The sequence below is a fragment of the Mucilaginibacter sp. genome (assembly GCF_039925265.1).
In the GTDB taxonomy this organism is placed as follows: Bacteria; Bacteroidota; Bacteroidia; order Sphingobacteriales; family Sphingobacteriaceae; genus Mucilaginibacter.
The window spans coordinates 1-57,671 of the sequence record NZ_JBDSZG010000066.1; the positions used below are offsets into that span (position 1 = coordinate 1).

Annotated in this window: 49 protein-coding genes (1 of these 49 running past the window's edge); 18 read left to right on the plus strand and 31 right to left on the minus strand. The window is 43.4% G+C overall.

The genetic code is table 11. The features are described 5' to 3' along the window. The first annotated feature begins 261 nt into the window (after positions 1-261). From ABIX36_RS27025 to ABIX36_RS27050, 6 genes are read left to right on the plus strand one after another with little or no spacing between them, the layout of a single operon-like run. Positions 262-1,032, plus strand: coding sequence for an ABC transporter permease (locus ABIX36_RS27025; RefSeq protein WP_348085287.1), 771 nt, complete (start codon positions 262-264; stop codon positions 1,030-1,032). A gap of 4 nt (positions 1,033-1,036) precedes the next feature. Next, on the plus strand, positions 1,037-1,819 hold the full coding sequence (locus ABIX36_RS27030; RefSeq protein WP_348085288.1) for an ATP-binding cassette domain-containing protein: 783 nt from the start codon (positions 1,037-1,039) through the stop codon (positions 1,817-1,819). A 6-nt stretch (positions 1,820-1,825) separates the two neighbouring features. Further along, positions 1,826-2,839: an MlaD family protein gene (locus tag ABIX36_RS27035; RefSeq protein ID WP_348085289.1), complete on the plus strand. Its 1,014-nt coding sequence runs from the start codon at positions 1,826-1,828 to the stop codon at positions 2,837-2,839. Between the two features lie 12 nt (positions 2,840-2,851). Next, positions 2,852-3,286 carry a universal stress protein gene (locus tag ABIX36_RS27040; protein WP_348085290.1) on the plus strand — a complete coding sequence of 145 codons (435 nt, stop codon included), beginning with the start codon at positions 2,852-2,854 and terminating at the stop codon, positions 3,284-3,286. After that, on the plus strand, positions 3,276-4,340 hold the full coding sequence (locus ABIX36_RS27045) for a hypothetical protein (RefSeq protein WP_348085291.1): 1,065 nt from the start codon (positions 3,276-3,278) through the stop codon (positions 4,338-4,340). The genes ABIX36_RS27040 and ABIX36_RS27045 overlap by 11 nt, the downstream gene beginning before the upstream one ends. Then, on the plus strand, positions 4,337-4,771 hold the full coding sequence (locus ABIX36_RS27050) for a universal stress protein (protein ID WP_348085292.1): 435 nt from the start codon (positions 4,337-4,339) through the stop codon (positions 4,769-4,771). The genes ABIX36_RS27045 and ABIX36_RS27050 overlap by 4 nt, the downstream gene beginning before the upstream one ends. A 7-nt stretch (positions 4,772-4,778) precedes the next feature. Here the strand turns inward: ABIX36_RS27050 and ABIX36_RS27055 are convergent, their stop codons facing one another. The 3 genes from ABIX36_RS27055 to ABIX36_RS27065 all read right to left on the minus strand — a co-directional run bounded on the left by ABIX36_RS27055 (position 4,779) and on the right by ABIX36_RS27065 (position 6,271). Further along, positions 4,779-5,090, minus strand: a complete 312-nt coding sequence (locus ABIX36_RS27055) for a 3-oxoacyl-[acyl-carrier-protein] synthase III C-terminal domain-containing protein (protein ID WP_348085293.1) — start codon at positions 5,088-5,090, stop codon at positions 4,779-4,781. Beyond that, a complete protein-coding gene (locus ABIX36_RS27060; protein ID WP_348085294.1) occupies positions 5,048-5,707 on the minus strand; it encodes a hypothetical protein in 660 nt (219 codons plus the stop codon). Before ABIX36_RS27060 ends, ABIX36_RS27055 begins: the two co-directional genes overlap by 43 nt. A 408-nt stretch (positions 5,708-6,115) precedes the next feature. Beyond that, a complete protein-coding gene (locus ABIX36_RS27065) occupies positions 6,116-6,271 on the minus strand; it encodes a hypothetical protein (protein WP_348085295.1) in 156 nt (51 codons plus the stop codon). A gap of 255 nt (positions 6,272-6,526) precedes the next feature. Here ABIX36_RS27065 and ABIX36_RS27070 point away from each other — a divergent pair, with 255 nt between their 5' ends. From ABIX36_RS27070 to ABIX36_RS27085, 4 genes are all read left to right on the plus strand, one after another. Continuing rightward, entirely contained in the window at positions 6,527-7,720 is a 1,194-nt protein-coding gene (locus ABIX36_RS27070; protein ID WP_348085296.1) for a PAS domain-containing sensor histidine kinase, read from the plus strand. Beyond that, on the plus strand, positions 7,713-8,390 hold the full coding sequence (locus tag ABIX36_RS27075) for a response regulator (protein WP_348085297.1): 678 nt from the start codon (positions 7,713-7,715) through the stop codon (positions 8,388-8,390). The genes ABIX36_RS27070 and ABIX36_RS27075 overlap by 8 nt, the downstream gene beginning before the upstream one ends. 24 nt (positions 8,391-8,414) lie before the next feature. Further along, positions 8,415-8,768, plus strand: a complete 354-nt coding sequence (locus ABIX36_RS27080; protein WP_348085298.1) for a helix-turn-helix domain-containing protein — start codon at positions 8,415-8,417, stop codon at positions 8,766-8,768. Positions 8,769-8,829: 61 nt separating this feature from the next. Further along, positions 8,830-9,528, plus strand: a complete 699-nt coding sequence (locus ABIX36_RS27085) for a YoaK family protein (RefSeq protein ID WP_348085299.1) — start codon at positions 8,830-8,832, stop codon at positions 9,526-9,528. Between the two features lie 231 nt (positions 9,529-9,759). On the opposite strand, the gene ABIX36_RS27090 is transcribed toward ABIX36_RS27085, so the two are convergent. The 10 genes from ABIX36_RS27090 to ABIX36_RS27135 form a co-directional block, all read right to left on the minus strand. Further along, complete coding sequence (locus ABIX36_RS27090; RefSeq protein WP_348085300.1) at positions 9,760-10,062, minus strand: hypothetical protein; 303 nt, start codon at positions 10,060-10,062, stop codon at positions 9,760-9,762. Between the two features lie 19 nt (positions 10,063-10,081). Continuing rightward, positions 10,082-11,086, minus strand: a complete 1,005-nt coding sequence (locus ABIX36_RS27095; protein WP_348085301.1) for a zinc-dependent alcohol dehydrogenase family protein — start codon at positions 11,084-11,086, stop codon at positions 10,082-10,084. A gap of 62 nt (positions 11,087-11,148) precedes the next feature. After that, on the minus strand, positions 11,149-12,531 hold the full coding sequence (locus ABIX36_RS27100; RefSeq protein WP_348085302.1) for an NAD-dependent succinate-semialdehyde dehydrogenase: 1,383 nt from the start codon (positions 12,529-12,531) through the stop codon (positions 11,149-11,151). Positions 12,532-12,685: 154 nt separating this feature from the next. Continuing rightward, complete coding sequence (locus ABIX36_RS27105; RefSeq protein WP_348085303.1) at positions 12,686-13,108, minus strand: hypothetical protein; 423 nt, start codon at positions 13,106-13,108, stop codon at positions 12,686-12,688. Between the two features lie 19 nt (positions 13,109-13,127). After that, the gene (locus tag ABIX36_RS27110) at positions 13,128-13,541 is read right to left on the minus strand and encodes an Hsp20/alpha crystallin family protein (RefSeq protein WP_348085304.1); all 414 of its coding nucleotides are present in this window, start codon (positions 13,539-13,541) and stop codon (positions 13,128-13,130) included. A gap of 181 nt (positions 13,542-13,722) precedes the next feature. Next, positions 13,723-14,004 carry a hypothetical protein gene (locus tag ABIX36_RS27115; RefSeq protein ID WP_348085305.1) on the minus strand — a complete coding sequence of 94 codons (282 nt, stop codon included), beginning with the start codon at positions 14,002-14,004 and terminating at the stop codon, positions 13,723-13,725. Positions 14,005-14,178: 174 nt separating this feature from the next. Beyond that, the gene (locus ABIX36_RS27120) at positions 14,179-14,562 is read right to left on the minus strand and encodes a response regulator (RefSeq protein WP_348085306.1); all 384 of its coding nucleotides are present in this window, start codon (positions 14,560-14,562) and stop codon (positions 14,179-14,181) included. 3 nt (positions 14,563-14,565) lie between these two features. Further along, a complete protein-coding gene (locus tag ABIX36_RS27125) occupies positions 14,566-17,790 on the minus strand; it encodes a CheR family methyltransferase (RefSeq protein WP_348085307.1) in 3,225 nt (1,074 codons plus the stop codon). Positions 17,791-17,862: 72 nt separating this feature from the next. Continuing rightward, complete coding sequence (locus ABIX36_RS27130; protein WP_348085308.1) at positions 17,863-18,066, minus strand: BON domain-containing protein; 204 nt, start codon at positions 18,064-18,066, stop codon at positions 17,863-17,865. A gap of 13 nt (positions 18,067-18,079) precedes the next feature. Next, a complete protein-coding gene (locus ABIX36_RS27135; RefSeq protein WP_348085309.1) occupies positions 18,080-18,526 on the minus strand; it encodes a BON domain-containing protein in 447 nt (148 codons plus the stop codon). A 209-nt stretch (positions 18,527-18,735) separates the two neighbouring features. Between ABIX36_RS27135 and ABIX36_RS27140 the strand changes: the two genes are divergently transcribed. Next, positions 18,736-19,029, plus strand: coding sequence for a hypothetical protein (locus ABIX36_RS27140; protein ID WP_348085310.1), 294 nt, complete (start codon positions 18,736-18,738; stop codon positions 19,027-19,029). Between the two features lie 23 nt (positions 19,030-19,052). Here ABIX36_RS27140 and ABIX36_RS27145 read toward each other — a convergent pair whose 3' ends face one another. Beyond that, entirely contained in the window at positions 19,053-20,849 is a 1,797-nt protein-coding gene (locus ABIX36_RS27145; RefSeq protein ID WP_348085311.1) for an ATP-binding protein, read from the minus strand. Between the two features lie 256 nt (positions 20,850-21,105). Here ABIX36_RS27145 and ABIX36_RS27150 point away from each other — a divergent pair, with 256 nt between their 5' ends. From ABIX36_RS27150 to ABIX36_RS27170, 5 genes are all read left to right on the plus strand, one after another. After that, positions 21,106-21,960 (plus strand): universal stress protein, encoded by an 855-nt coding sequence (locus ABIX36_RS27150; RefSeq protein WP_348085312.1) that lies wholly within the window; start codon positions 21,106-21,108, stop codon positions 21,958-21,960. A gap of 115 nt (positions 21,961-22,075) precedes the next feature. Continuing rightward, positions 22,076-23,344 carry a hypothetical protein gene (locus ABIX36_RS27155; RefSeq protein WP_348085313.1) on the plus strand — a complete coding sequence of 423 codons (1,269 nt, stop codon included), beginning with the start codon at positions 22,076-22,078 and terminating at the stop codon, positions 23,342-23,344. 119 nt (positions 23,345-23,463) lie between these two features. Further along, positions 23,464-24,309: a universal stress protein gene (locus ABIX36_RS27160; protein ID WP_348085314.1), complete on the plus strand. Its 846-nt coding sequence runs from the start codon at positions 23,464-23,466 to the stop codon at positions 24,307-24,309. Positions 24,310-24,362: 53 nt separating this feature from the next. Further along, complete coding sequence (locus ABIX36_RS27165) at positions 24,363-24,617, plus strand: cation-transporting P-type ATPase (RefSeq protein ID WP_348085315.1); 255 nt, start codon at positions 24,363-24,365, stop codon at positions 24,615-24,617. 59 nt (positions 24,618-24,676) lie between these two features. After that, positions 24,677-27,058: a cation-transporting P-type ATPase gene (locus tag ABIX36_RS27170; RefSeq protein WP_348085336.1), complete on the plus strand. Its 2,382-nt coding sequence runs from the start codon at positions 24,677-24,679 to the stop codon at positions 27,056-27,058. Here ABIX36_RS27170 and ABIX36_RS27175 read toward each other — a convergent pair. Further along, positions 27,055-28,125: an AI-2E family transporter gene (locus ABIX36_RS27175; RefSeq protein ID WP_348085316.1), complete on the minus strand. Its 1,071-nt coding sequence runs from the start codon at positions 28,123-28,125 to the stop codon at positions 27,055-27,057. The two genes, ABIX36_RS27170 and ABIX36_RS27175, sit on opposite strands and share 4 nt — an antisense overlap. A 497-nt stretch (positions 28,126-28,622) precedes the next feature. Here ABIX36_RS27175 and ABIX36_RS27180 point away from each other — a divergent pair, with 497 nt between their 5' ends. Next, positions 28,623-31,157, plus strand: a complete 2,535-nt coding sequence (locus ABIX36_RS27180; RefSeq protein ID WP_348085317.1) for a cation-translocating P-type ATPase — start codon at positions 28,623-28,625, stop codon at positions 31,155-31,157. A gap of 1,328 nt (positions 31,158-32,485) precedes the next feature. Here ABIX36_RS27180 and ABIX36_RS27185 read toward each other — a convergent pair. From ABIX36_RS27185 to ABIX36_RS27210, 6 genes are all read right to left on the minus strand, one after another. After that, entirely contained in the window at positions 32,486-33,733 is a 1,248-nt protein-coding gene (locus tag ABIX36_RS27185) for a DUF4998 domain-containing protein (protein ID WP_348085318.1), read from the minus strand. A gap of 36 nt (positions 33,734-33,769) precedes the next feature. Continuing rightward, positions 33,770-34,975 carry a DUF5000 domain-containing lipoprotein gene (locus ABIX36_RS27190; protein WP_348085319.1) on the minus strand — a complete coding sequence of 402 codons (1,206 nt, stop codon included), beginning with the start codon at positions 34,973-34,975 and terminating at the stop codon, positions 33,770-33,772. A 37-nt stretch (positions 34,976-35,012) separates the two neighbouring features. Next, a complete protein-coding gene (locus tag ABIX36_RS27195; RefSeq protein ID WP_348085320.1) occupies positions 35,013-36,986 on the minus strand; it encodes a RagB/SusD family nutrient uptake outer membrane protein in 1,974 nt (657 codons plus the stop codon). 19 nt (positions 36,987-37,005) lie between these two features. Beyond that, positions 37,006-40,500 carry a TonB-dependent receptor gene (locus ABIX36_RS27200; protein ID WP_348085321.1) on the minus strand — a complete coding sequence of 1,165 codons (3,495 nt, stop codon included), beginning with the start codon at positions 40,498-40,500 and terminating at the stop codon, positions 37,006-37,008. A gap of 230 nt (positions 40,501-40,730) precedes the next feature. Further along, entirely contained in the window at positions 40,731-41,882 is a 1,152-nt protein-coding gene (locus tag ABIX36_RS27205; protein WP_348085322.1) for a FecR domain-containing protein, read from the minus strand. A gap of 35 nt (positions 41,883-41,917) precedes the next feature. Then, entirely contained in the window at positions 41,918-42,451 is a 534-nt protein-coding gene (locus ABIX36_RS27210) for a sigma-70 family RNA polymerase sigma factor (RefSeq protein WP_348085323.1), read from the minus strand. Between the two features lie 489 nt (positions 42,452-42,940). On the opposite strand from ABIX36_RS27210, the gene ABIX36_RS27215 reads away from it, so the two are divergent. Further along, positions 42,941-44,920, plus strand: coding sequence for a beta-galactosidase (locus ABIX36_RS27215; RefSeq protein WP_348085324.1), 1,980 nt, complete (start codon positions 42,941-42,943; stop codon positions 44,918-44,920). Positions 44,921-45,544: 624 nt separating this feature from the next. Here ABIX36_RS27215 and ABIX36_RS27220 read toward each other — a convergent pair. The 10 genes from ABIX36_RS27220 to ABIX36_RS27265 form a co-directional block, all read right to left on the minus strand. Continuing rightward, on the minus strand, positions 45,545-46,000 hold the full coding sequence (locus ABIX36_RS27220; protein WP_348085325.1) for a universal stress protein: 456 nt from the start codon (positions 45,998-46,000) through the stop codon (positions 45,545-45,547). Positions 46,001-46,005: 5 nt separating this feature from the next. Next, positions 46,006-46,821, minus strand: a complete 816-nt coding sequence (locus ABIX36_RS27225) for a DUF6544 family protein (protein WP_348085326.1) — start codon at positions 46,819-46,821, stop codon at positions 46,006-46,008. Between the two features lie 11 nt (positions 46,822-46,832). Further along, on the minus strand, positions 46,833-47,579 hold the full coding sequence (locus tag ABIX36_RS27230; protein ID WP_348085327.1) for a succinate dehydrogenase/fumarate reductase iron-sulfur subunit: 747 nt from the start codon (positions 47,577-47,579) through the stop codon (positions 46,833-46,835). Positions 47,580-47,588: 9 nt separating this feature from the next. After that, the gene (locus ABIX36_RS27235) at positions 47,589-49,499 is read right to left on the minus strand and encodes a fumarate reductase/succinate dehydrogenase flavoprotein subunit (protein WP_348085328.1); all 1,911 of its coding nucleotides are present in this window, start codon (positions 49,497-49,499) and stop codon (positions 47,589-47,591) included. Positions 49,500-49,504: 5 nt separating this feature from the next. Continuing rightward, a complete protein-coding gene (locus ABIX36_RS27240; RefSeq protein WP_348085329.1) occupies positions 49,505-50,164 on the minus strand; it encodes a succinate dehydrogenase cytochrome b subunit in 660 nt (219 codons plus the stop codon). Between the two features lie 46 nt (positions 50,165-50,210). Then, positions 50,211-51,641, minus strand: a complete 1,431-nt coding sequence (locus tag ABIX36_RS27245) for an anion permease (RefSeq protein ID WP_348085330.1) — start codon at positions 51,639-51,641, stop codon at positions 50,211-50,213. A gap of 9 nt (positions 51,642-51,650) precedes the next feature. After that, complete coding sequence (locus tag ABIX36_RS27250; RefSeq protein ID WP_348085331.1) at positions 51,651-52,796, minus strand: porin; 1,146 nt, start codon at positions 52,794-52,796, stop codon at positions 51,651-51,653. A 114-nt stretch (positions 52,797-52,910) separates the two neighbouring features. Then, the gene (fumC, locus tag ABIX36_RS27255) at positions 52,911-54,341 is read right to left on the minus strand and encodes a class II fumarate hydratase (protein ID WP_348085332.1); all 1,431 of its coding nucleotides are present in this window, start codon (positions 54,339-54,341) and stop codon (positions 52,911-52,913) included. Positions 54,342-54,464: 123 nt separating this feature from the next. Continuing rightward, positions 54,465-56,051: a L,D-transpeptidase family protein gene (locus ABIX36_RS27260; RefSeq protein ID WP_348085333.1), complete on the minus strand. Its 1,587-nt coding sequence runs from the start codon at positions 56,049-56,051 to the stop codon at positions 54,465-54,467. Between the two features lie 21 nt (positions 56,052-56,072). Beyond that, positions 56,073-57,671, minus strand: the 3' portion of a protein-coding gene (locus ABIX36_RS27265; protein ID WP_348085334.1) for a phosphoketolase family protein. The gene runs 804 nt beyond the window's last position; the window shows 1,599 of its 2,403 coding nt (coding positions 805-2,403); its start codon lies off the right edge, out of view; it ends in the stop codon at positions 56,073-56,075.

The window sequence follows — 57,671 nt, forward strand, 5'->3', positions numbered from 1 at the left end:
AATCACTAAGTTTACTGCAAATCACACTGCTTAGTGATGATGGAGCTTTGACTGCTCGTTTACACCTTAAAATGCTGGCCCCTTTTGCAGCGGAATGGTGGTATACTTTCCCCGGAATAATCAAGGAGCATCATCCGTTTTTATGATTTCAGTCATGATATCAATAACCAAAACTGCCTACTTTTGAAACGGCCTCAGTAAGCCATTTTTTAATTTCTAAGCTATCCTACCTATAGATACATCGCTCTTTAAAACTCCCCTATGCCGATAATACTAAGCACTAAGAAATTTCTGGATGAAACAGGCAACATGGCCAGGTTTGTTGGCCGCTTTTTTTCTGCTGGCATTAAACCACGATATGAAAATAAAGAATTGCTGAACCAGTGTTTTATTATCGGCTATCAATCATTTCCGCTGGTAGGTTTAACATCGTTTATTATGGGCCTGGTATTAACTATGCAGTTACGGCCTTCATTAGTTGATTACGGCGTGGAATCGCAGTTGCCGGTGATGGTTGGCCTGGCAATTGTCCGGGAGATCGGGCCGGTTATCACCGCTTTAATATTTGCCGGAAAAATCGGGAGCAGTATCGGCGCTGAACTGGGTTCTATGAAAGTGACGGAGCAAATAGATGCCATGGAGGTTAGTGGCATTAAGCCCTTTAAATATTTAGTAGCCACCCGTGTACTGGCCGCTACACTAATGCTGCCGATATTGACCATATTGGGTGACGCGGTTGCTTTGTTTGGTGCCTACCTGGGTGTAAATATTAAGTCCGTAACCAGTTTCAGCTTATTTTTTTTACAGGTTTTTAAAAGCTTGAGCTATAGCGATGTATTGCCCGCCATTATCAAAACCTTCTTTTTTGGTTTTGCTGTGGGGTTAGTGGGGTGCTATAAAGGTTTCAACTCTAATAAAGGGACGCAGGGAGTGGGTATTTCTGCCAACTCGGCGGTGGTATTATCATCTGTATTAATTTTCATCATCGACCTTTTAGCGGTGCAGCTCACCGAAGTATTAGGCCTCAATTAAACAGATGAAAGCAACTACTAACTCAAACACAACAAATACCGGTACGAGCACGGGAGACAATAAGCCCGTCATCGTTATAGAGCACCTGTACAAAAGATTCGGCGATAAGAAGGTGCTGAACGATTTTAATCTAATCGTTGAAAAGAATAAAAATGTGGTGGTATTAGGCAAGTCAGGTTCCGGCAAATCGGTACTGATCAAATGCATTATCGGATTGTTAAAACCAGATAGTGGCAGCATTAATGTATTCGGCGATAACATCCCGAAGTTAGATGAAGACGAATTAGATCAGGCAAGGGCTAAGATCGGGTTTTTGTTTCAAAGCAATGCGTTATATGATTCTATGACTATCCGCGAGAACCTCGAATTTCCGCTAAGGCGGCATTGGGTCGATATTGCCGATGATGAGGTCGATCTGCTGGTTGTTGAAGCGTTAGATAACGTTGGGTTGGCCCATACGTCGGGCCTGATGCCATCTGAGTTGTCGGGTGGGATGCTTAAACGCATTGCACTGGCCCGCACCATGATACTGAAGCCGGAGGTGATTTTATACGATGAACCTACAACAGGGCTGGATCCGGTAACCTCACGGGAAATAGAAGACCTTATCATTGCCTTGCAAAAAAAATACCATACCTCTTCTATTATCATTTCGCACGATATGAATTGTGTGAAAAGAACAGCCGATGTGGTTGTGTTATTACTGGATGGCAAATGTTACGCGCAAGGTTCGTTTAAAGAACTACAGCTATCTGAGGACCAAAATATTAAGCAATTTTTTGAATAAAATACCATGGCAGAACAAAAAGCAAATAATATCAAACTCGGGGTTTTCGTAATGTCAGGTTTACTGGTGCTCATTGTCTCGTTTTTTATTATAGGTAAAAACAGCAATATTTTCGGTGCCGATTTTAAACTGAAAGTGCGGCTAAATAACCTAAACGGGCTAACAGAGGGCAACAATGTTTTATTTTCTGGCATACAAGCTGGTACCGTAAAAACGATTGAGCTGATCAACGACACCACTATTGAAGTAACCATGCAAATCAATAGCAAAGTAAAATCGCACATACATAAAAATGCCCTAGCAGCAGTGGGTACCGAGGGTTTGATGGGTAATAAGATCGTTAATATAACACCGGGAAAAGCGGCTGGTGCGCAAGTAATAGATGGAGATATGCTGGGCGCGCAAAAGGTGGTGAGTATGGATGAAGTAATTGCCACCTTATCTAAAACCAACAATAATGTAGCCAGTATATCCGAGGTTTTAAAGGGCACCGTGCTACGGATTGACAGCAGCGAGGTACTCAAATTACTCAACGATAAAGAAATTGGCATCAGCTTAAAATCGTCGTTGAAAAATATTCACCAGGCGACAGAAAACGCTAATCAACTGACGATAGGCTTGAACAGTTTAATCTCTGGAATTAAAAATGGTAAAGGTGCGGCTGGGCTATTGTTGACTGATACCACCATGGCTGCCAATTTAAAGTATGCAGCTGTCAATATCAGATTGGCAAGCAATAATGCTAACCAAATGACTATACAGTTAAATACTATGGTAAAAGGCATAAACAACCAGTTGACCCATGGCGGCGGGCTTGTTAACACCTTACTGAGAGATTCTGTTATGGCAAACAATATGCGTAAAACCATGGAGAATCTTAAAAATGGAATGGACGGCTTCAATCAGAACATGGAGGCCTTAAAGCATAATTTCCTTTTTAAAGGATATTTTAAAAACGTGGAAAAGAAGCGTGTAAAAGATTCTATTACAACACAGCAAGCCCTTAAAGCCAGGCCATAAATCATCACCAAAATGGAATTTAAAAAGATACTGATTGCTATTGACAACACCCCAAGTGCGGAAAAAATAGCTATTAATGGCTTACAATTGGCCCGGCAATATCAGGCAGAGGTTGCTCTTGTAAGTATTGTTGATAGCTCTATATTAGAAAACCATGACGGCGCGACTCCCCGGGAACTTGAGGATATGGCTGATGGCAGTTTTAATACCACCCAACAGCATGTAATTGACCACGTATTTAAAAACTACCCGGTTAAAACCTTTGTGGAACAGGGTAACCCGGCAAAAGTTATTGTAAAGGTGGCTGAAAACTGGAATGCCGATATCATTGTGATGGGTACCCACGGCAGGAAAGGTATTGCCCACCTGCTCATGGGCAGTGTGGCCGAAGATGTATTGAGGCACTCCAAAAAGGCGCTGGTGATCATCCCGATCTTTGAATCATAATACCAAAGCGCAAAACGTGATACAGGTAAAAAAAGAAGGCATTATAATTTCAAAAACCGACCTGGTTTTTGAAAGCGATTCGGTATTAAACCCGGCAACAATTAAGGTAAATGACGATCTTTACTTGTTTTACCGCGCGGTGCAAAAAGGAAACTTCTCGTCTATCGGCCTTTGTAAATTATCCGGCCCGCTAACGGTTGCGGAACGGTATGTCCAGCCCGTCCTCTCCCCCCTGCTTGACATCGAATCGCAGGGCATGGAAGATCCCCGGGTTGTGCAGATTGACGACTTATATTATCTTACCTACACTGCCTATGACGGGGTAAATGCCATGGGTGCCCTGGCAACCTCCGCAAACCTTGTTGATTTTACCAGGCACGGTATCATTGTACCTGTTTTTTCTTTCACCGAATTTAAGAACCGTGCCGAGAGATCTGGTGCACTTAACGAAAAGTATGGCCGTTACGCCCATGATCATATCCAGATCCGAAAGGGCAAAAAGGTGCTGCTTTGGGATAAAGATGTCGTTTTTTTTCCCAGGAGAATAAACGGCCAACTGTATTTCCTGCACCGGATAAAGCCCGATATACAGATCGTGGCCATAAACGAATTGGCAGACCTAACCAAAGCTTTCTGGAATAATTACTGCGATCATTTCAGCGACCATATCGTACTGGCTCCAAAACACGACCATGAAGTGAGTTATATAGGCAGCGGCTGCCCGCCGGTTGAAACTGATCAGGGTTGGCTGGTGATCTATCATGGTGTGCATGATACCACTACAGGCTATGTTTATTCGGCTTGTGCAGCTTTGCTCGATCTGAATAATCCGAAGATAGAGATCGCAAGATTGCCTTATCCCCTCTTTGCTCCCGGAACTGCCTGGGAGTTAAATGGTGTAGTAGATAGCGTTTGTTTCCCTTCGGGCACTGCGTTGTATGAAGATACGCTGTATATCTATTACGGCGCTGCAGATTCTTCGGTCGCCTGCGCCTCGGTCAGTTTACGTAGCCTGTTGAACGAATTGCTAAAATTCAAAATCGATAAACCATGAAAACATACAAAATGCTGATCGCGGTGGCCGGTGGGCCCGATGCTGAAAACGTTGCCTTAAAGGGCTTGCTATTTGGCAGACCCATACAGGCCGAAATTACCTTGATCAGTATTGTCAAACCCATCCTTGATGTTAGTGACGATGGTGCTACATCAAAGGAGATCACCGCTGAACTTAGGCTTACCTATGAAAAGAGCTTACAAGAGCTAACTGAAAAAACATTTAAAGATTACCCGGTAAAAACTTTTGTGGCGGAAGGTAAACCTTATTCTATGATATTGAAAATAGCCAACGATTTGGCAGCCGATGTGATTGTATTGGGTATTCACTGTAAAGTTGAGAAGTTGCAATTTAGTACCCATGATGATTTTGATGAACTTATTAAAGAGTGTAAAATACCTTTAATACTGGTGCCCACGATATCAACTTAAGCAGATGTCAAATCTTAATTACTACGCCTGCATAAGTTAAGCCTCCGCCAAAACCTAATAACAACGCTTTATCCCCGGCCTTAACTTTTTTCGCCTGTATCCCTATGCCCAAAGCCAGCGGAATAGAAGCCGATGATGTATTGCCATAATATTCCAGGCTGGTGAGCATTTTAGATAATGGAAAATCAAGTGCTTCAGCAACGGCTTCAATGATGCGCATATTTGCGCTATGCAGCACAAGCCAGTCCAGTTCGTTGGCCGTCAATTCATTTATCGCTAATAGTTCATTACTTTCAGGCTCATGTTTTGTACCGCCCATTTAAACACAGCACGGCCATTCTGATGGATCTTACCATCAGGAATGATAATTTCCCCGTTTATTTGCCGGGGTTGGGTTGAAAGATACAGGTCTTTGCCATGGCTGCCATCGGTTCCGGTAATGCTTTTCAATATATGAACATCTACAGATGGCTCTACCAGCACAGCACCTGCACCGTCGCCGAATAAGATACACGAAGCCCGGTCATTGTAATCAGTGATCTTTGAAAGTGTTTCGGCACCAATGACCAATACTTTTTTATGCGAGCCCGCGGCAATTAATCCCTTCGCCAGGATAATACCGTATACAAAACCGGCGCATGCCGCCATAAGGTCTAAACAGCCGGCGTTGGGTACCTGTAATTTATTTTGCACCTGGCTTGCCGTATTTGGCATTAACTGGTCGGCGGTTGTTGTGGCAACCATTATAAAATCGACACCAATCAAATCAATACCGGCATTTCCGGCAACCAGTTGCTTAATTGCCTGTACAACCAAATCGCTGGTGAGTTCATCTGCTTCTGCAAATCGTCTTTCCCTGATCCCGGTACGACTGACGATCCATTCCTCGCTGGTATCAATAGCGTCTTCAAACCATTTATTTGTTATAATTTTCAAAGGAGTGTAAACTCCTAAAGCTGTTATTTTAGCATTCACTGTAGAGGGTGTTTTGAAGTGTTTGTTATTTGAATACTCCTTCGATCAACTGAGTCATCCCATGGGTTGTGCTGTAGCCAATGTCAAATATTGCATCAGCGTACTTCATTTCGAACATATTATAACCGGATAGGTCTGGTTCAATAAACAGATCGCAATTTTTACTATGGGCGGCTACTGTACTGCCAATAGCCAGTTCAAAGCAACGCTCAAATACCTGCAATCCTTGGGAATAGCAGTTATTAGCACATCTATTAAAACTTTAGGCGAAAAAAGTCCGCCGAAAGAAAATATAGCGCCTATAATATTAGTGGATGAATTTCCCTTAGCCAGTTTAAGTATTTCCCGGGGTGAATAACCTGCAGCATATCAAGCCCAAATAATGGCACCCGAACTTACGCCCGGCTTGATACCCATTTCATCGAGTGCCTGCAATAGCCCAAGATGCGCTATTCCCCTAACTCCCCCGCGCGAAAGAACTAAGCCTAATTTATCCATTTCCAATTCCTGATCTTGGGCATACATTCTTTACTGTTATTGCCGGTTTAACCATGTAGTACGTTTTAACAATTGGATACTTCAAATTTCTATATACTAACCTGTTAAACAGATGACAATTATCAGGCAGATAAGTGATCTCTATCATTCTTTTATCTTTTAGGTAGTCCATCTTTGTAAAACAGGGTGTAGTGACCCGCGTCACAAATTGTTGTAACCCAAATCACATTGGTTGATGGATACCTTGCGGCTATTCTCGCCGGTAACCTTCTTTCAATATCAATGGAAAACACCGCTCTTTTAAAAGCCATAATAGATAACGCAATCGACGGCATTATCACGATCAACGAACTGGGCCTTATCGAAACGATTAACCCCTCCGGCTGCCGGTTATTTAACTATGAGCCCGCGGAGGTGATTGGTAAAAATATTGCTATGTTGATGCCGAATCCTGACAGCGCCCTGCATGACGGTTATCTCAGCGCCTACCGGCAAACAGGCAAGGCAAACATTATCGGTATTGGCCGGGAAGTGATCGGGTTGAGGAAAGACGGTGTAGTATTCCCGTTTCGGTTAGGCATCAGCGAGGTGCAGTTCTCCGGGCGTAAAATTTATACAGGGTTTATACATGACCTAACGAGGGAAAAAGAAGCGGAAGAAAAATTACAAGACTATGCAATGCACCTGGAAGAACAGGTGGAAGACCGGACACGTTTATTAATGGAATCTGTAAAGGCGTTAGAAGAGGCCAAAGAAAAAGTAAGTTATTCTTTAGCTCACGAAAAAGAATTGAGCCAGATGAAAAGCCGTTTTGTTTCGATGGCTTCCCATGAGTTTCGTACACCGCTCAGCTCCATTCAATTATCAGCAATATTAGTAGAGAAGTATGCAGAACAATCTGATCAACTGAGTATTGCTAAACATATTGGTAAGATTAAAAACTGCGTAAGTGCGCTTACCGGCATTTTGAACGACTTCCTTTCCCTCGAGCGATTAGAGGCGGGTAAAGTAAGTCTCTCTATTTCAGAGTTTGATGTTGTTAAATTTGCAGAGGAGACTACTGAAGAAATGCAAATGATTGCGAAGGAAAATCAAAAGATAGTTTATGAACACACCGGCAGTTTGAGTTTAATCAGGGCGGACCAGGCACTTTTAAAGAATTGCATCATCAATCTTATTGGCAACGCGATCAAATATTCGGGCCAAAACACATTTATTGAGTTTAACACGGCGCTCACCGAATACCAGCTAACCGTAGTTATAAAAGATGACGGAATAGGCATACCGGAAACTGATCAGAAACATTTATTTGAAGCCTTTTTCAGAGCGCATAACACCGGTAATATACCGGGAACCGGCCTTGGCTTAAACATAGTAGCACGATATACAGAATTAATGCACGGCCAGATCAATTTCAAAAGCAAAGTTGACTTGGGTACATCATTCACGCTTATTTTTCCTACAAATAATGGATAAACGTATCTTGATCATTGAAGATAATAACGATCTCCGCGAAAGTACCGCAGAGATATTGCAGCTTTCGGGATACGAGGTATTGCAGGCCGCTAATGGAAAAGAAGGTGTAGAACTTGCAGGAAAGCATTTACCAGACCTTATTTTATGCGATATTATGATGCCCGAGCTTGACGGGTATGGCGTGCTTTACCTGTTGGATAAAAACCCTGAAACCCTTTCTATTCCTTTTATATTCTTAACTGCAAAGGCAGAGCGCCTTGATTTCAGGAAAGGGATGGCAATGGGCGCAGATGACTACCTGACCAAACCCTTTGATGACCTGGAACTATTACACGCGATAGAAACCCGCCTGAAAAAAAGTGAAAAGCAAAAAGCTTACTTCAGTAAGACACTTCAAAACCTGGAGAAATTAACGCTAAGTTCAGGGAGCGGTATCGCCGAACTTAAAGCCTTGATAGCCGGCCGAAAGATTCGGCAGGTGAAAAAAAAACAAGTTCTGTATTATGATGGAGATCAGCCCATGGGTATATATATTGTGGTAGATGGAAGCTTTAAAACTGTAAAATTAGCTGACGACGGGCGGGAATTAATTACCGGGCAACACCAAAGCAACGACTACCTGGGAATTAACGCGCTGCTGTTAGACGAAACTTTTAACGAAACCGCATAGGCTTTAGAAGATGGGGCGGTATGTATGTTGCCAAGGGCGGAGGTCATCAACCTGCTCAATAAATACCCCGAGGTGGGGCAACAGTTTATCAAAATATTATCCAACAACGTCCGGGAAAAAGAAGATCAGTTATTAGAACTGGCGTACCATTCCGTAAGAAAACGCCTGGCGCAGGTCCTCCTCAGACTGAGCAAACAATCCAAAGATGGCCCACTGGTATTCAAAGCATCAAGGGATGAATTAGCATCCATGGCGGGTATAGCGATGGAAACGGTTAGCCGAACCTTAACCGATTTTAAAGACGAAGGATTAATTGAAAAACAACGCAACGTAATTCAAATACTGGACATGAACCGGCTGCTGCGTATGAAAAACTAACTATACGATGTTAAGGCACCTGGGCAATAACCGAACCGCACAGCACAATCTAAAATTGGCTATGATGCTGGGGCTGACCGCCGGGTTTGTTAATGCGGCAGGTTTCCTCGGATTCGCCGTACTAACCACAAATGTTACCGGCCATGCCGCGCTTTTTGCGGAAAGAGTGGCCTTACAGGATTGGAAAACAGCGAAAGTGGTGGCCTTGTGGATGGTCCTTTTTTTTGCAGGGGCTTTTATCTCGAGCTTAATTGTTTCGATGGCAAAAAAGAGCCAGCGATCATCCTATGTTATTCCTGTAATAGTCGAAATCCTGATTTTAGCTACTACCGCGCTTTACGGAAATCTTTATCAGGGAAATTTACTAATTAAAGAACTATTTGCGGGGAGTTTGCTTTTTGCCATGGGCATGCAAAATTCATTAGTGTCCATCATATCGGGATCTGTTGTAAGAACTACCCATTTAACCGGCACATTTACCGACCTGGGCATAGAATTGGCTCAATGGGTAAGCAATAAAAAAATGGAGCACAATGATTTACGATCCAGGATAAAACTAAGGCTATATATTATTTGTTCTTTTATGGCCGGGGCTATTTCGGGCGCATATCTTTTTCGCCTTTGGCGGTTTCATTCTTTTTTTATCCCGGCCTGCTTACTATGTTTAGCCTTGATTTACGATGTCCTCCGGGTCAAGGTAAAGCACTACTATCATGTCAAGTCTGCGGCATTCAAAAAAGCCATACATCCCGCCGGTTAATATTAAAGAGCCTTATCTATGCCAATACAGGTTCTTGCGGGTAAGGGTTTACTGTTTCTTCGTCTTCATACGTAACTGCGCTGCAAAAAGCCTCCGGTACGATTAGTAGCAGGAGCCGCGATGACGAAGCTAACTGCTTAATGATACTGACGTGGAAAATGCGCTCAAAAAAATCGTAACGTTTGTGCACAAGCGCCAGGATGCCGATAGTTCCTGAACGCGTAATGCTTATCAGATCCGATTTGATATCGTCTCTTTAATGTTTTGATAGGTAATAGTAGGGTGGTTTTTACCGGGATTAAATTTAGCAGTAAAACTATGCTCGGTTTCTGAAGGCGTAATTGGAAACCCGACAGGCGAAATATAACTGATGGCTAAACTCGCTTGGTACGGCGCGGTCATCTTTATCAAATATTTCATTACCGCGGTGTTATCAAAAGTAAGGTCGGTAGCGTAGCCAATAGTATTAAACTCCTTTATGAGGGTTCTTATTTCGGGATGACCTGAGACACCCGGAACGTTGACTTTTGTCACATCTATAGTTACATATTTGTTACATCACTAATACCGCTGCACCCTGAATGCTGCTATGGCGTAATTTGCTGATCGCTTCATTAGCTTGTTGTAAATGAAATACCTGCGTTTGCGTATGTACAGGAACACGATTCAATATATCAAAGAAATCCTTGCCATCCTGACGAGTTATATTAGCCACCGATTTAACAGACCTTTCTCCCCAAAGCAGCTGATAACTAAAAGCCGGAACGTCACTCATGTGGATGCCACCGCAAACAACTTCGCCTCGCTTATCTAACGCCGCAAGTGCCTGAGGTATTAACTCACCTGCAGGAGCAAAAATGATAGCGGCATCCAATTTTTCGGGCGGTAATTCGCTAACGCTTCCCGCCCAATCGGCCCCCATCTTTAAGGCAAACAACTGAGAGTCAATATTGCCTTCGCGAGTAAACGCAAATATTTGCTTTTCTTGTGCTTTAGCTATCTGCGTAATGATATGAGCTGCGGACCCAAACCCATATATCCCAATATTTTTCGCCCCGGTGCTAATCATGCTATAGCAACGATAACCAATCAACCCGGCGCATAACAGGGGTGCCGATTCGGGCCGGGCAAAGCGAGCTGTTAAGGGTAGGCAAAACAAGGCATCAGCCACCGTATATTCTGAAAAACCGCCATCAATAGTATACCCGGTAAATTCGGCATTGTCACATAGGTTTTCTTCTCCCCTTTTGCAAAATTTACAGTATCCGCAGGTATACCCCAACCACGGCACGCCAACCAGATCGTTTATTTTCAGTGTTGTTACATTCTTGCCAATACTTACTACCCTGCCAATAATTTCATGGCCGGGAACGAGGGGTAGTTTTGGCTTCTTCAGTTCGCCGTCTATGATATGCAGATCTGTGCGGCAAATACCACAGGCACTTACTTTGATCAGTACCTGCCTATCAGACGGAATGGGGACAGCCATTTTTTTATAAACCAATAACCGGCCTGGATGCTCCAGCACCATAGCATTCATCATTACACGTATTGTCATATCCAGCTGAATTAAACCCGACTATCTGTTCCTAAGAACGGGCAGTTGGGATCATAAATATTTTAAAAAACATCAGTCAATGCGCTTACTCTGATGAGTTTTTTATTTACAAATTCATCTATACCCAGGCTGGACAACTCCCTTCCATAGCCAGAGCGCTTGGTACCGCCGAAGGGAAGGTCGGGCGTGGTCCATGTGGGGTGATTAATAAATACCATACCTGTATCTATCTGATCGGCCACACGCTTACCGCGTTCAATATCATTGGTGAATACGGATCCGCCCAATCCAAACGGAGAATCATTGGCCAGCACAATGGCTGCCTGTTCGTCCTTCACCCGGTAGAAAGAGGCTACGGGGCCAAACAGTTCTTCATCATAGGCGGCCATACCCGGTTTAAGATCTGTTAAAATAGTGGCTTCCATAAAGGCCCCGGGGAAATTTATCCGGCTTCCACCTAAAATTACCGTTGCACCTGCCTTTACAGACCTTGCCACCTGGTCGGCAAGGTTAACTGCGGCTTCTTCGCTGCTTAAAGGTCCTAACTGCGTTTCCGCGTCCATTGGGTCGCCAACTTTCAAATCAGCTATCTTGTGCTTAAATTTGGTTAAAAACTCATCAGCCACGGCTTCCACCACAATGATGCGTTTGGCTGCTACGCAGCACTGGCCTGTATTATTCATACGGCCAACAATTGCCCAATCTACAGCCTGATCAACATCGGCATCTTCGAGTACGATAAAGGCGTCGTTTCCGCCCAACTCCAGCACCGATTTTTTTAAATATTTGCCAGCTACCGCAGCTATACTGCTGCCTGCAGCTTCGCTTCCCGTTAAGGATACGCCTTTGATGCGCTCGTCGGCAGCTAATTCCGAAGCTCTTGCACCGGAGATCAGCAGATTTGTATAAACACCCTCCTGAGCGCCGGCTGTTTTAAATATTTGTTCGATAGCGATGGCGCATTGCGGTACATTGGAAGCATGTTTTACCATCACCACATTACCGATCATGATATTAGGCGCGGCAAACCTGGCAACCTGGTAAAACGGAAAGTTCCAGGGCTCAACACCCAATAAAACACCAATTGGCGAATGGCGAATAAAGGCCTCTCCTACTTTAGGCTCGAGCACTTTATCATCCAGGAAGTTTTCACCGTTAATGGCGTAATAGTCAAAAATATCCGCACTTAAATCAATTTCTCCGCGGCTTTCGGCAATTAACTTGCCCATTTCCAGCGTGATGATAGTAGCCAGTTCTTCTTTTCGTTCCCGCATCATCATAGCTACCATATGCAGCAGGTTAGCCCTCGTTGCATAATCGGTTTTGCGCCAAAGCACAAAAGCCTGCTCCGCTGATGCAACTGCCGCCTCAACGGCATCGGGTGTTGTTTCTGCAAAAGTTTTAATGACCTGATTATTGCTGGGATTTTTGGTTTGAATAGCCATAAATTAAGAATTATATAATGGTTTAAAAATTGGTATAAATCAGTTTGTTAATTATAAGTAGATAAGCAAGGGCAATTTATTTTAATCCAATAGCACACCCCGGGGTTGCTGTGTTAAACAATTGGGCAAAAGCATTTGGTATGATGGTACATAATCAATTACCCGTTAGTTGTTTATTTTGCAATGAAATAGTTTTGATGAGAAGAAATAACTCGGTCTTTACTTCGCAATATTCTACATTGAAATTCCGCATCAGGTAGTCCAGCTCCATTTGCTTGGATGCAAGTGCCGATTCATTTTCATGTAATAGTTCTTCCCCAATCTGTTCTGAGATTTCAAACTGATCGTTTAGCATATAGTCTGAATACTTTTTGTCTTCCTCCAGCTTAGTTATTTTTTTAATGGCGATCCGGAGTCTTTCGGCAAAAGTTTGATCGGATAACCTGATGATGCATACGTCAAGCTGGCTTTTAAGAAAAGCAGTTTCAATATTAAAAAAGTTAAGTTCAGCTATCCAACGTCTGGCCAACATGTTGTACTGTTGTATACGGTTTGGGAAAGTGATGGCTTGTATCATGCTCTGTAGCGTTAAAAAATCAATTAGCAGTTTTTATAGTTTTCTTACCATGCAGAAAGCGCTCGTTTTTTTTAAGATGAACGATCAGCATGCCGTGGTGATACCTGGAGGAAACATCATCTGTAATTACATTTTCGGGCAGGCGAAAAGCCCGGGCAAAAGAAAGCCTGGAGAATTCTCTTCGGGTAAAGGCTTTTTGTGTATCGTTTTCCTCGTGGTCGGTTTCCGCTGTTATCGTCAAAATGTCACCTTGGGTCTTTACCTTGAAGTCGCTTTTTTTAAACCCGGGAGCCGCTATTTTCAATTCATATTTTCGATCGTGCTCCCGAATATTAACGGCATAGGACAACGGGCTTAGCACTGCATCCGGAAGGAAGAAGTTTTCCATAGCCGATGGTTCTATTTTATCGTGTCCTTTTGATTTATCTGACATAGTGATGGTGATTTAATATCGTAAAGGTGGTTGTTATTATATGGGACTATCGTGATACCCGTCAGCGAGTTTAGTGACGTTTGTCATCAGAATAGGGACGGTAAACCACCAATTATATATAATCGCTTTTTAAAATCAACCATCATTGTTTCATGGTGGTCGTTCCGTCCCATATCCATTATCAATCTTTTTTGTGGTTGTGCTCTTCTAACTTTTCTGCAGACCTCTCGTCCATCTCTCTGATCTCCGTATTATCCTTTTTGATATCCGCCCGTATCAGGGCAAAAAGGCTCATGTAAATATTAGCGATCCATACCAGGGCAAACCCCGCTAAAATATATCCACGCCAGTCCTGAAAAAGCAACTGATATTTAGAGAAGATCAATACCAAAATGGTGACGTAATGGCTGAAACAGTATTCGCAGGTGAAGGGGTAGAAAAACTTTCCGGCTGCGCAATGCAAAGTATTCCCGTGGTTCGCGGAATACTTCTTCGTGTGTCACCGTCCATGCCATACAGGCTATTCCTGTGATATTTCTGGACGGTAAATCGAAAGCCTACGGATGATATGAATGCGGCAACGGGTTAATGGGGTTCCAAAGCCGAATAGCCAAGAAAATCCGGAAAAACCGATTTGTTATAGCTCTACCGGGGAATTACCGAAGAGTTGATCTATCATGTTATTGATATGGGCGAGGCCAAAGGGTTTGGCCAGGTAATAATCTGCCCCTGCTTGCCAGGAAAGGGCTTTAACATCTGCATGGGCAGAAAAAAATATAACCGGGATGTTATGCAAGTTTTCCTGCTTTTTGATCGTTTGAGTGGCTACAATGCCGCCACAATCGGGTATATTGTTATCCATCATGATCAGGTCCGGATGGTAACGATCAATTTTTTCGAGTACATTGGTGCTGTCTTCAGAACTGTGTACTTTCCATCCTCTCTCTTCAAAAATATAGGTTAATATATCAACTATTGATGAATCGTCGTCAAAGATCAGCACCGTTTTCGATCCCCCCATCGTTTAACGTTTAAAGTAAATTTTAAAGGTGCTGCCTTTACCCGCCTGGCTTTCAACTTCAATTTTGCCACCCGAAGCATCTATTATTTTTTTTACGAGATAAAGGCCAACGCCCTGCCCTTCCATATCTTCGTTTATTCTTTGGTACATTTTAAAAATAAAATCGATACGGTCTTTAGCTACCCCTATACCATTATCTTTTACGGTTAGTAAGATAAACCCGTCTACGTTTTCAGTTTTAATGCTCACTTCGGGCTGCCGTCCGGGTGAACTGAATTTAAGGGCGTTAGTAAGGAGGTTGAGTAAAATACTTCTCAAATATTTTCTAGAAAACCGTATTTCTTTTTCCCGAAAATCCGTTGATAAAATCGCATTCGATTTTTTGATCCTTTCATCCAGTGTGTCCAAAATATTGCCGTATATCTCCACAAAGTTTTCCTGCCGGCTATCCTGGGCTATTTCGGCGTCCATCATCCCGATCTTACCCAAGTCACTGATCACCGTTTTAAAATTGGTAACAGCTGTGTTCATGATCGCCGCCAATTTCAAAACGTCTTTATCATTGGGGTCGAGTTTTTTGTGTAATATATTGAGCACCATTTCGATATTCAGGATCGGCACATTCAAGTCATGAGAGGCACCATAAACAAAATTATTTAAATCGGCATTAATTCGGGTGAGGCTTTGGTTGCTGGCATCGAAATTTGTATTACTGATATCAAGATTTTTAAGCAACTCTTTTAATTCGCTGATGTCATAAAAACTAATAATAGCACCATCCGGCTTTTCGCTCCCCTTTTTTAAGTAAGGCATTATCATTACCTGGTAAGTTTTATGATCAACAGAAGCCGCCTCCATGGTAAACGTTTCGCCGCCGGCTATTACTTTTTTGATATCATCGATCCACTCCCCGAGATTAATATTTGTGGTAATGTTACTCAGCGGGCGCCCAATGTCACTATCCCTGATATTGATGTGCTTAACAGCAGCAGGGGAATACTTTTTCAATAACAAATCCTTGTCCACAAAAAGCTGACCGTTGGTATTGCTTCGAAAATAATTATTTAGATCATCGTTCAGATCAGTCAACTCGTCAATGGTAAGCTGGTGTTCTTTATTTATCGTTTGTAGCTCTTCGTTCGTACTCTGCATCTCTTCATTTGCAGATTGCATTTCTTCATTTGCCGACTGAAGTTCCTCATTAAAAGACTGCATATTTTCGTTAGACGAGGCTATCCTATCATGAGCTACCTGGAGGCTGTGCTTTGTTTCGGTCAGTTCTTTTTCAAGGGCTGTTAAATGGTCACGGGTTAGTTGGTCAATATCAGTATCCTTAATCGTAAGGGTGCGTTTCGTTTTCTGCTTACTGCCGGAGAAGAATATCAGCAAATTTATTTCGCCTGTTTTTAAAGTTACAGGAGTAATAGTTATGTCAACCAGCATTGCTTTTCCCGAATGATCGGCAAACTGTAAAGCTTTTATTATCACCTGTTTGTTCAAGGAAATAGCCTGACGCGCCGCAGCTTTAAAAATAACAGCAGTATTATCAGGCAGTAGCTCGTATAAGTTAAAATTGAATATCTCTTTTTTCAGGAATGGCGCCGGGTTACCAAACGACCGTATTACCGTAAGATGCTCGTCTGTACACACACCATTAATACGTGCATCTCTAATAATTGCCAAATTTATCTCGTCGGCAATTGCCAACTTAGCGTTAACCACCGGAGCCGTTCTGCTTACCTCCATAATAGTGGTTTTCAGCTCTTCGAGTACTGGTGACGAAAAGGGATCAAACCGGATACCGCGGCCGATCTTCTTACTTTGCAGTATATTCCATTTATTACTTATTTCCTTAAAATCTTCTTGTAATATCCCTGCATTCTCACTTGGCCCTAAAAACAAATAACCATCTTTTTTTAATCCAAAATGCATCATGCCAAATACCTTTTTCTGCAGTACCGTATTTAAGTAGATCAGCAGATTACGGCAGCTGATCAAGTCCATGTTACAATAAGGCGGGTTTTTCACAAGGTCGTGCTGTGCAAAAATGAGCATCTTCCTTATCTCGTGTTTAATTTTGTAACTTGAATCGTCGCACCTCGTAAAAAACTTTTCCAGGCGTTCTACAGAAACCGTTTTTTCTATCTGTTGAGCATAAACGCCCCGTGAGCCAACGTCCAGTGCGGCTTTATTCAAATCGGTAGCAAATATTTTAACCTCAATTTTTTTAGCTGTTTTGTTCAGATACTCTTTAACCAAAATAGCCAACGAATAAGCCTCTTCGCCCGTGGCGCAGCCTGCCACCCATATTTTCAAAATATCGCCCGGCACCTTATTGTCTATTACTCCGGGAATAATCGTTTTTTCAACAATTTCAAAGGCTTCCTGATCCCTAAAAAAAGAAGTCACACTGATCAAAAAATCATTCGCCAGCAGTTCAATTTCCCTGGGGTTATTTTGCAAAAAAATATAATACTTATCCACCCGGCTAAAATTATGCTGAAGCATACGCCTTTTAATGCGGCGAAGTATAGTTGGCCGTTTATAATCAGTAAAATCCAGCGGCATATTCCCCTTAATCAGATTAATAATACCGGCTAATTCAACATCACTTAGGTCTTCGGGTTTTTGATCTGGCAGCAGGTCAAGTTTGTTGTTTTTTACAAAATCTTCTATTACCTGCGGCATTGCCTCCGGCGACAGGATGAAGTCAGCGCAATCCGTCTCAATAGCTGAGAATGGCATTTCACTGAACGACGCGGTCTTTGGATCCTGAACGATTACCATACCCCCTTGTTCCTTTATCGCTATAACCCCTTTACTGCCGTCTTTTCCGGTACCGGAAAGTACAACACCAATAGCTTTGCTACCAATTTCGTTGGCCAGGGATATAAAAAAATGATCAATGGTCATATACGGTCGTGGTTCCTTAGTTTTGGCTGACAAAATTAGTTTACCGGCTTTGATGGCCATAAAATTAGAACTCGGGATAAGATAAACTTTGTTAGACTCGATAACAATATCGTTGACAACCTCTATCACCTGCAATTTGGTATGCCGCGTTAATATAGCGGCCATTTGGCTTTTAAAATCGGTGGCGAGATGTTGAATGAGGATATAGGACACCGCATCAAGCGGTGTATGGTCAAAAAAAGCGGCTATCGCATCTAACCCACCGGCAGATGCACCAATGGCTATAATATATTGCTGATCGCTGATCTTGGCCATAATTAGGGTAGTTTATATCCGATTAGGACCGGGGTTAGGCAATGTACTGATAAGCATCTGTATTGATGTTACTTATATTTTTGATGAATTGATTATTAAATGATTATCAACCATGGATACGCCTGGTGTAAGCCAGGTTACTCTTTCCACCGCTTGTTTCTCCAAGCGGGATCGGATAGTGCCATTGAGGATAACTTTAGTTCCCCTGGTAATTACCTGTGTTTTATCGGCAGCGAAATCTCCACTCCTTTCAAGCGTCTTTCTAATGTTGGTCACCAGGTTGGGGTTGCTAATCCTCTGGCTTTATGGTTATGCTGTTAACGCTGCTTTTAGTTCCCCGCAAGTTATTAATGGTGTTATCTGCCTGGTCTTTTTGAAAATTCCAGTCAACCTCTCCGGCCAGTTTAACATTGCCGTTAGTAACTGCAATTTTAATCTCACCTTCGGGTACATAAGTATTGAGTTTGAACGCCATTAAAATATTTTTGGCTACCATATAATCCGAAACAACATCGTGTGGTGCCAGTTGTACGTTAAGTTCTTCCGCAACGGCTGTTACCCCTTTAACCGCCCAAACGGCATTTTCAGCTGCCACCCTTTTGCCGTAACTATCTACGTTTCCGGTCAAAGTAACTATCCCATCATGTACATTCATACCAATATTGGCATTTTGGAGTATGGGGTCCCATTTAAGTTCATCCGTTACATCCCTCAGAATCTCTTCATCCGTTCTCATGCACTGCTTACAATTTATTACGCAAACCTCCTGCTTAATAGTGACATAGTAGGTGACCGTCGTCACTATACCCACATTATTATCACAAAGTTTCAACAATGCGCCAGGTCACGCTTTTAGCTGATGAAAGTCACCCTTGGTAACAAAATGTGGTCATACCTTCGCTTCAATTGCATTTCGATCATTTATATCTTCATTAACAAAATATTATGGCCAATATTAAAAACGTTCATCCCTTAAGCGCCGAAAAACTTTTCGACCTGCTGAAAAAAGAGTTTCCGGATTATATTAATCAAAGACTGGGCTCTGAACTTAGCATAGACTTCGCACATGTTTATGATGTGATCAACGTAATGTTTCCCGAAGTTATTGAAGGGGCTGTTTTCTCGGTTACCGTAAACGACGATGAAATTACCATTTCGGGCGATTTCGATTCACCGGAATATAATAAAGCCTTGCTGGAAAAGGAATTAACTGATTTTATAGCGTTAAAGGCATCTTAAACCTGGTATTTCGGGAGCCGGCCTTAATTAACTATTGGCAGCGAAATAGTAAAAGCGGTACCCTGGCCAACTTTACTCTCAAAACTAATGGCTCCGTTCATTAATCCAACGTAACGGGTTACAATATTTAACCCCAAGCCGGTGCCGGGAATATTACCGGTATTATGAGCTCTAAAAAATGCTTCAAATAAGTGCTGCTGATCTTCTAAAGGTATCCCTATACCATTATCTGTCACCGTTATTACTAACCGCTCCAAGGTACTTTCGGTATGAAATCTTATGGTTGTATTTTCTCCTGAGTATTTAACGGCATTACTTATCAGGTTAATGATGCAATTTTTCAATAATGCCTTATCCAGTTGAGCCGTGGTTACTTCCCCCTTATGCGAGTAAACAATTTGCTGGTTTTGTTTGGCGGTCATCTGCATTTGTTCTGTGATCTCCTCTGCAAACGGAATGATATCCAGGAAATCCAAAACACAATCAATTTTTCCGCTTTCAAGCCTTTCGAGTGATAGAAAATCGTTTAAAATACCATTAACGTTCCCCAAAGTGGCCCTTATCTTCGCAATGTGTTTATCAATATTTGGATTTTGATAAGGCTGAGCATATTTTTCGATCAGGATCGCGGATAGCTGTATAGAACTCAGCGGTGTACGGAACTCGTGCGAAGCCATAGATACAAAACGGCTTTTTAGATGATTGAGTTCGCGCTCTTTCTTTAATGACTGGTTAACTTGTTCTTTACCATCTTCCAAGGCCCTAACAGATTCCTGTAAATTCTTATTGCTGATATCTAAAGCCTGCAACAGCTTTTTTAGTTCCGTGATATCGTAAAAACTAATCACAGCCCCATCGGCCCTTTTTTTATCCTTCCTTACATAGGGCATGGTCATTACCTGGTAGATCTTTCCGTCCGATGATTCTGCCTCCCTCGTTATAGTCTGGCTACTGCCAATAACCATTTTAATATCTGCTATTAATGTTTCAACTTTAATATTGGTGGTGATATTATTCAAGGGCCTTCCGATGTCGCTTTCCCTGATATTGATCAATTTGGCAGCGCTGGGAGAATACTTCTTAAGCAACAGTTCATGGTCCACAAATAACTGCCCGTTAATGTTACTTCTGAAATAGTTATTCAGGTCGTCATTAAGTTCTGTTAGTTCTGAATTGGTTATCTGCTGCTCTTTATTAATTGTCTGCGATTCTTCGTTTACAGATTGAAGTTCTTCGTTGGCACTTTGCATTTCTTCATTGGCAGATAAGAGTTCCTCGTTAAAAGACTGCATATTTTCGTTTGTGGATGCGATCTGCTCAAGTGCTATCTCCAGTTCTTGCTTTGCATCGTTCAGTTCAAGTTCCAAAGCCGATAAATGCGCCTTACTTAATTTTGCAATTGCGGCCTTCGTTATTGGAACTACTTTTGCAGATTTACTTTTACCATCGGAAAACAAGATCAATAAGAATTTATTGGTGGTTTGCTGCTTTAGGAATGGCCGAATTACAACATCTACCTTATGTTCGGCAATTCCGTTATCATCCTCAAATTTCAAACCACCGAGTAAAATACGTTGGTTACTCTTCAACGCTTTATATGCTGCGGCTTTAACGGTTAACGATACATCATCGGGCAGCAAGTCGTTTAAATTACTGTTAAATATTTCCTTTTTAAGGTATTTGGCTATAGCACCAAACGATCGCAGAACTTTTAAGTCCTCATCAGTGCAAACCCCACAAATACCGGATTCCTCCAGGATAGTTTTATTCACTTCATCGGCAAAAGTTAAAATTGGAAAAGGAATGTTGCTTATATCCATTAGGGGTATGTAAAAACCGATGAGTAGTAATGCAGAGCTTAAAGATAGCACTAAAAAGAGTGTAATTTTTAATTAATTAAATTTCAAAGCAGAAGTAAATGTGATGAAAGTACGATAACCACAAATATTTACGAGTCGAAAAATTATAGCGAAGAGCTTTTCTTCTTGTGCAATATCATTTTAAACCATGACGCAGGTCATTAGCTACCGGCCCCGAATTGATGAGATTTGATAATAGAAGTTAACCATCAAAACCATGAAAAAGATTCTCATTCCAACCGATTTTTCCGCCGATGCAACGCATGCCGTAGACTACGGCTATTTCCTGGCTAAACAGTTGAGGGCGAATATTATTTTGTGCAACGTTGTAACTGTGCCTGCCGAATTACCACAAGCCGGCGTTATTGTATGGCCTATGGACGAAAGCGATGTGCTCCTGAAGGACAGTGCGGACGAATTGGCGAAACTAAAAACCAGGCTTCAGGTAAATGATCGTTTTGAAGGATTTAAACCTGTAGTTACTATTGTGAACGAATGCGGGCTATTCCTGGATGTTGTTAACCAAATTATAAATACAGAATTTGTAGATCTGGTAGTGATGGGCGATCACCACAGCGACGGGCTGAGCACTTTCATGTTAGGAAACCATAGCAAACGAATGATTGACGCTGCAACCCAAATATTGGTAATAGTGCCAAATAACGCTAATGCCAACCCCGTAAAAAAGATCGCGTTCGCCGTTGATCTGGAAAACGCCCAAAGCGACCTGAGCGAAGTATACAAACTAATTCCATTGGCTAAAGAATTGGATGCGGAGATCCTGATCGTCCACATTCAGGATGAAAAGCATCAAACTGTCCGCTTAAAAAAATGGATGGATAATTTTTTAACCGAACTATCTAACAAAGCGGATTATCCAAACATCTACTATAGAATTGTTAAAAGCGAAAATATAGAGAAGGGTTTGAAATGGTTGTGCGAGCATGGGCAGATAGATATGCTGGCGATGCATCACCGGCAACATGGTTTCTTTGATTCGCTAATCAACGGAAGCCATACGCAGAATATGGCCGGCAAGCTATCGATACCACTAATGGTAATGCCCGCATAATTCTATCAAACTAACCATTACCAACCATTTTAGCCTAACACGCTACGCGTGTTTTACAAAACTCATCATGCAAAAATCTATTAGATCCGGCCCGTGTTTTAAAGCTTTTGGCAATATGGGCATTATAATCGGCACCGTATTTCTGATGCTCTATTTAATTACTAATGCTAAAGCGGCCGGCACAACCTTAAAAATCGACAAGGAGGACAGCGCAGAACGAGACACCGCTTTGTCTGAAATGATCAGATCACAACTTGCAAAACATAAGTATGGCTTATATTACCCGCTGTCAGTATCCCGATTTTATCAAAGCACCGGGTTCAAGCTGGCTTTTGTTGCGCCGGAAACGGTAAAAACCCATGCAGGGGAAGCAATGATGTTCTTAGACTGTGTTATTCAATACGGTTTAAACCCATCTGATTATCACTCAAAGATACTGACATATGAAAGGTTGAATAAGTTGGTAAAGCTGGGTAGTAACGAGGGTATCAGAGAAAAGGCTTTTTTCGATATGATGCTTACAGATGCCATGATAACGCTGATAAACAATTTGCATTACGGCAAACTCAACCCTTATCATTCAACCAATGGGATAGATTTAGGCATTGCCCCAAACAATGTTAGCGGGAGCGTACTACAGTACGCTATGGCTCAAAAAGACTTTATGAGTGCTGTAGAACTTGCGCAACCAAAATCGGCTGCCTATGTTAACCTGCAAAAGCACATGCGTTTATTAACGGGTGTTTATGACCTGGATTGTTATGATACTCCGGACAGCACTATTCGCAAAATGGCTATAAATATGGAACGGTTAAGGTGGATCACACATGATTCCACTACCTATATCGATGTTAATCTGGCGGCTTCTAACTTAACCTTCCATTCAAAAGGCAGCACCTATAAAATTAATATTAACGTTAGCGCTCCGGCAATTCCCACAGCGGCTTTAAAAACCGTAATCACTTCCTTTACCATAACCGGCAATAAGCCAAATCATCCAAACGGCTTCCTTTTCCGTTTATCCAACTATACCAATCCGTATATCTACGGTACAACGGGCAGCCAATCTTTCCAGGCACCCGGGCAACGGTTTACCGGTGGGAATATCGAGTTAGCGCAACCTGATAAACTTGCTCAGTTTTTATCAGCTAATGACGGCTCTCTTTATAGATTAGCTATTTTACTTAAAACATTGAAAAAGAAACAGGTAAAAACCTTTAACCTAAAAAAAGGGACAGAGATTGTAATTGCATATTTAACCTGTGAAATGATTGATGGGGCCTTAATTACCTATAATGATGTTTATAATTTAGATCCTCTTTTAGAACTGCGCTTATACGGTATCAAAAACCAATTCACCCAAATCCGTGACGCTAACAACTAAAAATCTTGCGCCTGTGGTATACTTTGTGTTTAAACGCCTGTTTGCAAATCCTTAAATATTAGCCCCCGCGTGTTACATTCCAAATACGAAATTTCTTAATTGTACTTAATAATCAAACTATGGAAAAGATACTTGTTACTACAGATCAGTCCGCCAATTCAAAGGCGGCCATTCGTTTTTCTATTAAACTGGCCAGGCAGCGCAAAGCGGAATTAATTATTCTGCACGTTTATCATCTTTTAAAGCCTTTTAATTGGAGCGAAAAACAATTTGAAGAGTATGGCGACACGTTCAGAAAGAAAACTGTAACAGAATTAACGTCATTTATCGGCGACATATATGATGGTATTCATGAACGCGAAATCAATCATCAATTGATAATGGTATCCAACACCGATGTGGCGGAAGGGATAATGGATTATGCAAATAAGCACAATTGTTCTTACATCTGCATCAGTACGCGCGGTGCCGGTACCATAACAAAAGTATTTGGCACACATACCGCTAAATTGATTGGCAGCTCTGCCGTACCGGTTTTATGTATACCCAGCGCTTACCACTTAAAAGAATTAAAACACATTCTTTATGCATCGGATATGACCAACTATGAAGACGAACTTAAAAAAGTAGTTGAGTTTGCAAGGCCCATACATGCGAGTGTAGAGATGATGCATATTTCTTATCCCGATGAATTCGCTTACGATAAGGAACTGACGGAAGCCACGCTGCAGAAAAAAACAGATTACAAAGTTAGCCTGCTAAACCGCAAAAGAAATACAACAAACGCTTTGCTTGAAGATATAGACGATGCTATCAAGGTAAGCAAACCTTCTCTTTTGGTGCTATTCACCCACCAGTCAAGACCGATGTTTGAAAAGTTATTTTTCCCTTCCAATGCCGAAGAATACTCCTTTTATGGAAAAATCCCTTTACTTACCTTCAGTAAAAAGGTGGAAGGCAGATAAACCCTGCCTTCCACCTTTTTCTTTGAGCGGCGATGAATAAAACCAATTTCAGCATGATAATGAAATACCCTTTGAACCAGCCTTTTTCATTACCGGTTGATGACGTAGCAAACCTATTACAAGCCAATACTATTGAGGGGATCACCCACCACGAAGCTGAAAAGCGCAGCCATACCTATGGCCCTAATAGCTATAAAACCCAAAAGCAAAAAAGCCCGTGGCTTATCCTGCTGTTTCAATTTAAAAGCCCCATTGTTTACCTTTTAATTGTTGGAGCCGCTGTTTCCCTTTATTTCAAGACATTTTAGAAACGACAGCCATTTTGGCCGTTATATTGATTAACGCCCTTATTGGCTTTTTTATGGAGATGCAAGCCCGAAGCTCCATGAATGCACTCAAAAAGATGGACATCATCCTGGCAAAGGTTATCCGGGATGGTAAAGCAAGGTCAATACCATCTGAACAATTAGCCCCGGGAGACCTCATTCCGCTGGAAGCAGGCGATATTATACCCGCTGATGGGCGTTTAATTACCGTTAACCGGTTACAATGCGATGAATCATCGCTTACAGGTGAGTCACTCCCTTCGGATAAAACTATTGATGCACTAACGGAAAACACCGTTGTAGGCGACCAGCATAACATGGTTTTTAAGGGGACTTCGGTAATTAATGGCAGCGGCAAAATGTTGGTTACCGGAATAGCCGCAAACACGCAATTAGGCACCATAACTTCCCTGGTAGAAAGCTCGGCTGATACAGCCACGCCTTTAGACAAAAAACTGAATAAGTTAAGCCGAAAACTGATATGGATAACCATTGGCATGACCGCCATATTTGCAGTAACCGGCTTTATACAGGGTAAAGCAGTATTAACTATTATAGAAACCTCCATTGCGCTGGCGGTGGCTGCAATACCAGAAGGGTTGCCCATTGTTGCTACAGTAGCCTTGTCCTACGGCATGCTGCTGATGGCCCGCCGTAACGCCATCGTGAAAAAGCTATCTGCTGTAGAAACGCTGGGAAGCACCGGGGTTATCCTCACAGATAAAACGGGAACCCTAACCGAAAACAAGATATATGCCGATACCTTCGCGTTTCGGGATGAAACCGTTAAAGTACATATTGAAAACAACCTGCTAATATTCCCTGAAGGGGAAATTAAGTTAAGCACCGAAAATTTTGATAAACTATTACTAACCGGCGTTTTATGTAACAATGCACTAATAGAGACTGAAGACGGCGATAAGCGAACAAAATTTTCAGGCGACCCGGTTGAGGTTGCGCTACTGAAAATAGCCATTGCCGAGGGCTTGGATACGGATGCTTTAAAAAAGCAATATGTACGTATCGCAGAGGTACCATTTAGTTCGGAGATGATGATGATGGGTACTTTGCACCAATCACCATCAGGAAAATTTGCAGCCGCCAAGGGCTCCGTGGAACGATTGTTGGAAAAATGCCGTCAGGTACAATCGGGTGCGGCCATTAAAACACTTGATAGCGAAACCCGTAAAGCCATCTTGCTAAAGTCAACGCAAATGGCAGCCGGCGGCCTTCGGGTGCTGGCATTTGCTTACCGGCCAGGTAAACTGATCAACGAACATAATTATATGGATGATATGATTTATGTAGGAATGGCCGGCTTTCTTGACCCTCCCCGTATAGATATTAAAGGAGCTATATTGAATTGCAGAAATGCAGGTATTAAAATAGTAATGATCACTGGCGACCACCCGCAAACAGCCCTGAATATTGCCAGAACGGTTGGTTTAATTGACGAAAGTGACAAAAATGTGATCACCGGTAAAGAGCTGCCAAAAAGTGGATCATTAACAAAAGCGTGGATAAAAAAGATATTAAATACTGCAGTTTTTGCGCGTGCCTCCCCCGGGCAAAAACTGGAAATTGCAGGCGTTTTTCAAAAAGCGGGCTTTATAGTTGCCATGACCGGCGATGGGGTAAATGACGCACCGGCATTAAAGAAAGCGGATGTTGGAATTGCCATGGGCATCAGGGGTACCCAGGTAGCTAAGGAAACTGCCAGTATTATATTGAAAGATGATTCTTTTACCTCCATTGCCGAAGCGGTGGCACACGGAAGGGAGATCTTTCAGAACATTCAAAAGTTTGTGGTTTACCTGATATCCTGCAACCTGAGCGAAATATTTATTGTAACTGTGTTAGGCATTATAACCCCCGGTGCAACTTTACTGCCGTTGCAAATCCTGTTCTTGAATATGGTGACCGACATATTCCCCGCGCTGGCATTAGGCTTGGGCACCGGTGATAAAACAGTAATGAAAGAACCGCCCCGTGACCCTAAGAAAAACATCATCACCAATAAAGGCTGGCTGGTTATTGCCTTATATTCGGCAGCCATCACCTCGGCGGTGGTTATTGCAGTGGTTTATTGTAAAGATGTGCTTCATGCTGATGACAAAGTGTGTAATAACGTGGCGTTTATAACGCTCACGTTTGCACAGTTATTTCATGTGTTCAATATGTCCTCAGATGATTCCGGGTTCTTGAAAAACGAGATCACCAGGAATAAATTCGTATGGATCGCGCTATTTATTTGCAGCGCCCTCGCCTTCATGGTTTTCGCTATCCCGGGCATGAGGTTGGTGTTAGATCTATCGGTACTTCCCTTTAAATTATGGGCAATTACAATAGCAATTAGCTTGCTGCCGTTGGTTGTTATACAGTCTTACAAAGCCGTCCGGAAAATGAATAAACAAAAGGATTAAGCTTGCATCTGACTTTTTAGCGGCCGCTCATCACCCAGCAATACACCCCATTGCTTATACTTATCGCTTCGCTCAAATACAATCTTTAAAATAGATAGTACAGGCATGGCCAAAAACATGCCCGACAGGCCAGCCATTACGCCACCGATGATAATGCCAACAATGGAAACAAGCGGGTTGATCTTCACCTGCGAACCCACTACACGCGGCATTAAAATATTATTGTCCAGTAACTGTACCGCCGTAATTGCTCCCAGTACTACCAGTACATCTGTAATACTATCCGATGAAGCAAGCGTTAGTAATACCCCTAAAATATTGCCTATTAAAGCGCCCAGGTATGGGATGAGGTTCAGAAAGGCGAAAATGATACCAATCAGCAACGCATTTTGGATGCCAAAAAGCCATAATGAGCCGCCTAACAGGATAATTATATAGCTGATCTGTATCAAAAGCCCGATAAGGTAGCTTTTAACCATTTTTTCAGTCTGCCTTACGGCCTCCTCAACATTTTGAAATTCCTCTTTTTTAAACCACATCAGCAGAAATTTTAAAAAAAGATTTCTATACAAAATGATGAGGTAGATATAGATAGGAAGCAAGCCCATAAATATCACCACGCCCGATAACGAGCCTGCCGCGCCGCTTAAAATACCACCAAGGGAAGTAAACATTTTTTTGCTTTGCTCATTAATAAATGTCACCTGGTCTGCCGGGGAGTACCCATACGACTTGCTGATCCAGATACTTAAGTTGTCCAAATGCTTGGCCACGGTGTGCTGTATCTTCGGAAAATCATTTAATAGAGCACCAATCTGGCTGGAGAACAGCCAAATAATAAGCGCTAAAGCAATTGTTAATAATAATATCGGTAAAAAAACGGCAATAGCTTCCGGCACTTTTAGTCTCCTAAAAAACCGGAATACCGGTAAAAGCATCAGGCTGAAAAAAAATGCCATTAACAGGGGCATGATGATCGTATTTCCGGCGACTACAATTGTTCCCAAAACAAACAGGCCAATTAGTTCTACGGCCCGTTTCACGGTCAAGGGCATTTCTTTTATCATGGTTTGAATTTTTAAGCGTTTTTGCAGTGCGCGCCTGCATAAGCTATGCCGACACCGATTACAGGTATAATTAAAACGTTATAAGCCGCAATCAGCGTCATATTGCTTTTTCCAAATCCCGTGAACATAACAAGTGCACCCATTATGGTGCCGATTATAGGCCTTTATGTAAGGAGCGCGCGGATGTACGCCTGGTTTTATTTTTTGTCAAAAATCAGTAACTAATCAGGCATTTTAAGTATTCGAAATCAAGCCAATTGGTGATGCTCATCACGTATTTTATTTGAATAAAGAGGCATATTTACACTCGAAAAAAAACCTATAAAAACAATACTTTTCGGGAATGACTTTTCGGAAAATGCTAATCGTACAGTAAAACTGCCTTAACATTGCCTGTTGCTGCTTTACATGATTGGCATACACTTATAATGGTCAATCTATTTAAATTGGCTGTTATTATTCCGTAACGGCAACATCCATATTAACCCATAAAATAAATGGCGATAAATAATTTTGGCGTAAAAGGACTGCGCGACGATGAGGTGATTACATCAAGGGCAAAACATGGGGCAAACAGACTGTCGTTTAAAAAAGAAAATGGTTTTGTTGATGCCCTGAAAGGCCTGGCAAAGGAACCGATGGTTATTTTACTACTGGTTACCTCTTGTATTTACTTTATCAGCGGTAAACCCGGCGACGGCATTTTTCTGGCTTCGGCAATTGTTTTGGTTGCAGGTATCTCGTTATACCAGGATTCACGCAGCCGCAACGCGCTCGAAAAACTAAAAGATTTTTCGCAGCCAAAATGTAAAGTGATCAGGAACGGCGAAGTTTTAGAAATAAAGAGCGAGGACGTGGTAGTTGGCGACAGCCTGATGGTAGAGGAAGGAACTGCTATAACCGCAGATGGCGTTATTGTACATTCCAATGATTTTTCGGTAAACGAAAGTATCCTTACCGGCGAATCTTTAGCCGTATATAAAGATAGTTCATCCGCAGACAATTTAATTTTCCACGGAACTATGGTAGCAAGCGGACTGGCTATCGTAACCATAACCGCTATAGGTAACCAAACCAGGCTGGGAGAAATTGGTAAAACACTGGAATCTATACAGGAAGAAAAGACCCCGCTGGAGTTGCAGATCAATAATTTTGTAAGAAAAATGGTGATCGCGGGGCTTATCGTTTTCGTGATTGTGTGGGGTATCAATTACTTTCATTCCGGGCGTGTTTTAGATAGCCTGATCAAAGCCCTCACACTGGCCATGAGCATTTTACCTGAGGAGATCCCGGTTGCCTTTACCACCTTTATGGCACTTGGTGCGTGGCGGCTCATGAAAATGGGGATAGTTGTTAAACAAATGAAAACTGTTGAAACCCTAGGCAGTGCATCGGTGATATGCACCGATAAAACCGGCACACTGACCGAAAATAAGATGAGCTTGGCAAAAGTATACACACTGTCGGATAATTGTATCGTTGATGCCCCGGGAAAAATCTCCAATGCGACTGTGCAGCAACTGGTAACATTGGCCATGTGGGCGAGCGAACCGATCCCTTTCGATCCGATGGAAATTGCCTTGCACGATGCTTATTCAAAAACCGGCCTTGCAGATGAACGCCCCCATTATAACATGATACACGAGTATCCACTGGGAGGCAAACCACCCATGATGACCCACCTGTTTGAAAATGCAGGGGGCGAACGCATTATAGCCGCTAAAGGAGCACCCGAAGCACTCATGAACGTTAGCCATTTAAACAGCAGTGACAAACGGCAGATTGCCGGGGCAATTGAGGTACTCGCTGCCGACGGCTACCGCGTACTGGGCGTTGGCGAAGCAAATTTTGCAGGTAATAATTTCCCGGCCACACAGCAGGAATTTGATTTTGTATTTAAAGGTTTGGTTGCCTTTTACGATCCGCCGAAGAAAAACATCAGTGAAGTATTGCAGGCTTTTTATAACGCGGGTATTGCAGTTAAAATCATTACAGGCGATAATGCCGAAACCACCGGCGCTATAGCCCGCCAAATAGGTTTCCACGGTTTTGATGAACGCGTTAGCGGCGATACACTGATGGAGTTGCCCGACAAAGAACTTGGGGAGAAAGTGGAAACGGTAAACATTTTCACCCGCATGTTCCCTGATGCCAAGCTAAAGATCATTAATGCACTAAAAGCCAAAAACGAAATAGTGGCGATGACCGGCGACGGGGTAAACGACGGCCCTGCCTTAAAGGCTGCACATATCGGTATTGCTATGGGTAAAAAAGGCACCGAAATTGCCAAGCAGGCAGCATCGTTGATATTGTTGGAAGACGACCTCTCCAAAATGGTGGAAGCAGTAGCGATGGGCAGGCGTATATATGCTAACCTTAAAAAGGCGATACAATACATTATATCCATCCATATCCCCATTGTATTAACGGTATTTCTTCCGCTGGCTTTGGGTTGGATATACCCTAATATATTTTCACCCGTGCATATCATCTTCCTGGAACTTATCATGGGCCCAACTTGTTCCATAATTTATGAGAACGAGCCCATGGAAAAAAACACCATGCTACAAAAACCCCGCCCTTTCAGTACAACATTTTTTAACGCGAAAGAATTAACGACCAGTATTATACAGGGCATGGCAATCACTTTAGGTACGCTGGGCACTTACCGATACGCCGTACGCAGTGGAGCCGATGAACAACTTACCCGTACCATGGTATTTACTTGCCTCATTACCGCTAATATTCTACTTACATTGGTTAATCGTTCGTTTTTTTACTCGTTGTTTACCACCGTTAGGTATAAAAACAACTTGGTATTGCTAATCATTGCAACTACCCTGCTTATTTCGGCCTCACTCAACTACTTTAGCCCGTTCACAAACTTCTTTGGTTTCGAACCGCTAACCTTGCCTCAACTGGCAACAAGCATAGCTATTGGGTTTATATCGGTAATATGGTTTGAACTGTATAAATGGCGGATGCGGAAAATATCCGGGATGGCTTCGAATCAAACTACTCTTCCGCAATAAGAACTAAAGCCCCCCTTATCCCTGCCGATGAATTAAATATTATTTACTTCCCCTTAAAATACAATGATGCGTTTGCTATTTGAAATTGTTATTGGCTTAATTGCGCTGATTATCATCGCGATGGCTACCGGACGCGTGATGATTGCCAGGCAATTCGGCAAACAACCATTTCTCTATAGTTCAATATAATACCGTGCCTATAAAGGCGAATTGCTTGTTTTATTCCATAGTTTTTGCGACATTTATATTATAAGCATAAGCGCTAATTGAAACAATTTTAAGGTGACCTATTCGGTGACCCAGTAAAATTTAAGATATATAAAGCGTTGATTAATAGCGAACAATCAACAACCGTTGTTCCCTAGCTATCCTTTGAAATATAGGGGTTCACCCCAAGTGTTAAACGAATGGCACACTCACCTACCTCTTTTGACTAATTAAAAAAGGGTGCTTACCTGAAAAGATCGTCAATCAAAAATCATAAATAACTGTAAATAAATAATTTACGGAGTATTAAATTGTAATTAACTGTAAATGAAGGTATGTTCGACAGTCGAACATTTTTACTGGGAATTATTTCGTTCAATTAATATTTATTAATCATTTTATCGCTAACAAGACCTTAGTTAAAACAATAGAAGTGAATATATAGAAGTAACATAACTGCCTTATTTACAATTAACTAACTAAAAATAAAAGGGGAATAAATTGTTCGACAGTACCCCGTCCGGCTCCACGAAATTCAATGCTAAAAAACAAAAGCCTGCAAATCAAAAGTTTGCAGGCTTTTGTTTTTTTAGCCAAGTGACTATTTTATTCACCATTTCGCAATAAAAAGGAGCGTAATTCGGTGAGTAAGTTCTAAAAATTCCTTACTCACAAAAACGACACAACAATTTGATAATCAATCAGTTAAAACTTTAAACATTTTGTACAGGTGTGATTGCAAGCTTAATTTTGTTTCACTTTTTCATGCTTAAAATTTTATGAAAATTAACTTCAGCTTGCTTTTTTATTTAAAAAAGCCAAAAAACTATTAGGCCGGCCTCGTCATATCTATACAACAGCGCGGCCCCTGAACTCGTTATCGTATTTACCCTGATGGGTGCAACAAAAAAGCCCCGGGGGTTTTACCCCCGGAGCTTACCAACTATATAAACCTCTACTACTTACCAAGCTTCTTTATTGCCGGGCATCCCACCCGGCCGCATAGTATTTATCATCATAGCACCGCTGACACACAGCATCTCATTTCCGTTATCTTCAAAAAGGCGTTAGTGACGCCAAAGAGCCAAAATGCCTATATATGCCCTGGGTTATAACAATTGTTAATTCCTGAACAACTTGATGTTTAACACCTGGAAATAACTTCCCGGGTTACCGCTACCCACAACATTCCCTAAAAACCCTATCGACACCACCTGCGGCGAGGTTAGTACAAACTCAAAGGTTTTGGTTTCTTTGGCACTCGGAGATGTTTTACCTATACCTGCACCGTTATACATACTTGCATAGCCCAGTGAAGATGTAAGGTTAGCAAGCACCGGTAAACCGGTACCACCTGCTGCTGCAACACAATATACCGTTGAATTAGCCTGCACCTCGGAATAATAACTAAACGAAACCTGGTATGTGCCTGCCGGTAAGGCCGCAGATGTTGGCTGATAAACTATACCGTTTACCACAGGTGTATTACCCCATGTTTCCCAGTTGATAACGCCGCCTTCATCAGATGCGTAACCTCCGTTGGTGCCGCCGTCTTTATTTTTAGCCGCATCGTTGGTTATCCATGGTGCAGCAAGTACGCCCCATCGCCCACCCGGGGTTGCCCTTGTAAAAGGCCCGGTGTTTGATAAATATATGCTGGTTACTTCGGCTTTTACGCTGTGATCCTGAAAATCGGTATAAAAAGTATCAATTGCCGTTTTATTTGGTTTAAAAGCGCTGCGGTAACTGATAGACGCGCCTGCCTTATATTTTGGCAGTGATGTACTTTGGCCGGTAACCTGCGAGATAATCAGCGTATCGTGCAGTTTATTGTTGACGTCGGTGTATCTGATTTGCATGGAAAGCAATCCGTCATCCGCGTTTACATCTGCCCAGTTGATCAATGCCGAACCATCTGCCTGGAGTTCTGCCTTGGCTATCCCCCTGTTAGCTAAAGAGGCCTGATACTGTTCGCCGTATACATTGCCGGCCAAAGTTACCGGGATAGATATATGCCCTTCGTTGTCATAAGTACGTATCTCAAAGGTCATAACACCTTCGGGCAGGCCGGGGATAAGCAATTTTGCTGTATCCACACCATTTGTACGGGTCACCGCTGTTTCTATCGAATCCTGCTTGCTGTTCCAATACACTTTGTATTTTACAATTTTGGGATCTGATGTAAACAGGCCCGTTAACAGCACCCTGTTCCTGCCGGAGAATATCTGTACCGAATCCAGCTTACCCGGGTATGAAATTGCCCCGTTTGGTTCGTACTTCTTTTTGTAATCATCCATTTTAGTGCAGGCGCTAAACGCAAATACAATTAGCACTAAAAGGCAGTATGATATTTTTTTATATTGTTTCATAATTGAAATTGGATTAAAAATGCCTCGACACACTATTTACTTACCGAATAACGTAAACTCGGCGATACTCATAAAGTACGAACCTGTCCAGTTACGTAAATTTCTGATCCTTACATACCTGTACGCTGAAAGCCCGGCCGGGAAATCAAAGCCCCATCCTTCGTGCCCATAGTTGTAATCGGCAGTTGTTTCGGTACCGGAAGCGGCGCCCGATGGTTTTACCACATTACAGGTAACCAATTTTGTCCACGATGCATCCAAATTGCCATTAGGATTTGGCGAATTTGAGCCCCATATTTCAAAATCGCGTGGGTTTCCCCTTACATAAAACACATTACCGAGTTCCTGGTATGGGTAAAGTATAAGGCGGCTAAATACACGTTGTTTGCTAAGGTCTATCGTTACCATTTGCGGGCTGCCTGCACTTTCTACGGTGAAAAGGCAGTTTGGCCAGTAAGGGTTAGCGTCATTATTAAATAACTTGGTTACATCTGTATACGAATACAGGTTTGTAGCATCTTGTGGCAGTGTATAAACCGACCAATCAAGCTTTGAAAATTGCTCCTCAAAAAACGGTGTCAGATTTAAAAACAAGGTATCAGATTTGTTCAGGAACCTATCGCGAACGAAAAAAGCATATTTCCTGTTTATCGGAGGCTGTCCTCTTACCGATGCTTTAATTGCAACGCTGTTGCTGTAAACATTGTCCATCCCCTTTGTTTGTACAAACTGCCCGTTGTTGGCCGTATCAACCAAGGGTACTATGGCCAGGTTATCTTTAGTAAGGTTATCAGCGGCAATGTTAAACCCGCCAAAAGTGGCTGTTACCTTAAGCGAATTAAATGCCAGTATATATGGCGGCGTTAACGGTTTTACGGTAACACTAACCGGTGCCGAGGCTGTTTCGCTGGAGTTAACCGCGTATAGTTTTACAACGTGTTCATTTGTATCGCCAAAACCGTCAACCGTTAAAGTATTGGAATAGCGCGATGCAATCACCTCGCGCGATTTGCCGGGTGATGTTTCGTAAACCGCCCTCACATAAAACAAGTCGCCATCGCTAGGTAGCGCATAGGTTAAAACAGACTGTCCATTTTTATTCTCTACCTGCACGTTGCTAACCACACCCGGGGCGTTAGTATTATTTGTGAGAGGCTTGTTAAGTGTTTCCTGCTTGCAACCCGACGCTATTACTGCTAATAGCCACATACAAAAAGCAGTTTGTAATTTTATTGATCTCATGTTAATGTTTTTAATGTTAAACATTTTATTAAATACTTTACCAGTTAGGGTTTTGCACCAAATTTTGGTTGATAAGCAAATCGCTTTCCTGAATTGGCCACAAGTAATCGCGTGGGATAACAAAGTGCCTCGAATAGATGGAACGCTCTCTGTAATACAACTCCGGTGAATTTTCACTTATAGACCAGCCTGTTACATTGCTATTAAGCTCAACACCAGCCGTTTTCCAGCGTAGCAGATCCCAAAAACGTTGCCCTTCAAAGCAAAGCTCCACGGCGCGCTCACGTTGAATAATAGAGCGTAAACCGTCTTTAGTGGTATATTTTGTTGGGTTGATACTAAAGTTTGTCCATGAATCCTGAACTGTAGGTAAACCAGCTCTTTCCCTTACACGGTTGATGTAGGTATACGCCTCTGCTCCCGGGCCTTTAGCCTCGTTTAACGCCTCGGCATAAAGTAAATAAAGGTCAGATAGACGCATCTCCGGCCAAGGGTAATTCAAATAGGTAACAGTTGCCCATTCGTAATGCCAGTTAAGCGCTTTTTTCATATAAAAACCTGCGATAGGTATTGGCGACGACTGGCCAATTTCGGCACCGCGCGATTTCAGCCACCAGGTATCCACATCGGTTTTTGTAGGGCTGTTGGCCATATACCAAATACCACGATCGAAACCAAGGTCGGCATAGTAACGCGGCTCCCTGTCAAAATTAAGCCTCGCAGTAGTTTCGCCTTCTTTAATATTAAAACGCTCGGCGTGAGTACCAACACGTAATTTGGATATATTGCTAAAATCAAGGGTTTTATCTTCGTTAATAGGCACGCCGTTTTTGGTGTAGAACATTTTTGCCATTTTGATGGTTGGGCCAAGCAACGGGCGGTTGGCCGATTTAGCGGCGTCAGCATTGTTAAAATCATACTGGCCGGCACACATCGACTGGAAGAATGAGCTAAAACCAATGTTGTTCACTGTTAACCCCCAAATCAGCTCATCATTCCATTTTTCGCTCATGGCATTCCTGATGCTCATTTGCGTCATGGTAGTATCACTCAGCTTAACTGTTTGCGTCGGGAATTTGTACAAGTGAATGCTCTGTGCTTCGCATGCATCAATAGCCGCTTTACAGGCATCGGCAGCCAGCTGCCATTTCTCGGCACTGTAAGTTGAGTTAAACAGCGCTTCGCCGTCTTTATTCTTAAATGAATTATAATCGGGGTTGCCGTTAAACAGCGGGCTTGCAGCAGTTACCAGTAGCCTTGCTTTCATACTTAAAGCAATTGGCTTGGTTAAGCGGCCTAAATCACTGCCTTCGTTTTGAATAGTTGCCGGTAATTTTGCAGCTGCCAGGTCATACAAGCCGGCAATGTAAGTCACTACCTCATCAACAGGGCGGCGTTTTACCCTTACATCATCAATAGAGGCATCTATAGCCAGGTTTTTATCAATGATGGGGATAGGCCCATATGCACGGAATAGCTGGAAATGATAAAAGGCCTTTAAAAACTGTGCCTCGGCTATCCATCGCTCGCGGGTATCTATATCCAGATCGCGCACCTTGGTGAGGTCGCTTACGTTTTCCAGGAAAACGTTACAATCGCGTATGGCCCGGTAGTTTCCTGCTGCATCCCTGGTTCCGTTCATGTAATTGGCAATAGGGTCTGATGAATTTTGGAATCCCCTTGGTAATTGCAGCACGTTGGTAGACCGTATGTGATTCGCCGGGTCTTCCACCCAAACTTCATCACCCGCAGTAAGGCCAACGTTATAAGTTGGGTCTGCCCCGGTTGGCAAGTACGAGTAGCAGGTAAACAAGTATTTTTCGGCCTCCGCTTTAGAAACAAAGGCGTTGGCTATAGTTGATACGTTATCAGGCACTACATCCAGGAAGGGCTTCTTGCACGATGATATTGGCAACACCACTATTAAAGCACCCATTAGCAAGGTGGCATAGCCTCTTGACGCGTGGCTTAATACAGTGTGCTTAATTTTTTGTATATAATTACTTTTCATATAGTTAAATTGAAAGCGTTTAAAATTCTACCCTTAAACCTAAGTTGAACACACGTTGAATTGGATACCCCAATCCCGATGTTCCCATTTCCGGGTCCCAAAGCTTAAAGCTGCTTAAGGATAACAGGTTTAGCCCATTCACATAAATACGCGCGCTACTCAAATGGATATTCTTCAAGGCGTTCTTTGTGAAATTGTACCCTATCTCTGCCGATTTAAGGCGCACGAACGAACCGTTACGCAACCACCAGGTTGACGCTTGTGTATTATTGCCCTGAATTTGGGTACTTAACCTTGGATAAAACGCATAAGGGTTACGGTTATCTTCCGACCAATGATCGTTTGCTATTGCACTTAGTAAACCGCTTTGGTTACCGGAGTTAAGGCCGTTTGGCTGCAAACCATTAACCAGGTAAAAAGGAGAAATATCCGCCGAGTTAATAAAGAACGATGAACGTGCAGAACCCTGGAAAAAGGCGCTGATATCAAAGTTTTTATAACCAACGGAAAAACCAAAACCGTAGATGATCTCCGGCACCTGCGGATAGCCGATAGGCACCACATCCGAGCTGGATATCTTACCATCGCCATTCATATCGCGGTATTTAATATCCCCTGCTTTATAATCGCCAAAACCTTGTACCGGCGAGTTGGCCACATCCTTATCGTCAATAAACAAGCGCTCGGCTATTAGCCCGTATAACTGGCTCAATGAATTGCCTACCCGTGAAAGGTATTGCAGGTTGTCAGGGTAAATTGGCTCTTCGTTTTTAAGCAGTTTACTTTTGGCATAGGTAAGGGTACCGCGCGATTGTATCCAAAAAGAATTGCTAAAGTTCTTCTTATAATCCATAGCAATGTCTACACCTCTGCTGGATGATTTACCGGCGTTTGATGAGATGTTGGCCTGCAAACCCATTGACGTAGGTATGGTGCTGCGTACCAACAAAATATTATCCCGTTTTTGCTGATAAGCATCTACCGTTAAATTAAAGTTCTTAGCGATGGTCAAATCCATACCAATGTTGAGTTGGCGCGATTGCTCCCAAGTGATATTCCTGTTTTCGTAACGGTAGGTAACCACACCCGGCCTGCTGTAAGTATAGTTGGTACCAAACTGGCCAATACTGCCATTGTTCAGGTTTACGTCAGACAGGTAGAAGAAACGGTCGTTAGCCGAGCCTATCTGATCGTTACCCACTAAACCGTAAGTAAACCGGAATTTAAGGTTATCGATGGTTGACAATAATGGTTCAAAGAATTTTTCGTTTGATACCACCCAGCCCGCACCAACTGATGGAAAGAAACCAAAGCGGTGGTTGGCCGCAAAACGCTCGGAACCGTTGTAACCGAAGTTAAACTCGAACAGGTAGCGGTTATCGTACCCGTAAGTAAGCCTGCCCGATACACCCTGGTTACGCGATGGCAACGACAACTGAAGCGTATTAGCATTACCGGTTAAATAATTACGCATGGTACCGATAAGCAAGCCGCTCACCGCATGTTTTTGGGCAAATATGCGGTTGTAGTTTATGGCTGTTTCTATGTAGGTAATGGAGTTAGATATGTTTGCTGCCGGGTTCTGATTGTAGGTTAAATACTCAGTTGGCGTTGCGCCTATACTCCCCACCTCACCGTTATTAAGTAATCTTAACCCGCTGAACTCGCCGTTTGATATGTTTGACTGGTAAAAATACGGACTATACTGGCGCGACACCGTGAAGTACGAATAGCGGGTAGTGTAGCCCATTGCCCTTGCGGATAATCCCTCGGTAAAAAAATCGAGTTTTTGGGTTAGGTTTAACTGTGCTGTTAGCGTACTTGTATTTGAGCTTTGGAAACCTGATAGCGATTGCGCGTAGGGGTTCATATAAAGCCCGCCATTGGGTATAATTGCGTTACCAAAAAGTGGGTGGTTTACATAAGGTGATAAACTGCCTGGATAAATGGCCGGGAAAGCAACCGGGTTGCTCCACAATGCATTTAAAAAAGTATATCCGCCGCCGCCATTTGGGCCCTGGTAGCTATCAAACTGGCCTTTTAAGCTTACCACTGCTTCGGTATTTTTGGTAAGGTTTAGGGTTGTGTTTGATAATATGGAGTACGATTGCAGTTTAATATTATTGCTGAAATTGTTAAGGCTATTTTCGGCCAGGTTACCATTATCAATATTATAGGTCATGGCTAAATAGTACTTAGCTTTTTCGCCACCACCGCTGGCATTCATGTTGTACCGTTGGTTATTGGTTTTGGTTTTTATCAACTGTTGCAGCCAGTTGTTGCTTGGGTACAACAAAGGATCATCGCCTGCCGCGGTGTGGTCTATTTTATTTTGCGAATACGGTAACGCCCCCAACGGGTTACGGGTTAACACAGCCTCGTTGGCCAGCGTCATGTACGTAATGTTATCTGCCAGTTGGATATTTTTAATATTGGATGAAAATGAATTTTCGCCGCGTACATTAAATCTTACAGCGCCTGTTTCGCCGCGTTTTGTGGTTACCAGGATAACACCATTTGCACCACGGGCGCCGTACAAGGATGATGCAGTAGCATCTTTAAGCACCGAAAAGCCGGCAATATCATCAGGCTGTAAGCGGGCCAGGTCGGTAGTTGAAGATTCGATGCCATCTATCAGTATCAGTGGATCTACCTTACCGGCTCCAAACGTGCCAACACCGCGTATAAAGAATTGCGCGTTATCAGCCCCGGGCTCACCGCTTCGCTGATAAGAGATCATCCCCGGTACAACGCCTGCAAGCATTGTTGTTAAATTGCTGGAAGGGCCTTTAAGCTGCTTTGTGCTTACGCTGGTAATAGAACTTACCAGGCTCGATTTTTTTTGCGTACCGTAAGCTACGATAGTTACCTCTTCTATGGCATTTTTATCTGTGCCCATCTGCACATCTAACTGGTAAGCGCCATCTGCACTAACAGGGTAGTTTACGAGGTCGAACTCCTGCGTTTTGGAACCTACAAATGAAAAGGAAACGATAGTTTGGGTGGCACCCTTCAGCGCTATGGCATACTTGCCGTTAACATCTGTTTGTGTGCCAAGGCCTGTACCCTTAATCTTTACGGTAACGCCTGGTAAACCAAGCCCTTTCTCATCGGTAACGGTGCCTTGTACCCACTTTGGCACCACAACACGCACGGGGGCTTTCTGAGGCGTTGGTACAGGAAGCGCCGCATTGGTTTTTTCAATAACAATAAGCTGATCGCGCAAAGTGTATTTTAGTTCTTTGCCTTTTAGCAAAACTTCAAACACTTCGGGCAGCTGGGCATTCGTAAAATTCGCCGAAATAACCTCCTTATCATTCAGAAGTTTGTTGCTGTAAAAAACCGTTAGCCCGGTTTGTTTTTTAATGGAATCGAATACCTCTGCTAATGTGATGTTATCTTTTTGAATGGTAACCGGCCCTGGGCTTTGCGCCTGCACAGTGTTGTACCTGGTTAACAATAAAAGAAACAGAACAGGCAGCAAGAGTTGCCGGTTAAATAAAATTTTCTTCATATATGTGTTAGTTCTGATTGGTTTACACTAAGACCTCATCCGGCAAAAAAGGGTGAAAAGAAAAGAGATAAATTGTAACATTTATATATACATACAATAAATGCAATACTTTCTGGCCTGAAATTTATCAAAAGGAGTTTTAAACATCTTCGGAGAGTAAGATGGTATTACGGCATGTCGTAAAAAACAATGCTTTGGCGTACGGCAAAATTTAACAGTAAAGCAATTTGCTATTTGATATGTAGAACACCGTCTTTAAAAACGGCTTTCACTTGTGCAGAGGCTTTAATGTTTTGGATGAACACGTCAACAGGCCTGTTTTTTTGTATTGCCCCGGTAAATGTTTCCTCGGCCTTGGCCGCGTCATCAAAAACTACCTTCACATCAAACCATCGCGACAGCACACCGCTTATTTCGCTTAACCTGGTGTTATGAAAGTAGTACACATCCTTCATCCAGGAGAGTTCGGTAGCCGGGTTGAAGGGTTGCCTTGAAAAGCCCGTGCCGCTTTGATACACTGCCTGGTAACCGGGATGCAAAAGCAGCTTTTGGTTATTTTCGGCAGTTGTTGATACAGAACCTTCTACCAATGATGTAACAGTTTTATCTGTTTGGTAGGTGTTTATATTAAACGCCGTCCCTAAAACTTTAACATCGGTTTGCCCGGTGTGTACTATAAAGGGCTTGGCCGCGTTCTTCGCTACTTTAAAAAAGGCTTCGCCGGTTAAATACACGTCGCGCGTTTGGCGCACAAACGAAAACGAAAACCGCAGGCTCGATGCGGAGTTAAGCCATACTTTAGTTCCGTCGGAAAGGACGATTTGGTAAGTTAATGTAGGCGGAACTACCAATGTACTCCATTCTTCTGTTTCGTTGTTTTCAAGCTGATAGCTTAGCCCTGATGCATTTTTAGTTAAGTGTGCAGATGCTGTGTTCAACTCCCGGGTTGAAGTGTCTGAAAGATTAAGTTGCCGGCCACTCTCCATCCGCAATAAAATAGCAGGTTTAGCGGAAGGCCTATGGTTTAGTGTTGCAATATTGCTTGCATCCCTCTGTGATGGGTAAAAATAGAATACCGCAACAGCAACGCATAGCAAAGCTGCCAGAGAGAACCATATAGAATTTTTCTTTTGAAGTATACTTTTAGCAAATGCAGGCCGTATATCCGGCTTAACTTTATCCCAGGCCTTATCCTGGTCAATGCTGTCAAAAAAGTTTTTGGCAGCAGGCGATGCCAGGTCTTGCTGCATAGACTCCCAAAGCATTTTCACGCCGGGATATTGCGCTATAGCCTGATTGAGCACCTCACTGTCTTCCGGGCTAATGGTGCCGGCAAAATGCTCAATTATTAAATCCTGAATATACTCCCTACTATACGTCATTACTTAGTAGACCTAAAAACAGGGAAACGGGTGAATTATCGCGCATTTTTAAAACCATCTTTCAAGGTACGCACCGCCAGCTTTAAATGCGTTTTTAACGAATTAACACTAATACCCATTTCAAAGGCGGCATCCTTATAACGTTTATTTTCATAATGAACAAGGGTAATGGCTCGCATTCGTTGCAAAGGCAAAACCGCTAACATTTTCTCGGTACAAATTTGTGGTACGTGCTCTTCTTCCTCCCCATCAATTTCGGTAAGCCCGTAACTATATTCTGCCAATTTTTTTTGCAGCCTGGCTTCGGCTTCCACTTTTTTGAGGCACCTGTTACGAATAGCGGTAGTTAAGTAAGCCTTTAGTGACAAATTGATGTTACAATATAGTTGCCGGTCCCAAAAATCCACAAAAAAACTCTGTACGGTTTCTTCCGCATCAATTTCATCGCGCAAAATATAAAATGCCGACACATTAAGCAGCTTGTAATACCTTTTGAATAAAACTTCAAAGGCAGATTTGTTCCCCAATTTTAGTTGCTCAATAATTTGAGTGTCGTTCAAAATTTCCATGAAAGGGCATCAATTGGTTTATACTAAATAAGCGAGAAGCCTATCGAAAGCTAAATGTACAGTTATTTATTGTCAAAACAACAATTATTAAAAAAAAATAATTCTTTGTTACTATTACTCAAAAATGGTAAATAAAAATGTGTACATGTTTGCGTTCGCCTTTCTAATTAATGTAAATAAAACATCTAAAAATTAATAACATCGTAATTATCTATTCTTATTATTTAATTATTTGCGGATGCCAAAGCCCATAAAAATAGCGAATTAAGCATGCCTTAGTATCAAAATTCTCAAAATACATTAATAAAACCGCCGTAAATATTATTACTTTCGCCTAACCAATTACCAACTCCATTTTTAATGCGTTGCAAACTAAATACAGCAGTACCCGTAACCGCTAAAAAAAAATCACCACTATTTATAAGTGTTTTATTTACACTAATAACAATATGGCAACCTGCTTTTGCTCAGATAAAAAACGATCGGCCAATGTTTGGCGTGGCGTATTATGATGAGTATATGCCCTATGAACGGCTGGAGAAAGACGTACATATGATGAAGGAAACCGGGATAAATGTTGTGCGTATTGCGGAATCTACCTGGAGCACTATGGAACCGCAGGAAGGGGTTTACGATTTTAGCCATATAGACAGGGTACTCAATGCTATGCATAAAGCAGGCATCAGTGTTATTATTGGCACGCCAACCTATGCGGTACCCACCTGGCTGGTAAAAAAATACCCGGATGTATTAGCCATAACCTCCCGCGGGCCTAATCAATACGGTGCGCGCCAGAATATGGATATCACCAATATCCATTTCCGACAAAATGCGGAAATAATGATCCGCAAAATGCTGGAGCATATTAAAGACCACCCTGCCATTATTGGTTACCAGGTAGATAACGAAACCAAGGCCTATGGCACAAGCGGCCCAAACGTGCAGGCGCAGTTTGTAGCTTACATGAAGGGCAGGTATTCTTCGCTGGATACCTTGAATAAAATATTCGGGCTGGATTATTGGAGCAACCGCATTAATAACTGGGACGACTTCCCATCGGTTAACGGCAGTATAAACGCAAGCCTTACGGCAGAGTTTGCCAAATTTCAGCGGTTGTTGGTTACTGAATATTTAGGCTGGCAGGCAAAAATTGTACGCGAATATAAAAAGCCGGCGCAGTTTATTACGCAAAATTTTGATTTTGACTGGTGGGGCCACACCTATGGAATACAGCCCGAGGTAGACCATTTTGCAGCGGCCAAAGTACTGGATATTGCAGGGGTAGATATTTATCATCCATCGCAGGATAAACTTACCGGCGCAGAAATTTCATTTGGCGGCGATATGGCCAGGTCTATGAAAGGCGGGCAAAACTACCTGGTAATGGAAACACAAGCGCAAGGCTTTCCGGAATGGGTACCCTACCCCGGGCAACTCAGGTTACAGGCCTTTAGCCACCTTGCATCGGGTGCAAATATGGTTTCTTATTGGCATTGGCACTCTATCCATAACTCGGCAGAAACCTATTGGAAGGGGTTGCTGAGCCACGATTTTGAGCCAAACCCAACTTACCTGGAAGCACAAACAATTGGCGCGGATTTTAAAAAAATAGGCGCAAAGTTAGTTAACCTTAAAAAAACGAACGATGTTGCCATGCTTTTTAGCAATGAAGCGCTAACCGCATATAATTCTTTTGGGCCGGGCAATTATAATGGCATCCTGAGGCCAATGTACGATGCGCTATATAATATGAACGTTGGCGTTGATTTTATCGACCCATCGAGCAAGCAGTTAGAACAATATAAACTAATTATAGTACCTGCCCTGTATGCCGCCCCCGATAGCTTGCTTAGGCGCTTAAACCTATTTGTTAAAAACGGAGGCCATGTAGTTTACACTTTTAAAAGCGGCTTTGCAGATGAGCACAATAAGGTAAGAATTACTGGCCAGCCGGGTATTATAAACGAAGCTTGCGGAATAAACTATACTGAGTTTACAAAGCCGGAAAAGGTAACTTTAAAGGATGATCCTTATAAAGCAGGCAGCCAAAATTACGCGGAGAAATGGATGGAGCTTATTGTACCAACAACCGCCAAAGTACTGGCCTGGTACAACCACCCGGCATGGGGCAAGTATGCGGCAGTAACTCAAAATAGCTATGGTAAGGGGCTGGCCACTTATATAGGTTTTGGCACCAATAGTACACTTACAAATAACATACTGGCGGAAGCCGTAAAGCGTGCCGGTTTGTGGGGAAAGGACCAGGAAATCCAATTCCCGCTCATCGTGAAATCCGGGGTTAATCAATCAGGCAAGGCCATCCATTATTATTTTAATTACTCTGCTGAGGCGCAAAACCTGGTATACCCATATGCCCGGGGCTTGGCGTTGCTTACAAACGAAAAAGTTGATACGAAAGTACAGGTTACCCTACCAGCCTGGGGTTTTAAAATTATAGAAGAACAGTAATATAGCGGTTATTTTGCAGCTGTCCCAGTTTTGGAGCGCATTTGCACAAAATAAAAAAAGATATAAAGCCGGGTGCGCTATGGGCTGACAATAAGGGCAACCATATACAGGCGCATGGCGGCGGGATAATAATATCAGTCCAGTACAAGAGTAACACAAATCCCTCCGGCTCCACTGAAAGAACCGCCGCCTGTCTCGCCTTTTAACCGGTTTCGATGATTGGTTAGATTGATCTCTGTTGTATCCTGTATCGATAGCACTACTTTTCCTTTACCTGCCCTGAACAACGACCATACATCTCATCTATGAGTTTTGCTTCTGATACCTTTTCGTTGAGTAAAAAACGATAATATGCCTTTTGCTCTGCCCGGCTTTGAGATAAACGCTAAATGCGTTGTATACTGTTACTAAACAGGCGATGGTGCAACTCAGTCCCGCGCTTTTCTATTCGTTTGTCGCCTAAATGCCCATTATAATCACACCTGTCATCCAACGAATATCCTTTATTTATTTGCGGGTACACAATAGCCCCGGAACGGGAGGTATAACGGAACACTTTTTACAAACGGGACTGTATACTACTATGTAATTAATCTAAATAACGATTAGAGAAGCAAATCAACATTACGGCACCAAAACTAAGGGGCACCCGCAATTATTCATCACCGGTGGTATGTTACTGTCGAAATAAGACGTAGCTATCGCATTTTCTACATGGTTGCCCATTACTACCATCCAGATTTTGTTTTCGGCTACCAGTTCCAGGATAGTTTCTACCACCGGGCCCATTCCTTTTTTGCATTTGATATTGATAGCAGATTGCTGTTCGCTGGTTAATTTAGATTTTAAATGCCTGGTTAATTGACTTAACCGATTCGTGCTTTTTTCCGTCTTTGCTGCAATTTCACTTTCTACAGACCGCCGTTCACCTGTTATTACCGAAGATTCGATAGAAATAATGGAGTTGTATATTAACAAATTAGCGGTGTTGCTTATAGCAAGTTCCAGCGCGAAGTCTGCCGCCCGCTCTGCCCTCTTGGTGAAATCTGTTAGCAATAATATCGTTTTTTGGTTTTTCATAGGGCTTATTTATTAAATACTTTGGAGTTATTGTATTCAATTACCGTTAATCGAAACCTGGCATAACTCAACTCACCTTGTTCTAATTGCCAAATGGCTTCGGTAGCGTGCGGGATAAATACGCCATTTATTTTATGGTAATCAGAGAGTTTAGCCAGCCAGGTTTCTAACCCGGTATCACCCATATACCGCCTCGTTTCAAGCTGAACTATCTCGTCTGCGTCATTAAAAGAAACGATATAGTACACTTGTAATCCTTGATGCCGAAATATCAGTTTAGCAGTTTTGTTATCAATCTCTTCCCATCTCAGGTTTTCATTTGGTAAAAGGTTGGTAGGGAACCAAACGCTTTCCCCAAGCCACCGCAGCAACTCACCCTGATCAAAATTGCTGCCTCTGCCACTTACTATAGGATAGATACCAAATAAACTTACATTTAGCCCGCCGCTTCCGTTGATATAAAAGTCTTTAGCAGTAAACGTAGTTGTTTCGCCCTTCCATAAAAATCCGGGGATGGCGGTAGTAAAGTATTCTTCGCCACCAATATTTATCCATTTTTTACCCGGGCCGGTTTTAAATTTCCCGCCATGCTTCAAACGAACGTAATTGATATATGGCTGCCCGTCTGTCAACACATGCTTAAAATATCGCTGCACGGGGGCCGGCAAGCCTTCTAATTGGCTATATTGAAATACATTTCCCGAAGTTTCTGATGACGAAAATAATTGTTTTACTTGTTTGTGAAACAGCATTGAAGCGCTGGCCTTTGCAGCAAATACCAATGCTAAAACCGCCGTTAAAATTAATATCGTTAGTATCATAGCTTTTAATTTCAATGCTGAACCAGCTGTGCTTTGTTGTATTCGTAGTTCATCCTGGCGATGTGTAGTACAGAGATCTCCTGCGGGCATTCCACCTCGCAAGCTTCTGTGTTGCTGCAATGGCCAAAGCCCTCGGCATCCATTTGATCCACCATAGCAATTACCCTTTCTGTACGCTCCACCTGGCCCTGTGGCAGTAAAGCTAATTGGGTAATCTTTGCGGAGGTGAACAAATCGGCGCTGGAGTTTTTGCACGTAGCCACACAAGCCCCGCAACCAATACATGCCGCAGCATCAAAGGCGGCCTCTGCAATAGCGTGTGATATTAATATCCCATTGGCTTCCGGGGTTTCGCCGGTGGGGGCGGAGATAAATCCACCCGCCTGGATGATGTTATCGAATGCTTTCCGGTCGACTTTAAGGTCGCGCACTATAGGGAATGCGGCAGCGCGAAATGGCTCGATGTATATGGTATCGCCATCTTTAAAACTCCGCATGTGTAACTGGCAGGTGGTGGTGTGTGTAAGCGGGCCATGAGCGCGTCCGTTTATCATCATACCGCATTCCCCGCAAATGCCTTCCCGGCAATCATGGTCAAATTCCACCACGCGTTCGCTCTTTTGTATCAACGATTCGTTCAACAGATCCATCATCTCCAGGAACGACATATCCTGCGATACCTCATCCAGTTGATAATCCTTCATCTGGCCGGGTGATGCAGGGTTATCCTGCCGCCATATCTTCAAGTATATTTTCATGATCGGAAATTATTTGTAGCTTCTTACGGTTAATGATACGTTCTCAAACACCAGCGGTTCTTTATGCAGTTCATGTTCGGCATTTGTGCCTTTCCATTCCCATGCAGATACATAACAGTAGTCCTTGTCGTTACGCAGTGCTTCGCCATCGGGGGTTTGGTATTCTTCTCTAAAATGGGCACCACATGATTCTTCGCGACTTAAAGCGTCCTCGCACATCAATATCCCTAGGTCGAGGTAGTCGGCTACACGGCCCGCCTTTTCCAATTCGCTGTTTACGGTATGGTCACCGGTTATTTTTAGCTCTTTATAAAACTGCTCTCGCAATGCTTTTATAGATACTATGGCCTTTTCTAAACTGCCTTTTGTACGGGATAACCCGCAGCCATCATAAAGCAACTTGCCTAATGTTTTGTGAAAATGGTCGGCAGAGAGGTGCCCGTTGATGTTTAAAAACTGCTGTAATTGTTTTTTTACCGCTTCTTCTGCTTCCGCAAATGCCTGGTGTTCAATGGTTATCTTTTCCGCCTTTAATTCACCTGCCAGGTAATTGGGGATGCTGTAGGGGGCTATGAAGTAACCATCTACCGAGGCCTGCAGCAATGAATTTGCTCCCAGGCGGTTAGCGCCATGATCTGCAAAGTTCGCTTCGCCTAATGCAAATAAACCGGGAATGGTGGTCATCAGTTCATAATCTACCCAAAGCCCGCCCATGGTAAAGTGTGCCGCAGGCGAGATGAGCATAGGCTCTTCGTAGGCATTTACGGCGTTTATCTTATCGTACATTTTAAACAGGTTGCTGTACTTCTCTTTTATCTTTTCTTTACCCTGCTCTTTGATGGCTTTGGAAAAATCAAGAAACACGGCGTTTTTCATTGCACCAACGCCACAACCGGCATCAATGCGTTCTTTGGCAGCGCGGGATGAAATATCCCTTGGTGCCAGGTTGCCGAAAGTTGGATAACGCCGTTCCAAATAGTAATCCCTTTCTTCTTCGGGGATATCGTTTGGTTTACGTTCATCATGGGCTTTTTTAGGCACCCAGATGCGCCCATCGTTGCGTAAAGATTCCGACATCAATGTTAATTTAGACTGATGCTCGCCCGACTGTGGTAAACAAGTTGGGTGAAATTGGATCCAGCTAACGCCACTCATATACGCACCTTTTTTATGCGCCCGCCAAATAGCAGATGTGTTACAGCCCATTGCCAGTGTAGACAGGTAATAAACCTTACCATATCCACCGCTTGCCAATACTACTGCGTTAGCGGCGTGGCGTTCTATCTCGCCTGTTACCAAATCGCGGGTGATAATGCCTTTAGCATTGCCGTCTATCACTACCAGATCCAGCATTTCGTGCCGGGTATAGGTTTTCACTTTGTTCGCGCCAACCTGCCGCATTAGCGCCTGATAAGCCCCTAATAACAATTGCTGCCCCGTTTGTCCGCGTGCATAAAAGGTACGGGAAACCTGCACACCGCCGAATGAGCGATTGCTGAGGTAACCGCCGTATTCCCGTGCGAATGGAACACCCTGCGCCACCGCCTGGTCAATCAAATTAGCAGAACATTCTGCAAGACGGTAAACGTTTGCCTCGCGGGAGCGGAAGTCACCACCTTTGATGGTGTCAGAAAACATGCGAAAAACGCTGTCGCCATCATTTTTATAATTCTTAGCTGCATTTACCCCGCCTTGTGCAGCAACACTATGTGCCCGGCGCGGCGAATCCTGAAAGCAGAATGATTTAACATTATACCCCAGTTCGCCCAATGAAGCTGCACAGGATGCACCGGCAAGACCGGTACCAACTACAATAACATCCATCTTTTTGCGGTTAGCCGGGTTTACCAGTTTCACGTGCTCTTTATAATTGTCCCATTTATCGGCAAGGTTGCCTTCGGGTATTTTTGAATCTAACATAACGGTCAGTCATTAAAATAAACAACAATGGGTATCAGCATAAAGCCGCCGGTAATAAAGGCAGTGTAAACCCAGCCGGTATAGCGCAGCAGTTTTACATATTTGGGATGATAAAGCCCGAGCGTACGGGCTGCACTGAAAAAGCCGTGCAGCAGGTGAAAACCTACAGCGATAAAAGAGACCTCATAAATAAGCACGTACCACCACTCATGAAAGGTTAATACCGCCACCGAATACATATCCTTATACCCCTGCTTATCCAAACTCATTGTGGTAAAATCAGACACGTACCAGAAGTCTTTTAAGTGGATAATCAAAAAGACGAGGATGACGGTACCCAGGAGGCCCATGTTTCGGCTGTTCCAGGGGCTAACATCGGCGCGTTTATCGTAGACGTATTGTGTACCGTTAGCTTTTTTTGTTTTAGTGGCCAGGATGAGTGCATAAACCGCATGGGCAATAATGGAGATCAGCAGCACCCAGGAAATGATCTTGATACCCATGTTACCTGCAAGCAAATGCGAGTACCAGTTAAATTGTTCTTTGGCCTCAGAAGCAGGTAACAGCAATTGCAGGTTGCCCAGCAAATGGATCACCAGAAAAAAGCAAAGGAACAGGCCAGTGCCGGCCATAACCAGTTTGTATTGAATAGTTGTTTGTTTCATGATCGATTGTATCGGCAATAAATGTTTGTAAAGAATTTAGCATCGGTTACCATAAGCCAATCACCTTCCACCAAAGGCCGCCGACAAGGAACCAAACCAGGAGGAATAACACGCTCATAAAAAAGCCCTGTTTCCACCAGTCCTTCATATCTACATAAGTGCTACCGAAGAATATGGGAGCCGGGCCGTGCCCGTAGTGCGTTAAGGAACCCATCAACGTAGGGCAGGCACCCAAGAAGATAGCCAGCATTGGCCCGGGAACGCCCACTGCAATCCCCACTGCTAAGAACACCGAATACATGGCTGCTACCTGCGCCGTAGCACTGGCAAACATGTAGTGGCAATAAGAGTAAACCAGTATGATCAGCGGGAACGCAAGTTGCCAGCTAAACTGTTTCATGCTACCGCCCACTAAATGGCCAAACCAACCGATCAAACCTAACGAGTTGAGGTAAGAGCCCATCATTACCAGGGCCGAGAACCAAACGATGGTATCCCAGGCACCCTTTTCAGATTTTACATCTTCCCAGGTGAGTACGCCGCAAAGCAGCAGGATACATAGGCCGATGAGTGCGCCCGTGGTAGCATCGATAGCCATAAGGTTACCGAAGATCCACAACACCAGCAGGATAATAAAGGTTGCTACCATCAGCCATTCCTGTATGGTTATCTTGCCCATTTCCTTTAGCTTAGCGGCAGCCATGGCAGGCGCTTCCTTGGTTTGCTTCAGTTCGGGCGGATAGAATTTATATAGGAATAAAGGCACTAACAGAAAACAAACCAAACCCGGTATCGCAGCCGCCATTGCCCAGCTACCCCAGGTAATATCTACGCCCAAATCGTGCGCAAACTTTTGTGCCATGGGATTACTTGCCGTGGCCGTCAAAAACATCACAGAAGTGATCATATTAGCGTTGTAACTACTTAGGGTCAAAAACGCGCCTATCTTACGATGGGTTTCGGGTTTCTCCGGCTCGCTACCCATGTTTACTGCGATAGATTTCATGATGGGGAAAATAACCCCGCCGGCCCTTGCGGTATTGCTGGGTATAGCGGGGGCCAGTATCAGGTCGGCAGTGTTTAAGCCATAGGCTAAGCCCAATGTACTTTTGCCGAATAACTTGATGAAATTATAAGCAAGCCGGTTGCCAAGCCCTGTTTTAATAAAGCCGCGTGCTATGAAAAATGCCAGCCCGATCAACCATATAGTAGAATTACCAAAACCGCTTAATGCATTCTTGATAGCATCTATCGGTTTGCCTGGCGCTAATACCTGGGTTGCCGCGCAAAGCGTGATGCCCAGCATGGCCATAGTGCCCATCGGTGCGGCTTTAAGGATGATACCCACAATGGTTGCCACAAAAATGGCCAGCAAATGCCAGGCGTTGGATTTAACGCCCTCGGGTGCCGGAATGACCCAGATAACCAGGCCAACCACCAATGTGATGGCGAACGATTTTAAATTGATCTCTTTCATGATAGTAAATTAAAAGCGTACCTGTAATTGGAGATAAGCCAGGTTGTGGTTATAAGCAGTGGTGAGGGGAACGTTTTTTTGGTACAGGTCTATAGACACGCCTAATTGCAGCGCTGCATAAAAATCATCAGCGAAGATGAGCGAGGCATTGGGGATGATGGTTTGCCTGGAGTTGTGGTTAAACCAGTAGTTCTCGTTAAAGTACTCGTACCGAGAAGAAAACTCGATGGCCCTAACCCTGCGCATATTGGCATTATAGCGTACAATTGGGAAGATATAAAAGCCCTGCATGCGTACCTCGCTTAAGGCGGGTTTTACAGTTAAGGCGTTGTAAAGGGCAAAGTTTGTCCCGGTTTTGTATTCGCCGCCCAAACTAACCTCCCATTTTTCATTTAGTGTTAGGCCACCCTTTATATCTATACCTAAAGCATTGCCTGTGCCCGCACCTAAACTGCCCGCACCTGCGTTGAAGCCCAGTGTTAAGCCCTTAGTTATATCGGCTTCTAAGCGGCCGTAAAAGTTTTTGGTATTGTCATTATCGGTGGCCTGGTTGCGGTTGTTGCCATTGTAAGCACCTGCATAATAACGCAGTTGCCCGCCTTTGTTAATGCTACCAAATACAGCAACCCCCGTTTGGAAGCTCTGCCAACCACTTGCACCAAAAGCGTAATATTGATTGGAATAATCCAGTGTACGGATAATATCATTAGGTACAACGTCCTCAATGCCAAAAAAAGGTCTAAACTGCCCCGCCTGCACATTTAAGTACTTGCTCAACGTGTATTTTACGTAGGCATTTTCTAATACCTTATTAGCCGGGTCGCTACTGAACTCTGCAAAGTTTACCAGCAAGTTCGCCGAAAAGTGATCGTTCACGGTACCTTTTACAACAAAGCGCACACGCTTTAACATAAAGGTGTTGGTGATCTTACCCGTAGCGGCTGCGGGATCAAAGTTTTTGCCGTTTACATCTACGTTCTTAGTAAGAGAGCCCAGGAACCGGGTTTGCAAAAGCCCGGCGAAGGTGATAGACCTTTTATAAGTGGAGAAATTTTTAATAGTATCGGTATTAACTTTCGGCGTTGCCGATGGCTGCTGCGCCGAAACCTGTAAACAGGCGAACAGCATAAGGATCGGGAGGGTAAAATTTTTCACATGGTGATGATAAAAGAACGTTTGATTGATTACTGTAAAGGTGATGTGATAAGGCAGGTTAAAACGTGACCCGGCACATTAGTTAAAATGATGCGGGTCACTATAAGGAAGGTATTAGAGGGTGCCGACCATGTTTACGGGATTCACCCACTGGTCGAATTGTTCGTTGGTAAGTAGTTTCAGGCCGATGGCAGATTCGCGAAGCGACAGGTTCTCGCGCATTGCTTTTTGGGCGATCTTGGCAGAATTTTCGTAACCTACATGCGGGTTTAAGGCGGTTACCAGCATCAGCGATTCTTCGAGGTGTTTTTTGATGCCATCGTAATTGGGTTCTATCCCCATAGCGCAATGCTCGTTAAAAGATGCACAAGCCTCGCCTATCAAACGGGCAGACTGCAGGAAGTTGGCAGCCATCACCGGTTTAAATACGTTTAACTGGAATTGCCCGTTGGAGCCGGCAACAGTGATCGCAACATCGTTCCCCATCACCTGAGCCGCCACCATAGTAACCGCTTCGTTTTGGGTAGGGTTTATCTTGCCCGGCATAATAGACGACCCAGGTTCATTCTCCGGCAGGTGTAACTCGCCAATACTACAGCGCGGGCCGGATGCCAGCATCCGGATGTTATTGGCTATCATCATCAGCGATACGGCTATTTGTTTTAGCGCACCGTGGCTTTCTACAATAGCATCATGGGCAGATAGTGCTTCAAATTTATTATCAGCCGTGCGGAACGGCAGGTTAGTGAATTGCGCAATGTAATCAGCTACTTTTACATCGTAACCTTCGGGCGTATTCATACCCGTACCTACAGCCGAACCGCCAAGCGCCAGTTCAGACAGGTGATCGAGTGTGTTTCCCAAAGCTCTCAATCCATGATCCAATTGAGATACATAGCCGGATATTTCCTGCCCCAGCGTCAGTGGGGTAGCATCCATTAAATGGGTACGGCCTATTTTTACAACATCCTTAAAAGCCACTGATTTTGCTTTTAGGGTGTCGCGCAATTTTTCAATCCCCGGTATGGTAACGTAAATCAGCATTTTGTACGCCGCAATGTGCATAGCCGTTGGGAAGGTATCGTTAGATGATTGAGATTTGTTTACATCATCATTGGGGTGTATAATGGTTTTGCTATCACCCAAATCACCACCATGAATTACATGAGCGCGGTTGGCGATCACTTCATTCAGGTTCATGTTGGATTGCGTACCCGAACCTGTTTGCCAGATAACCAATGGGAACTCATCGGGTAGTTTTCCTTCCAGTATTTCATCGCACACCATCGAGATCAGATCGCGCTTTTCTGCAGGCAGCACATCCAGATCGGTATTGGCGTAGGCGGCGGCTTTTTTCAGGTAGGCAAAAGCCTCAATAATCTCGGCGGGCATAGATGCGTTAGGGCCGATCTTGAAATTATTACGTGATCGTTCGGTTTGTGCGCCCCAGTATTTTTCGGCGGGGACCTGCACTTGGCCCATCGAGTCGTGTTCTGTCCTGAAATGTGGTTCGGTATCGGGAATATTTAGCGTTAAAGTTGACATAGGATATTTTGTTTGATGTGCGGTAAAGGTGGCCCATTAAAAACGGGCAGGGATGACGGCCGTCAATAAACACCATGATGTTAGTCACATATTCAAAGCTATTGCTTCACCCCACTGTTTCAATCAATTAACATCAGTCCCCAATAACAGCATATCTGCAAGGCGTTGGTCCAGGTTGTAAATATCTTTCCTGAAATTAAGGTGACCTGCCCGGTCTGCAAAGGCGGTAAAGTAGGCGATAAACACCGGTACTTTTTTTGTGAGGGTTACATAACGTTCTTTCCCGGCATGCATGCTCTGGCTGATTTTTGTGTCGTCCCAATTAGCATTCTCTTTCAATAAAAAAGCAGCGAATTTTGCGGGCTCGGCTATGCGGATACAACCATGGCTAAACGCCCTGGATGTTTCGCCGAATAGGGATTTTGATGGTGTATCGTGCAGGTATATATTATAGCTGTTTGGAAACAGGAATTTAACTAATCCTAAAGAATTATCGTCACCGGGTTTTTGCCTAACCACAGGCAACCCGTTCTGGCGTCCTATAATTTCCATGTTATGATCCTGCAGGTAAGACTTGTTCCTTTTTATACCAGGCAACACCTCATTCTTTAATATCCCGGGCGGTACATTCCAGTAAGGGCTAAACACCACATATTGTATCTCGCCATAAAACGCTGTTGTAGGGTGCTCCGTTTTACCAACAACCACGCTGCAGCTCCATAGCAACCTATCGGCATGGTAAACGTGCATTTTAAATTCGGGAATGTTAACAGCTACGTAATCGGCATTTAAATTTACCGGCAGCCAGCGGCTCCTCTCCATGTTTACTAATATCTGAGTTATCCACCTCTGCAATGGTATGTTCAGTTCGGCTACCGTCTCTTTGTTTAAAAACCCGTTAACAGTGAGTCCGTGCCTGTCCTGGAACACTTTTATGCCGTTCTGTAATTGGGCATCGTAAGCATTGGATAATGTATCGCCGACAAAGTCGTCCAGTTTACATAAACGTGCTCTAATTAATTTAAATATTGAAGCAGTATCGCCCAGGGCCCATTTCCTGGTGGTAACAATGGGTAACCATTTGTCTTTAGCCTGTAACTGGCTATATTTTCTTAAAAAGGTTCGTAGTAATTCATACTGGCGGTAAACCGGTTCTTTTTCAGATAGTTGCTTACCCGGCGCCTTCAATAAGCTATCGAGGTATTCGCTATACGCTACTTTTTTCCTCGGCAACAGCCATCCGCTTGCTTTGCTGGCTGATACATCAATGCCCTCATAAACCGCTTTTGAAAAATTAAAGTACTGGGCGGTAAGCATCAGTTCCATCTGTATATCGGGCTGGTGGCTTTTAGTATTGGGTTCTGCCTGATTTATCAAAGAGTCGAGCGCAGGCTGATAAGGGGTAGCTTTGCTAAGCCCATCGCTTTTAAAATTCAGGATCCTGCTGGTTAAATTGCTCGCCTGCTCAATGAGTGATCCGCCATCAAACCATGCATAAGCAAAAGCCCTCTGCCTGTAGAAATCCATAACCTCCGTTTCGTTAGCTTTGAGTAATGGATAATGCTGGAAAAAGCCGGCAATTTTTGTGCTGTCAAAGGAGTTAACTACTACCGCGGTATCCGAATGTATAACTATAGTGGTCTTCGGAGTTTGTTGCCCGCAACTGGTTAACCAGGCACAGCTTGCGGCGCATATTAATAAGCATCTCACAAAATAAATTTTCATTGCAGATTATTGGTTAGTAGAAGCTTGGTTAACCCACTTCCAGTTTAATATTTCGGGCATGTCTTTTCCATTTGCTTTGATGTATTGTTTATGCTCGGTTAGCTTATCGGCAAGCATTTGTTTAAGGTAAACTCCTTTACTGCCCGTTTGAGGTACACGATCTATTACATCCATCACCAAATGAAATCTGTCCATTTCGTTCAGCACCGCCATGTCAAAAGAGGTTGTAATAGTTCCTTCTTCTTTATAACCACGCACGTGCATGTTAATATTATTTGCACGGTTGTAGGTTAAACGATGCACCAGCCATGGGTAACCATGAAAAGCAAATACAACAGGTTTATCAGTGGTGAACAGGGCATTGTAATCCTGGTCGGTAAGCCCGTGAGTGTGCTCGCTGCTTTTTTGTAATTTAAACAGATCAACCAGGTTTACTACCCGGATCTTCAGTTCGGGCAGATGTTCGCGTAAGATGGAAACCGCCGCAAGCGTTTCTAATGTAGGCACATCACCGCTGCAGCCCAACACTACGTCGGGTTCGCAATCCTGGTCGTTACTGGCAAAATTCCAGATGCCAATACCGCGGGTGCAATGTTCAACGGCCTCTGCAATAGTTAACCATTGGGGTGCGGGGTGCTTAGCGGCCACAATTACATTTACGTAGTGGTAACTGCGCAGGCAATGGTCCATTACAGAGAGCAGGCAATTGGCATCGGGTGGTAGGTACACCCTAACGATGTTTGCCTTTTTGTTCACCACATGATCTATGAAACCCGGGTCCTGGTGGGTGAACCCGTTGTGATCCTGCCGCCAAACGGTTGAAGTAAGCAGTATATTTAAGGACGCTATCTTTCTGCGCCATGGTAGTTCCAGGCAGGTTTTAAGCCATTTAGCATGCTGGTTAAACATAGAATCGACAATGTGGATAAACGCTTCATAACAGTTGAATAGCCCATGCCTGCCGGTTAGCAAGTAACCTTCCAGCCAGCCTTCGCATTGGTGTTCGCTTAGCATCTCCATCACCCGCCCTTCAGGGGCAAGGAACTCATCATGTTGTGTTACCGGCGCATTCCATTGCCGGTTGGTAACGTCAAATACTTCATCCAGCCGGTTAGACATTGTTTCATCCGGCCCGAAGATCCTGAAGTTTCTCTGTTGCTCATTCTCTTTAATAACATCCCGTAAAAACCTACCGCAAACATAGGTATCACCCTCGCCATTGGCTCCGGGCGATTCCACAACGGCAGCATAATCTCTAAAGTTGGGCAGGCGGAGGCTTTGCAACAGCGCGCCGCCGTTGGTATGCGGGTTTGCACCCATGCGGCTATCTCCTTGCGGAGCCAGTTCAGCAAGTTCTGCAATCAATTTTCCATGCTCGTCGAATAGTTCTTCGGGCCGATAGCTTCTTAGCCAACTTTCCAGCATCCGCAAGTGTTCGGGCGGTGTGCCTGCAGATACTGCCAGCGGGATCTGGTGCGACCGGAAGTTTCCCTCTATTTTGTAGCCATCTACTTCCTTTGGCCCGGTCCACCCTTTAGGCGACCGAAGGATGATCATCGGCCAGCGGGGGCGCATGGCATTAGGGTGTTCCGCATCAAACTTAAT

Bases quoted from the DNA above. Each gene is read 5' to 3' on its own strand.
- ABIX36_RS27025 (WP_348085287.1), top strand. From the start codon at position 262: ATGCCGATAATACTAAGCACTAAGAAATTTCTGGATGAAACAGGCAAC.
- ABIX36_RS27030 (WP_348085288.1), top strand. From the start codon at position 1,037: ATGAAAGCAACTACTAACTCAAACACAACAAATACCGGTACGAGCACG.
- ABIX36_RS27035 (WP_348085289.1), top strand. From the start codon at position 1,826: ATGGCAGAACAAAAAGCAAATAATATCAAACTCGGGGTTTTCGTAATG.
- ABIX36_RS27040 (WP_348085290.1), top strand. From the start codon at position 2,852: ATGGAATTTAAAAAGATACTGATTGCTATTGACAACACCCCAAGTGCG.
- ABIX36_RS27050 (WP_348085292.1), top strand. From the start codon at position 4,337: ATGAAAACATACAAAATGCTGATCGCGGTGGCCGGTGGGCCCGATGCT.
- ABIX36_RS27055 (WP_348085293.1), bottom strand. From the start codon at position 5,090: ATGGGCGGTACAAAACATGAGCCTGAAAGTAATGAACTATTAGCGATA.
- ABIX36_RS27065 (WP_348085295.1), bottom strand. From the start codon at position 6,271: ATGTATGCCCAAGATCAGGAATTGGAAATGGATAAATTAGGCTTAGTT.
- ABIX36_RS27070 (WP_348085296.1), top strand. From the start codon at position 6,527: ATGGAAAACACCGCTCTTTTAAAAGCCATAATAGATAACGCAATCGAC.
- ABIX36_RS27075 (WP_348085297.1), top strand. From the start codon at position 7,713: ATGGATAAACGTATCTTGATCATTGAAGATAATAACGATCTCCGCGAA.
- ABIX36_RS27080 (WP_348085298.1), top strand. From the start codon at position 8,415: ATGTTGCCAAGGGCGGAGGTCATCAACCTGCTCAATAAATACCCCGAG.
- ABIX36_RS27085 (WP_348085299.1), top strand. From the start codon at position 8,830: ATGATGCTGGGGCTGACCGCCGGGTTTGTTAATGCGGCAGGTTTCCTC.
- ABIX36_RS27095 (WP_348085301.1), bottom strand. From the start codon at position 11,086: ATGACAATACGTGTAATGATGAATGCTATGGTGCTGGAGCATCCAGGC.
- ABIX36_RS27100 (WP_348085302.1), bottom strand. From the start codon at position 12,531: ATGGCTATTCAAACCAAAAATCCCAGCAATAATCAGGTCATTAAAACT.
- ABIX36_RS27105 (WP_348085303.1), bottom strand. From the start codon at position 13,108: ATGATACAAGCCATCACTTTCCCAAACCGTATACAACAGTACAACATG.
- ABIX36_RS27110 (WP_348085304.1), bottom strand. From the start codon at position 13,541: ATGTCAGATAAATCAAAAGGACACGATAAAATAGAACCATCGGCTATG.
- ABIX36_RS27120 (WP_348085306.1), bottom strand. From the start codon at position 14,562: ATGGGGGGATCGAAAACGGTGCTGATCTTTGACGACGATTCATCAATA.
- ABIX36_RS27125 (WP_348085307.1), bottom strand. From the start codon at position 17,790: ATGGCCAAGATCAGCGATCAGCAATATATTATAGCCATTGGTGCATCT.
- ABIX36_RS27135 (WP_348085309.1), bottom strand. From the start codon at position 18,526: ATGAGAACGGATGAAGAGATTCTGAGGGATGTAACGGATGAACTTAAA.
- ABIX36_RS27140 (WP_348085310.1), top strand. From the start codon at position 18,736: ATGGCCAATATTAAAAACGTTCATCCCTTAAGCGCCGAAAAACTTTTC.
- ABIX36_RS27145 (WP_348085311.1), bottom strand. From the start codon at position 20,849: ATGGATATAAGCAACATTCCTTTTCCAATTTTAACTTTTGCCGATGAA.
- ABIX36_RS27150 (WP_348085312.1), top strand. From the start codon at position 21,106: ATGAAAAAGATTCTCATTCCAACCGATTTTTCCGCCGATGCAACGCAT.
- ABIX36_RS27155 (WP_348085313.1), top strand. From the start codon at position 22,076: ATGGGCATTATAATCGGCACCGTATTTCTGATGCTCTATTTAATTACT.
- ABIX36_RS27160 (WP_348085314.1), top strand. From the start codon at position 23,464: ATGGAAAAGATACTTGTTACTACAGATCAGTCCGCCAATTCAAAGGCG.
- ABIX36_RS27165 (WP_348085315.1), top strand. From the start codon at position 24,363: ATGATAATGAAATACCCTTTGAACCAGCCTTTTTCATTACCGGTTGAT.
- ABIX36_RS27170 (WP_348085336.1), top strand. From the start codon at position 24,677: ATGCAAGCCCGAAGCTCCATGAATGCACTCAAAAAGATGGACATCATC.
- ABIX36_RS27175 (WP_348085316.1), bottom strand. From the start codon at position 28,125: ATGATAAAAGAAATGCCCTTGACCGTGAAACGGGCCGTAGAACTAATT.
- ABIX36_RS27180 (WP_348085317.1), top strand. From the start codon at position 28,623: ATGGCGATAAATAATTTTGGCGTAAAAGGACTGCGCGACGATGAGGTG.
- ABIX36_RS27185 (WP_348085318.1), bottom strand. From the start codon at position 33,733: ATGAAACAATATAAAAAAATATCATACTGCCTTTTAGTGCTAATTGTA.
- ABIX36_RS27190 (WP_348085319.1), bottom strand. From the start codon at position 34,975: ATGAGATCAATAAAATTACAAACTGCTTTTTGTATGTGGCTATTAGCA.
- ABIX36_RS27195 (WP_348085320.1), bottom strand. From the start codon at position 36,986: ATGAAAAGTAATTATATACAAAAAATTAAGCACACTGTATTAAGCCAC.
- ABIX36_RS27200 (WP_348085321.1), bottom strand. From the start codon at position 40,500: ATGAAGAAAATTTTATTTAACCGGCAACTCTTGCTGCCTGTTCTGTTT.
- ABIX36_RS27205 (WP_348085322.1), bottom strand. From the start codon at position 41,882: ATGACGTATAGTAGGGAGTATATTCAGGATTTAATAATTGAGCATTTT.
- ABIX36_RS27210 (WP_348085323.1), bottom strand. From the start codon at position 42,451: ATGGAAATTTTGAACGACACTCAAATTATTGAGCAACTAAAATTGGGG.
- ABIX36_RS27215 (WP_348085324.1), top strand. From the start codon at position 42,941: ATGTTTGGCGTGGCGTATTATGATGAGTATATGCCCTATGAACGGCTG.
- ABIX36_RS27220 (WP_348085325.1), bottom strand. From the start codon at position 46,000: ATGAAAAACCAAAAAACGATATTATTGCTAACAGATTTCACCAAGAGG.
- ABIX36_RS27225 (WP_348085326.1), bottom strand. From the start codon at position 46,821: ATGATACTAACGATATTAATTTTAACGGCGGTTTTAGCATTGGTATTT.
- ABIX36_RS27230 (WP_348085327.1), bottom strand. From the start codon at position 47,579: ATGAAAATATACTTGAAGATATGGCGGCAGGATAACCCTGCATCACCC.
- ABIX36_RS27235 (WP_348085328.1), bottom strand. From the start codon at position 49,499: ATGTTAGATTCAAAAATACCCGAAGGCAACCTTGCCGATAAATGGGAC.
- ABIX36_RS27240 (WP_348085329.1), bottom strand. From the start codon at position 50,164: ATGAAACAAACAACTATTCAATACAAACTGGTTATGGCCGGCACTGGC.
- ABIX36_RS27245 (WP_348085330.1), bottom strand. From the start codon at position 51,641: ATGAAAGAGATCAATTTAAAATCGTTCGCCATCACATTGGTGGTTGGC.
- fumC (WP_348085332.1), bottom strand. From the start codon at position 54,341: ATGTCAACTTTAACGCTAAATATTCCCGATACCGAACCACATTTCAGG.